The organism is Pseudomonas phoenicis (genome assembly GCF_047302395.1).
Classification (GTDB): domain Bacteria; phylum Pseudomonadota; class Gammaproteobacteria; order Pseudomonadales; family Pseudomonadaceae; genus Aquipseudomonas.
Window position 1 is genome coordinate 3769334 of record NZ_CP154852.1, and the last position, 56102, is coordinate 3825435.

The 56102-nt window shown below is 61.1% G+C and carries 57 protein-coding genes, 2 tRNA genes and 3 pseudogenes (2 of these 62 running past the window's edge); 40 read left to right on the forward strand and 22 right to left on the reverse strand.

Features of this window, described 5'->3' with window-relative positions; translation table 11 throughout:
* From AA0Z93_RS17110 to AA0Z93_RS17200, 19 genes and pseudogenes are all read left to right on the forward strand, one after another.
* On the forward strand, positions 1–174 hold the end of the coding sequence (locus AA0Z93_RS17110; protein WP_413047761.1) for an HK97-gp10 family putative phage morphogenesis protein. 327 nt of this gene lie to the left of the window's left edge; the window shows 174 of its 501 coding nt (coding positions 328–501); its start codon lies beyond the left edge, outside the window; its stop codon occupies positions 172–174.
* Positions 167–553, forward strand: coding sequence for a DUF3168 domain-containing protein (locus AA0Z93_RS17115; RefSeq protein ID WP_413047760.1), 387 nt, complete (start codon positions 167–169; stop codon positions 551–553). Before AA0Z93_RS17110 ends, AA0Z93_RS17115 begins: the two co-directional genes overlap by 8 nt.
* Before the next feature lie 51 nt (positions 554–604).
* The gene (locus AA0Z93_RS17120; protein ID WP_413047759.1) at positions 605–1102 is read left to right on the forward strand and encodes a hypothetical protein; all 498 of its coding nucleotides are present in this window, start codon (positions 605–607) and stop codon (positions 1100–1102) included.
* A gap of 39 nt (positions 1103–1141) precedes the next feature.
* Positions 1142–1486: a hypothetical protein gene (locus tag AA0Z93_RS17125; RefSeq protein WP_413047758.1), complete on the forward strand. Its 345-nt coding sequence runs from the start codon at positions 1142–1144 to the stop codon at positions 1484–1486.
* Entirely contained in the window at positions 1483–1722 is a 240-nt protein-coding gene (locus AA0Z93_RS17130) for a hypothetical protein (protein ID WP_413047757.1), read from the forward strand. Before AA0Z93_RS17125 ends, AA0Z93_RS17130 begins: the two co-directional genes overlap by 4 nt.
* A gap of 33 nt (positions 1723–1755) precedes the next feature.
* A complete protein-coding gene (locus AA0Z93_RS17135) occupies positions 1756–5043 on the forward strand; it encodes a phage tail tape measure protein (protein ID WP_413047756.1) in 3288 nt (1095 codons plus the stop codon).
* The gene (locus AA0Z93_RS17140) at positions 5043–5381 is read left to right on the forward strand and encodes a phage tail protein (protein WP_413047755.1); all 339 of its coding nucleotides are present in this window, start codon (positions 5043–5045) and stop codon (positions 5379–5381) included. Before AA0Z93_RS17135 ends, AA0Z93_RS17140 begins: the two co-directional genes overlap by 1 nt.
* Positions 5378–6127: a phage minor tail protein L gene (locus tag AA0Z93_RS17145; protein WP_413047754.1), complete on the forward strand. Its 750-nt coding sequence runs from the start codon at positions 5378–5380 to the stop codon at positions 6125–6127. Before AA0Z93_RS17140 ends, AA0Z93_RS17145 begins: the two co-directional genes overlap by 4 nt.
* 2 nt (positions 6128–6129) lie before the next feature.
* Positions 6130–6903 (forward strand): C40 family peptidase, encoded by a 774-nt coding sequence (locus AA0Z93_RS17150; protein WP_413047753.1) that lies wholly within the window; start codon positions 6130–6132, stop codon positions 6901–6903.
* A gap of 210 nt (positions 6904–7113) precedes the next feature.
* Positions 7114–7560 carry a hypothetical protein gene (locus AA0Z93_RS17155; protein WP_413047752.1) on the forward strand — a complete coding sequence of 149 codons (447 nt, stop codon included), beginning with the start codon at positions 7114–7116 and terminating at the stop codon, positions 7558–7560.
* A gap of 28 nt (positions 7561–7588) precedes the next feature.
* Positions 7589–8008, forward strand: a complete 420-nt coding sequence (locus AA0Z93_RS17160; RefSeq protein WP_413047751.1) for a hypothetical protein — start codon at positions 7589–7591, stop codon at positions 8006–8008.
* Positions 8009–8050: 42 nt separating this feature from the next.
* Complete coding sequence (locus AA0Z93_RS17165) at positions 8051–8659, forward strand: tail assembly protein (protein ID WP_413047750.1); 609 nt, start codon at positions 8051–8053, stop codon at positions 8657–8659.
* Between the two features lie 55 nt (positions 8660–8714).
* Positions 8715–11729: pseudogene (locus AA0Z93_RS17170) on the forward strand (host specificity protein J); the annotation flags it as partial.
* 3480 nt (positions 11730–15209) lie between these two features.
* Entirely contained in the window at positions 15210–16124 is a 915-nt protein-coding gene (locus AA0Z93_RS17175) for a DUF1983 domain-containing protein (RefSeq protein ID WP_413398595.1), read from the forward strand.
* Positions 16125–16475: 351 nt separating this feature from the next.
* Positions 16476–17330, forward strand: coding sequence for a hypothetical protein (locus tag AA0Z93_RS17180; RefSeq protein WP_413047749.1), 855 nt, complete (start codon positions 16476–16478; stop codon positions 17328–17330).
* A 17-nt stretch (positions 17331–17347) separates the two neighbouring features.
* Complete coding sequence (locus tag AA0Z93_RS17185) at positions 17348–17575, forward strand: hypothetical protein (protein ID WP_413047748.1); 228 nt, start codon at positions 17348–17350, stop codon at positions 17573–17575.
* Between the two features lie 336 nt (positions 17576–17911).
* Positions 17912–18394 carry a hypothetical protein gene (locus AA0Z93_RS17190; RefSeq protein WP_413047747.1) on the forward strand — a complete coding sequence of 161 codons (483 nt, stop codon included), beginning with the start codon at positions 17912–17914 and terminating at the stop codon, positions 18392–18394.
* Entirely contained in the window at positions 18391–18768 is a 378-nt protein-coding gene (locus AA0Z93_RS17195) for a hypothetical protein (protein WP_413047746.1), read from the forward strand. The genes AA0Z93_RS17190 and AA0Z93_RS17195 overlap by 4 nt, the downstream gene beginning before the upstream one ends.
* Complete coding sequence (locus tag AA0Z93_RS17200) at positions 18765–19043, forward strand: hypothetical protein (protein WP_413047745.1); 279 nt, start codon at positions 18765–18767, stop codon at positions 19041–19043. The genes AA0Z93_RS17195 and AA0Z93_RS17200 overlap by 4 nt, the downstream gene beginning before the upstream one ends.
* A gap of 42 nt (positions 19044–19085) precedes the next feature.
* On the opposite strand, the gene AA0Z93_RS17205 is transcribed toward AA0Z93_RS17200, so the two are convergent.
* Positions 19086–19382, reverse strand: a complete 297-nt coding sequence (locus AA0Z93_RS17205) for a hypothetical protein (protein ID WP_413047744.1) — start codon at positions 19380–19382, stop codon at positions 19086–19088.
* A gap of 204 nt (positions 19383–19586) precedes the next feature.
* Here AA0Z93_RS17205 and AA0Z93_RS17210 point away from each other — a divergent pair, with 204 nt between their 5' ends.
* Both AA0Z93_RS17210 and AA0Z93_RS17215 read left to right on the forward strand, forming a co-directional pair.
* A complete protein-coding gene (locus AA0Z93_RS17210) occupies positions 19587–19796 on the forward strand; it encodes a hypothetical protein (RefSeq protein ID WP_413047743.1) in 210 nt (69 codons plus the stop codon).
* 91 nt (positions 19797–19887) lie between these two features.
* On the forward strand, positions 19888–20253 hold the full coding sequence (locus tag AA0Z93_RS17215; RefSeq protein ID WP_413047742.1) for a LexA family protein: 366 nt from the start codon (positions 19888–19890) through the stop codon (positions 20251–20253).
* Between the two features lie 186 nt (positions 20254–20439).
* On the opposite strand, the gene AA0Z93_RS17220 is transcribed toward AA0Z93_RS17215, so the two are convergent.
* The 3 genes from AA0Z93_RS17220 to AA0Z93_RS17230 form a co-directional block, all read right to left on the reverse strand.
* Positions 20440–21153: a hypothetical protein gene (locus AA0Z93_RS17220; RefSeq protein WP_413047741.1), complete on the reverse strand. Its 714-nt coding sequence runs from the start codon at positions 21151–21153 to the stop codon at positions 20440–20442.
* A 203-nt stretch (positions 21154–21356) separates the two neighbouring features.
* Positions 21357–22244 (reverse strand): hypothetical protein, encoded by an 888-nt coding sequence (locus tag AA0Z93_RS17225; RefSeq protein ID WP_413047740.1) that lies wholly within the window; start codon positions 22242–22244, stop codon positions 21357–21359.
* Between the two features lie 851 nt (positions 22245–23095).
* Entirely contained in the window at positions 23096–23806 is a 711-nt protein-coding gene (locus AA0Z93_RS17230; RefSeq protein WP_413047739.1) for a hypothetical protein, read from the reverse strand.
* A gap of 394 nt (positions 23807–24200) precedes the next feature.
* On the opposite strand from AA0Z93_RS17230, the gene AA0Z93_RS17235 reads away from it, so the two are divergent.
* The 3 genes and pseudogenes from AA0Z93_RS17235 to AA0Z93_RS17245 all read left to right on the forward strand — a co-directional run.
* The gene (locus AA0Z93_RS17235; protein ID WP_413048410.1) at positions 24201–25955 is read left to right on the forward strand and encodes a glycoside hydrolase family 15 protein; all 1755 of its coding nucleotides are present in this window, start codon (positions 24201–24203) and stop codon (positions 25953–25955) included.
* A 151-nt stretch (positions 25956–26106) separates the two neighbouring features.
* On the forward strand, positions 26107–26283 hold the full coding sequence (locus tag AA0Z93_RS17240) for a hypothetical protein (protein WP_413047738.1): 177 nt from the start codon (positions 26107–26109) through the stop codon (positions 26281–26283).
* 190 nt (positions 26284–26473) lie between these two features.
* Positions 26474–27369: pseudogene (locus tag AA0Z93_RS17245) on the forward strand (methyl-accepting chemotaxis protein); the annotation flags it as partial.
* Positions 27370–27506: 137 nt separating this feature from the next.
* On the opposite strand, the gene AA0Z93_RS17250 reads toward AA0Z93_RS17245, so the two are convergent.
* Positions 27507–27653 (reverse strand): hypothetical protein, encoded by a 147-nt coding sequence (locus AA0Z93_RS17250; RefSeq protein WP_296267565.1) that lies wholly within the window; start codon positions 27651–27653, stop codon positions 27507–27509.
* A gap of 395 nt (positions 27654–28048) precedes the next feature.
* On the opposite strand from AA0Z93_RS17250, the gene AA0Z93_RS17255 reads away from it, so the two are divergent.
* Positions 28049–28228, forward strand: a complete 180-nt coding sequence (locus tag AA0Z93_RS17255; RefSeq protein WP_413047736.1) for a hypothetical protein — start codon at positions 28049–28051, stop codon at positions 28226–28228.
* 124 nt (positions 28229–28352) lie between these two features.
* Here AA0Z93_RS17255 and AA0Z93_RS17260 read toward each other — a convergent pair.
* From AA0Z93_RS17260 to AA0Z93_RS17305, 10 genes are all read right to left on the reverse strand, one after another.
* Positions 28353–28437, reverse strand: a tRNA-Leu gene (locus tag AA0Z93_RS17260).
* Positions 28438–28542: 105 nt separating this feature from the next.
* Positions 28543–28845 carry a hypothetical protein gene (locus AA0Z93_RS17265; protein ID WP_413047735.1) on the reverse strand — a complete coding sequence of 101 codons (303 nt, stop codon included), beginning with the start codon at positions 28843–28845 and terminating at the stop codon, positions 28543–28545.
* Between the two features lie 6 nt (positions 28846–28851).
* Positions 28852–29046 (reverse strand): carbon storage regulator CsrA, encoded by a 195-nt coding sequence (gene csrA, locus AA0Z93_RS17270; protein WP_413047734.1) that lies wholly within the window; start codon positions 29044–29046, stop codon positions 28852–28854.
* A gap of 250 nt (positions 29047–29296) precedes the next feature.
* On the reverse strand, positions 29297–30322 hold the full coding sequence (locus tag AA0Z93_RS17275; RefSeq protein ID WP_413047733.1) for a DNA topoisomerase IB: 1026 nt from the start codon (positions 30320–30322) through the stop codon (positions 29297–29299).
* 52 nt (positions 30323–30374) lie between these two features.
* Positions 30375–31466 (reverse strand): molybdenum ABC transporter ATP-binding protein, encoded by a 1092-nt coding sequence (gene modC, locus AA0Z93_RS17280; RefSeq protein ID WP_413047732.1) that lies wholly within the window; start codon positions 31464–31466, stop codon positions 30375–30377.
* A 1-nt stretch (position 31467) separates the two neighbouring features.
* Complete coding sequence (modB, locus tag AA0Z93_RS17285; protein WP_413047731.1) at positions 31468–32145, reverse strand: molybdate ABC transporter permease subunit; 678 nt, start codon at positions 32143–32145, stop codon at positions 31468–31470.
* A complete protein-coding gene (gene modA, locus AA0Z93_RS17290; protein WP_413047730.1) occupies positions 32145–32894 on the reverse strand; it encodes a molybdate ABC transporter substrate-binding protein in 750 nt (249 codons plus the stop codon). Before modA ends, modB begins: the two co-directional genes overlap by 1 nt.
* 100 nt (positions 32895–32994) lie before the next feature.
* Complete coding sequence (locus AA0Z93_RS17295) at positions 32995–34068, reverse strand: NAD(P)H-dependent flavin oxidoreductase (RefSeq protein WP_413047729.1); 1074 nt, start codon at positions 34066–34068, stop codon at positions 32995–32997.
* A gap of 35 nt (positions 34069–34103) precedes the next feature.
* Positions 34104–34274 (reverse strand): hypothetical protein, encoded by a 171-nt coding sequence (locus AA0Z93_RS17300; RefSeq protein ID WP_413047728.1) that lies wholly within the window; start codon positions 34272–34274, stop codon positions 34104–34106.
* 6 nt (positions 34275–34280) lie between these two features.
* Positions 34281–34583: a DUF1883 domain-containing protein gene (locus AA0Z93_RS17305; RefSeq protein ID WP_413047727.1), complete on the reverse strand. Its 303-nt coding sequence runs from the start codon at positions 34581–34583 to the stop codon at positions 34281–34283.
* A 157-nt stretch (positions 34584–34740) separates the two neighbouring features.
* Here AA0Z93_RS17305 and AA0Z93_RS17310 point away from each other — a divergent pair, with 157 nt between their 5' ends.
* The 7 genes from AA0Z93_RS17310 (at position 34741) to nudC (ending at position 42050) form a co-directional block, all read left to right on the forward strand.
* Positions 34741–35097 (forward strand): hypothetical protein, encoded by a 357-nt coding sequence (locus tag AA0Z93_RS17310; RefSeq protein WP_413047726.1) that lies wholly within the window; start codon positions 34741–34743, stop codon positions 35095–35097.
* Between the two features lie 226 nt (positions 35098–35323).
* Positions 35324–36163: a UTP--glucose-1-phosphate uridylyltransferase GalU gene (gene galU, locus AA0Z93_RS17315; protein WP_413047725.1), complete on the forward strand. Its 840-nt coding sequence runs from the start codon at positions 35324–35326 to the stop codon at positions 36161–36163.
* Between the two features lie 133 nt (positions 36164–36296).
* The gene (gene gorA / locus AA0Z93_RS17320) at positions 36297–37652 is read left to right on the forward strand and encodes a glutathione-disulfide reductase (protein WP_413047724.1); all 1356 of its coding nucleotides are present in this window, start codon (positions 36297–36299) and stop codon (positions 37650–37652) included.
* A gap of 219 nt (positions 37653–37871) precedes the next feature.
* Entirely contained in the window at positions 37872–38435 is a 564-nt protein-coding gene (gene ahpC, locus AA0Z93_RS17325; protein ID WP_413047723.1) for an alkyl hydroperoxide reductase subunit C, read from the forward strand.
* A 127-nt stretch (positions 38436–38562) separates the two neighbouring features.
* A complete protein-coding gene (gene ahpF / locus AA0Z93_RS17330; RefSeq protein ID WP_413047722.1) occupies positions 38563–40125 on the forward strand; it encodes an alkyl hydroperoxide reductase subunit F in 1563 nt (520 codons plus the stop codon).
* Between the two features lie 127 nt (positions 40126–40252).
* Positions 40253–41065, forward strand: coding sequence for a crotonase/enoyl-CoA hydratase family protein (locus AA0Z93_RS17335; protein ID WP_413047721.1), 813 nt, complete (start codon positions 40253–40255; stop codon positions 41063–41065).
* A 151-nt stretch (positions 41066–41216) separates the two neighbouring features.
* Positions 41217–42050 (forward strand): NAD(+) diphosphatase, encoded by an 834-nt coding sequence (gene nudC, locus AA0Z93_RS17340; protein ID WP_413047720.1) that lies wholly within the window; start codon positions 41217–41219, stop codon positions 42048–42050.
* Here nudC and AA0Z93_RS17345 read toward each other — a convergent pair.
* The gene (locus AA0Z93_RS17345; RefSeq protein WP_413047719.1) at positions 42018–42797 is read right to left on the reverse strand and encodes a sulfite exporter TauE/SafE family protein; all 780 of its coding nucleotides are present in this window, start codon (positions 42795–42797) and stop codon (positions 42018–42020) included. The genes nudC and AA0Z93_RS17345 overlap by 33 nt on opposite strands.
* A gap of 273 nt (positions 42798–43070) precedes the next feature.
* Here AA0Z93_RS17345 and AA0Z93_RS17350 point away from each other — a divergent pair, with 273 nt between their 5' ends.
* The 6 genes from AA0Z93_RS17350 (at position 43071) to AA0Z93_RS17375 (ending at position 47355) form a co-directional block, all read left to right on the forward strand.
* On the forward strand, positions 43071–43544 hold the full coding sequence (locus AA0Z93_RS17350) for a GNAT family N-acetyltransferase (RefSeq protein ID WP_413047718.1): 474 nt from the start codon (positions 43071–43073) through the stop codon (positions 43542–43544).
* 147 nt (positions 43545–43691) lie between these two features.
* Positions 43692–44009, forward strand: a complete 318-nt coding sequence (locus AA0Z93_RS17355) for a helix-turn-helix domain-containing protein (RefSeq protein WP_413047717.1) — start codon at positions 43692–43694, stop codon at positions 44007–44009.
* A 134-nt stretch (positions 44010–44143) separates the two neighbouring features.
* A complete protein-coding gene (gene uvrY, locus AA0Z93_RS17360; RefSeq protein WP_413047716.1) occupies positions 44144–44782 on the forward strand; it encodes a UvrY/SirA/GacA family response regulator transcription factor in 639 nt (212 codons plus the stop codon).
* A 15-nt stretch (positions 44783–44797) separates the two neighbouring features.
* A complete protein-coding gene (uvrC, locus tag AA0Z93_RS17365; RefSeq protein ID WP_413047715.1) occupies positions 44798–46621 on the forward strand; it encodes an excinuclease ABC subunit UvrC in 1824 nt (607 codons plus the stop codon).
* Between the two features lie 33 nt (positions 46622–46654).
* Complete coding sequence (gene pgsA / locus AA0Z93_RS17370; protein WP_413047714.1) at positions 46655–47215, forward strand: CDP-diacylglycerol--glycerol-3-phosphate 3-phosphatidyltransferase; 561 nt, start codon at positions 46655–46657, stop codon at positions 47213–47215.
* A 64-nt stretch (positions 47216–47279) separates the two neighbouring features.
* Positions 47280–47355, forward strand: a tRNA-Gly gene (locus tag AA0Z93_RS17375).
* Between the two features lie 259 nt (positions 47356–47614).
* Here AA0Z93_RS17375 and AA0Z93_RS17380 read toward each other — a convergent pair.
* From AA0Z93_RS17380 to AA0Z93_RS17405, 6 genes and pseudogenes are all read right to left on the reverse strand, one after another.
* Complete coding sequence (locus AA0Z93_RS17380; protein ID WP_413047713.1) at positions 47615–48523, reverse strand: hypothetical protein; 909 nt, start codon at positions 48521–48523, stop codon at positions 47615–47617.
* 151 nt (positions 48524–48674) lie between these two features.
* Positions 48675–49091 (reverse strand): hypothetical protein, encoded by a 417-nt coding sequence (locus AA0Z93_RS17385; RefSeq protein WP_413047712.1) that lies wholly within the window; start codon positions 49089–49091, stop codon positions 48675–48677.
* Between the two features lie 142 nt (positions 49092–49233).
* Positions 49234–49467 (reverse strand): annotated as a pseudogene (locus tag AA0Z93_RS17390) (BamA/TamA family outer membrane protein); the annotation flags it as partial.
* Between the two features lie 48 nt (positions 49468–49515).
* Positions 49516–51549, reverse strand: coding sequence for a TonB-dependent receptor domain-containing protein (locus tag AA0Z93_RS17395; RefSeq protein WP_413047711.1), 2034 nt, complete (start codon positions 51547–51549; stop codon positions 49516–49518).
* Between the two features lie 174 nt (positions 51550–51723).
* A complete protein-coding gene (locus tag AA0Z93_RS17400; protein ID WP_413047710.1) occupies positions 51724–52614 on the reverse strand; it encodes a LysR family transcriptional regulator in 891 nt (296 codons plus the stop codon).
* A 114-nt stretch (positions 52615–52728) separates the two neighbouring features.
* Positions 52729–53829 carry an NADH:flavin oxidoreductase gene (locus AA0Z93_RS17405; RefSeq protein ID WP_413047709.1) on the reverse strand — a complete coding sequence of 367 codons (1101 nt, stop codon included), beginning with the start codon at positions 53827–53829 and terminating at the stop codon, positions 52729–52731.
* A 260-nt stretch (positions 53830–54089) separates the two neighbouring features.
* On the opposite strand from AA0Z93_RS17405, the gene AA0Z93_RS17410 reads away from it, so the two are divergent.
* On the forward strand, positions 54090–55880 hold the full coding sequence (locus tag AA0Z93_RS17410) for a thiamine pyrophosphate-requiring protein (protein WP_413047708.1): 1791 nt from the start codon (positions 54090–54092) through the stop codon (positions 55878–55880).
* Between the two features lie 179 nt (positions 55881–56059).
* On the forward strand, positions 56060–56102 hold the 5' portion of the coding sequence (locus AA0Z93_RS17415) for a FadR/GntR family transcriptional regulator (RefSeq protein ID WP_413047707.1). The gene runs 707 nt beyond the window's last position; 43 of the gene's 750 nt are visible here — the first part of the coding sequence; its start codon is at positions 56060–56062; its stop codon lies beyond the right edge, outside the window.

Here is a 56102-nt window from a genome sequence, read left to right on the forward strand (position 1 = left end):
AACAAGAGCGACGGCACGCACTTCTTCGGCAAGTACCCGGACATCCCGGCACGTCCTGCACACCCTTGGCTGCGTCCAGCCATGCAGGTCAACCGCGAGTACGTGATGATCGATATCGAAACCGCCATCCGCCGGACGCTGCGTAAAGCCAGCCAGGGAGGAGGCAATGGCTGATCCGGCCGTCGCACTGCAGGAAGCCTTATTTGCTCGGCTCGAGGCTGAGGTGAGCTGCCCGATCTACGACGGCGCGCCGATGAACACCCCTATGCCGTATGTGTCGATCGACCGTGAACTTGCTGTGAATGCCTCACCCATCGCTGGGCGCAAGCGCGAGCAGCGCCTGCTGTATCTGTCGGTGTGGTCGGATGCTGTCGGCCAGGCCGAGGTCAAGCGCATCAACGGCGAGGTCGTCGCGGCGCTGGATGAGCGTGCATTGCCGCTCGCTGTCGGTCGGGCTGTCTCCGTGCGTGTCGAGCAGGTGGACGCGCAGCGCGATGCCGACGGCGTGACTTACCAGGGTTCGATCACGGTCCGCGTAATCACCACCCACTGATTCATCCTCTGCCGCTACGCGGCTCTATCCAGTGCATTTGGAGGCTTTGCCATGCCTGACAATCTGAACACCGCCGCGGGCTGCCGCCTGTCCCTGGGCGGAAAAACTGCTGCAAATACCGAGGCCGATTACAAGAAGGATACCTATATCGGGATCGGTGAGATCGAGGACCTGGGTGAATTCGGAGACACCTTCAGCTCGGTCACCTTCACCGCGCTCGATAACGGCCGAGTGCGCAAGTACAAGGGCACGGCCGACGCGGGCGATCTGACCGTTACCGTCGGCCTGGACAACGGCGATGCTGGCCAGAAAGCGGTCAAAACCGCCCACAAGGACCGGGGTAAGGGCGACTACAACGTCAAGATCACCCTCAACGACGGCGACGCCAGTGCGACCCCGGCGATTCTGCCGACCACGTTCTACATGCGCGGCAAGGTGATGAATAACACCGTTGCACCTGGCGCTGCCGACAACGTCGTGCGCCGCAACATCACCATCGCCATCAACTCGGACATTCTCGAGATCCTGCCGGGCGTTGCTACTGCCTAACCGCCGGGGCTGCGGCCCCTTTCCTTGTGAGAAAAACCGATGAGCGATGCCCTTTACGGCACGACCACCGTGCAGCTTGGTGCACGGTTTTACACCCTCAAGCCCACACTGGATGCCGCTCTGCGCATCGAGGCCCGCTTCGGCGGCTTGCGCGGCGCGCTGGAGGCCATGCGCCTGATGAGCATTGCCGCATGCGCCGACATCGTGATCGCCGGCGCCGCGCTCAAGCCCGAGGACCACAAGACCATTGCCAACGAGGTTTTCGAAACTGGCGTCTCGAAGGTGTCGGTGCAGTTGACCAACTTCATCAGCGTGCTGCTGAACCCGGTACCGCCGAGCGTTGTTGAGCAGGGAAAGCCCGGGGCGGGCAGCACAGCGCAGTGAAGAACGGCAGCTACGTCGACTACCTGTTCGGCGTGGCCACCGGCTGGCTTGGTTGGCCGCCCGAAACCGCCTGGCACACCCCCATACCCCAGCTCATGCTGGCGCTCAACGCGCGCCTGGACTGGATGAACATCAACCGTGGCACTCCGACCGGGCGACCTGCCCCTGCCCAGGCCAAGAAGGCCAGCGTCGCTGAACGGCTCAAGGCCTTTATGCGTGGACGTGGAGACTCCTAGACCCCTTACAGCCGCGCTGGCTTGGAGAAATGAATGGCTGACCAACAAGTCCAGGGCATGCTGGTCCAGATCGAGGCAACCACCGCCCAACTTCGCCGCGAGCTGGCCACCGCCGACCAGGTCGTGGCTCGCAACGCGCAATCGATTGACGAAAGCCTGTCCAAGGTGGACTCCGCGTTCGACCGCTCCGGCACGGTAGCGGAAGAGGCCGGCTCACTGATCCGCGGCGCCTTCGCCGCAGTGGCAGGGGCAGGCCTGATCGGCAGCATCATCCAGCAGGTGGACGCCTACGGGCAGATGTCCGACCGCATGAAAGCTGCGGCGGGTAGCGCCGTCGAGTATCAGACGGTGCAGGAGCACCTGCTGCAAACGGCGCAGGAGACCTACCGACCACTTGCAGAGGCGCAGGAGCTGTACATCCGCACCGCAGACGTGATGCGCAGCCTGGGGTTCAACACCCAGCAGACTCTCGATATCACCGACAGCTTTAGCTTCCTGCTCGTGACCAACGCCGCAGCCGCTGACAAGGCCGGCTCGGCGCTCGACGCCTACTCCAAGGCGCTGCAAACCGGCAAGGTCGAGGCCGATGGGTGGGTCTCGATCCAGGATGCAATGCCCACCCTCGCCAACGCGATCGCCACCGCCACTGGCAAGACCGCCGACCAGATCCGCAAACTGGGCGTACAGGGCAAGCTGTCGCTCGACGACATCAACACGGGCTTGCTGAGCACCGTCGACGCCAACCGCAAGGCTGCCGCCGAGATGTCCACCAGCGTGCAAGACGCGATGGTCAACATCACGAACGCCGCCGGTACCTTCCTGTCCGGCATGGAAGAGCGAACTGGCGCTGTGGCTGGGCTTGCCGACTTCCTCATCTTGCTGGCCGATAACGTCAACATGGTGGCTGCCGCAATGGCCGGCGCCGGCGTGGCGGCATTGGTCAACTACGTGGCCAAGTCTGCGCTCGCGCTGAAAGCGGCGCTGCTGCAACGCGCGGCTGAGATTCAAAACGCGCAGGCAGCCTTGCGCGCTGCTGAGGCTCAGCAACTCTACGCCCAGGCCCAGGTCCGCCAGGCCGAGGCCTCGGTTGCTGCTGCTACAGGGCTGCGGCGCCTGACGATTGTGCAAAACGAGCTGCTGCCCAATCAAGCTGCTTTGCGTGCCTCCACGGATGCCTTGGCGATTGCCCAGGCCAACCTGGCACGAGCCGCCACAGGCGGGCTGCTGTCCGTATTGGGCGGGCCAATGGGCCTGGCTTTGTTGGCGGGCACCGTGGCGGCCAGCTTCTTGCTGATGAGCAACAACGCCGATGCGGCGGCCATCAGCCTTGAGGACATGCACAAGCCTGTGCAGCAATTGCGCGAGGAGTTCGCCAGGCTCAATCGGGACCAGCGCGAAGCCTCACTGGTGAAATGGCAGCAGGAGCAGGTCAACGCGACCGACAGCGTCAAGAAGGCCTACTCCGAACTGGCCAACTCCATTCGGAGTGCCACGGTTACGGCGCCAGTGCGGGACTCGGGCGGCCTTTACCTCAAGCAGCTGGCCACGTTTCAAGAGGTCACCAACAAGCTGCAGGAGGCCCGCGCGGCTGGACAGGACCTGTCTCCAGTGCTCCAGCAGGCCGCCGATCATTTGCAGATCCCGGCCAGCACGTTACAGCAGTGGCTGTTGCAAGCGGGCGCCCTGAGCGATGCCGATGAAAAGTCCGGGCTGATCGCCAACACGCTGCGCGTGTTGACCGGGGTCACTGAGCAGAACACCTCGGCCACCCGCGAAAACAACGCGGCCAAGGCGGGCATGAGCACCGAGGGCCAGACGTACCTGGACACGCTGCAAAAGCAGCTGGCGGGCCTGCAAGACAACGGCAACGCGATCAAGATCGCCAACCGTCACATCGCCGAGAACGCCGACCTCACCGAAACTGATCGTCTGGCTATCCTGTCAGCGGCCAGCGCGATCGAGGCGCAGAAGAAGGCCAACAAGGACGCTACTGACGGCAGCAAGAGCCGCACCAAGGCACTGAACGATGAAATCAGGGCGCTCGACGCCATCATCGACCGGGCGCTGCCAGAGAAGAAGCGGCTCGAAGACCTGGCCGAGGGCATCCAGGGGCTACGCAAGGCGCAGGCGTCGGGCAAGATCACAGCTGCTGAGCTTGAGCTGGGCATCAAAAACCTCAATGAAGCCTACGCCCAGCCCGCGCTGCAAAAGCGCGCAGCGGAGGAGCAGAAGCTGGCGGAGGCTCGGCGCAACAGTGCCGAGGCCTACCGCAAGGCCATGGAAGTGGTGCTGCAAACTCGGCAAGACGCCATCGATGCGGATGTCGCTGGCGTGGGCATGGGCGACGAGGAGCGCGAGCAAGCAGACCGTCTAAACAGCGTGCGGCAAAAATACGCCGAAGCGCGCCGCCGGCTGGAGGAGCAGCAGGAGGACAGTTCCCGCCGCCTGAGCGATGAGGCCTACCAGCAACGCCTGGCCGACCTTGCCGACTACCAGGCGCGCGAGCTGCAGATGGAGGTGGATGGTTTCGACGCCCGGTTACAAGCGCAGAGCGATTACCGCAACGGCGCCAAGCGGGCATGGGACAACATCCGCGCCGAGGCTAGCGATGTTGCCGGTGCCACGGACAGCATGCTGACCACCGGTTTCAACAACGCACGCGACGCGCTGGCCGAGTTCGCCATCACAGGTAAAGGCAACTTCAAAGACTTCGCCACCAGCGTCATCGCCGATATGGCCAGGATTGCCAGCCAGCAGGCTGCCAGCTCGCTGCTCAGCGGTGTCTTGCAGATGGGCGTGTCGCTGGCCGGTTCTTACTTCGGCGGCACCGGCGGCGGTAACGGAATGGAAGCGGGGTCGGCAGGCGCAGTTTCTTCGAACTTAGGCGCCTCGCAGGCCGGCTACTCCAGCGCCTATTTCCAGGCACTGGGCGGCGCTTGGTCGAATGGGGTACAGATGTTCGCCAAGGGTGGCGCATTCACCAACAGCGTGCTGGATACCCCGACGGCTTTTGGTATGTCGGGCGGTGGGCTGGGTGTCATGGGCGAGGCCGGGCCTGAGGCGATCATGCCCCTGGCCCGTGGCGCCGACGGTTCGCTGGGCGTGCAGATGGTCGGGGGTGGGGGCGGCAGCACAGTTGTGCAGGTCAGCGCACCTACTTACTTGACCGTTGAGGACCGCAGTTCGGACGGCATGCAGATCGATGAAGCGGCGCTGCAGAGGAGCATGCAGACGCAAATGCAAAGTGTGGCCGAGCGCGCGGTTGCCGAATCGTGGCGACCAGGCGGTACCAGTTATCGAAACAGCATAGGGAGAACCTGATGGCGATCGAAACCTTCAAGTGGACGCCGGACGATTCCGCCACTTGCGATAGCAAGCTGCGCACGCGCAAATCCCAGTTTGGTGACGGCTATGCCCAAGTCAGTGGCGACGGTTTGAACGCCGAGCAGGATAGCTGGGACGTATCCTTCGGCGGCCTCAACGATGAGGTTGCGCCCATTCAAGCGTTCATCAAGTCACACGGCGGCATGCGCTCTTTCCTGTGGACCCCGCCTGGCGGTGTGCAAGGCCTGTACCGCTGCGAAACGTACCGTCGACAGGCTCAGCCAGGCGGGACTGTCCTGCTGACCGCAACCTTCGAAAGGGCTTATCACCCATGAGTTTGATCACCCAGTTTCAAAAGCTGGAGCCGGGCGCCGAGATCATCCTGTTCGAACTAGACGGGTCGGACTTTGGCGCCGACGTGCTTCGATTCCACGGGCACGCGATACCGCATACGCCCGAGGAGCTGGCTGCGGCTGGCACCGGGGCTGACCAACTGCCGGCCAAGTCCATCTGGTGGCAGGGTAACGAATACGGCGCCTGGCCCATGCAGATCGAAGGTATCGAAGCGAACTCCGACGGTACGTCAGTGCGGCCCAGATTGACGGTGGGCAACGTGAACGGCCGAATCACGGCGCTGTGCCTGGCCTTCGATGATCTGCTCGAGTTCAAGCTGACCATGCGTCATACGCTGGCGCAGTATCTGGACGCGGCCAACTTTCCAGCAGGTAACCCGCAGGCCGACCCCGGCGAGGAGGCCATCGAGGTCTGGTACGTGGACCAGAAGATGTCGGAAAGCGGGACGGTCGTGACGTGGGAGCTGGCCAGCCCCGGCGACGTGGGCGGCGAGACGATCGGCCGGCAAATGACCCAGCTGTGCCATTGGGCCATGACAGCCGGCTACCGCGGTCCGAACTGCGGCTATACCGGGCCCTATTTTGACATGGACGGAAACCCGACCGGTGATCCTGCCAAGGACCAATGCAACGGCTGCCTCGACACAGGGTGCACGGTGCGCTTTGGCCAGGGTAACGCCGTCCCATTTGGCGGCTTTCCTGCCGTCTCCCTGATCGCCCGGAGCTGACCATGCGCAAACACATTCTCGCCGCCGTCCAAGCGCACGCCGAGGATCAGTACCCGAGCGAGTGTTGCGGGCTGATCATCGCCGAGGGCAAGACGCACCGATACGTGCCTTGCGACAACACCGCAGCCGACCCGGGCGAGGAGTTTCGCATTTCGCCGGAGCAATACGCCCAGGCTGAAGATCAGGGCCAGGTGATCGGCATCGTGCACTCGCACCCTGACGCCACCAGCAGGCCGTCGCCGCGTGATCTGGCCATGTGCGAGGCAACCGGTTTGCCCTGGCACATTCTGTCCTGGCCTGAAGGCGATCTGCGCAGCATCACGCCCATCGGGCACACGCTGCTGCTAGACCGGCCATTCGTGCATGGCGCCTGGGACTGCTGGCAGGCCTGTGCGGATTGGTACCAACGCGAGTGGGGACTGAAGTTTCCGGCCTACGCACGCGAAGAAGGGTGGTGGGAGGACGCAGACGGGCCGAGCCTGTACGAGCAGGCCTATGAAGCGGCTGGCTTCTACCAGGTTGATAAACCTAGGCGCGGCGACATGATCGTCATGGCCGTGGGGCGCACCGCCCACCCAAACCATGCCGGCATCTACCTGGGCGCTGACCCGCAGCTACCAGGCGAGCGCTCCGAGGTGTTCGGCCCTGGTCCGTTCATGCTGCATCACCTGCTCGGCAGGCCATCGGAAATCATCGTGTACGGCGGGCCATGGCTCGACCGGACGCGGCTAGTCTTGCGTCATCAGAAGCCGAGCAGACGTATTGCTGAAATCTAGCCCAGTGGGCAGCTAGGCATTCCTGAATGAAGATGACCCGATAGTATCTCAATGCGCTAAGAGGTCAGGGAGGATAATAAGGATTCCTATACAAGCGCCGATGCCAGAAATGAGGCACAGCAATGTAGGTCGCGCACAAAAAAATTCCACGAAAACGCATCTCGGCGCTTGGGTCATTCACGCGGAAACGATTACGTCAGAGTAGGGTTTTTGTCCAAGAATTTTGCTGTTATCCTCACGCTCCAAAACAAGGAGCGTGCGATGCGAATAATTTCAGCAGTAATCTTAATGTCTCTCATGCTTACCGGTTGTGCTACTCCCCCTACCGCAGAGCAGATTCAAGCGGCTGACTACGGAGCTCCTGTATATCAAGAGGAAGCCGAATATGCCGTAAAAAGTTATTTCGGTAGCTATCTGAAAGATCCTGAATCTGCGCGATATCGTTTTGGTGTTGTGTATCAGGGCTATATGATAACGAGTCGTCTAGAAGGTGCTAAGCTTCAGCCAGGTTACTTAATAGAGGTAAGTGTCAACGCAAGAAATAGCTTCGGTGCATATGTTGGTTCCAAGCCTTATAGGTTCGTCATTCGGAATGATCGTGTCGTGAGTGTCTGGGAGTTTAGACCAGACGGAAACTTAATCCGAGTCATGGATTAGTCTGCTGCAATTTTTAGGTGAGATAGTAATGAAGAGCCTGATAATGGGGTTGGGGTTGGCGCTGCTGGCAGGATGCGCCACATCTCCAGTCCCTTTGAACGAAGCCGTTCAGGCACCATCTGAGCGAGTAACTGGCTACCAGGAGTCTTTGGCCGGCAGCGGAACCCTGATCGTTGTCCGTGATAGCGGGTTCGCAGGTAGTGGCTGCTTCGCCACAGTATTCCTGAATGGTGAGCCTGTGGCCCGGCTCGATACCAAAGAGAAAGCATCCTTCCATGTTCCTGCGGGTCACTGGACTTTAGGTGCAGGGGTTGAGGGCAGCGGTCTATGTTCATTCGGCAACGAGCGGCTTGAAGATGCTGTAATCGTCGAGCCTGGGCAAACCAAAAAGTACCGGATTTACACATCATCAGAAGGCGAAGTCGGTATTAAGGCTTCCACTTTCTGACAAGACCGCCTTAGGGCGGTTTTTTATTTCTGAGAGGAAATCATGACTCTTGCGGCCTTCCATATCCCAAGAACAAATATTCGTCTGGCAGGATTTCTCGGGAAGAAATATGGGAAAAAACACAGTTTCGTATTAGATCGCGGAGACACGCGAGAGGCGGTCAAAGCTCTTGAGGTCAACTATCCGGGATTTGGCCGTGATCTCGCGCAGGCGGAAAGCAAAGGATTGCGCTTCGCAATATTCAAAAATGGAAAGAATATCAGCGAGGACGAACTCGACCTCGGCGGCGCTACAGATTTGTGGTTTGTCCCTGTAGTGCACGGCAGTAAGCGGGCAGGCTCACTCCAAACCCTAATCGGAGCTGTGCTGATTGTTGTAGGGGCTGTTGCAACAGCTTTTGGCTTCGGCGCTGTAGGTGTGCCAATGATGAAGATGGGTGCCGTGCTAGCCATTGGCGGGGTAATTCAGATGCTCAGCCCACAGGCCAAAGGCCTATCTCAGAGCGGCGCCCCCGAGAACCTGCCTTCCTACGCCTTCGGCAGCGCTCGCAACACCACCGCCAGCGGCAACCCCGTCCCGGTCTGCATCGGCGAACGCCGCTGGGGCGGAGCCATTATTTCTGCCTCGATCGAGGCGCAGGACAAGGCTTAGAGCCACCGCACATCGCAGCCGCCTACGGGCGGTTTTTTATTGCCCGGAGGAAAGCATGGGCCACGTAGAGCAGCTGGCAATCACTGGCGCCAAAGGCGGCGAGAGTAAGGCCAAGACCCCGGTCGAGGCACCCGACAGCCTGCAGTCGACCAACATCGCCAAGATCCTGCTGGCTGTGGGTGAGGGCGAATTCGACGGCACGCCGACCGATCGCGATATCTACCTCGACAACACGCCCATCGTGGATGCCAGCGGCAACGTCAACTTCCCCGGTGTGAACTGGGAGTGGCGCCGCGGCAGCGTCGAGCAGGAGTATATCCAGGGCATCCCAGCCGTGGAGAACGAGACCACCGTCGGCGTCGAGCTGCGCAGCGACAATCCGTTCAGTCGCGCGCTTAGCGACACCAAGCTCTCGGCGGTGCGCGTGCGCCTCGCCTGGCCGCGCCTGCTGAGCCAGGACGCGAGCGGCAACACCAACGGCTACCGCATCGAGTACGCCATCGATATCGCCACGGACGGCGGTGCCTACGCCGAGGCCCACCGCGGCGCCGTGGACGGCAAGTCCAGCAACGGTTACCAGCGCTCGATCCGCGTCAACCTGCCCAAGGCCACCTCGGGCTGGATGATGCGTGTGCGCCGCCTCACGGCCAATGCCAACAAGGGCACCATCGCCGACACCATGACCGTGGCCGGCTACACCGAGATCATCGACGAGAAGCTGCGCTATCCCAACACCGCGCTGCTCTACGTCGAGTTCGATGCCCAGCAGTTCCAGAACATCCCGGCGGTCACGGTGAAGTGCAAGGCCAAGCGCTGGCCAGTGCCGAGCAACTACGATCCGCTGGCCCGCACCTATAGCGGCGTCTGGGACGGTTCGTTCAAGCAGGCCTGGACCAACAACCCGGCGCTTATCACCTACGGCCTGTGTGTCGAGGGCCGCTTCGGCCTGGGCAAGCGAATCAAGTCGTGGATGGTCGACAAGTGGGAGATGTACCGCATCGCCCAATACTGCGACCAGCTGGTGCCAGATGGGGTAGGGGGCCAGGAGCCGCGCTTTCTGTGCGACATGAACCTGCAGGCCAAGTCCGAGGCCTGGGTGCTGCTGCGCGACCTGTCGGCGATCTACCGCGGGATGACTTACTGGGCCCATGGCTCGCTGTTCATGCAGGCCGACATGCCGCGCGCGCAGGACATCGACTACGTGTTTACGCGGGCCAACGTGATCGACGGCGAGTTCGTCTACGGTGGTGCCGAGCGCAACACGCACTACAGCCGGGCGCTGGTCAGCTACGACAACCCGGCGAACAACTACGACACCGATGTGATACCTGCCACAGACGTGGCGCTGCAGCGCCGGTACCGGGATCGTCCCATCGAGATCTCGGCCATCGGCTGCACGCGCGCGTCGGAGGCCCAGCGCCGCGGTAAGTGGGCGCTCTTGAGCAACAGCCAAGACCGCACCGTCACCTTCAAGACCGGCATGGAAGGGCGTATTCCGTTGCCGGGCTATGTGATTCCGGTAGCCGACGAGTTGGTGGCCGGCCGGCCGAATGGCGGGCGGATCTCGGCAGCTGATGCGAAGACCGTGACCCTGGACCGTGACACACCGATCAAGGCCGGTGACCGGCTGATCGTGAACTTGCCCAGCGGTACCGCCCAGGCTCGCACCGTGCAGTCGGTGAGTGGCCGGGTGGTAACGGTGACCACCGCTTATAGCGCGCAGCCTGAGCCTCAGTTGCAGTGGGCGATCGACTACAGCGACCTGGCCGTCCAGCTGTTCCGCGTGCTCAAGACCACCCGCACCCAGGAAGGGCAGTACGAAATTTCGGCGCTCGAGTTCAACCCGAGCAAGTTCGCCGCCATCGATACCGGCGCCAAGCTCGACGAGCGCCCGATCAGTGTCATCCCGGTGACCACGGTGCAGCCGCCGGCGAGCGTGACCCTCTCGTCTTCGCACATGATCGATCAGGGCATCGCGGTTAACACCATGACCATCGCCTGGGACGCCGTGCCGGGTGCGGTGGGCTATGACGTCGAGTGGCGCAAGGACAACGGCAACTGGGTCCGGCTGCAACGCACTGGCGCGACCTCGGTGGACGTCGTCGGCATCTACGCTGGCGCTTACCTGGCGCACGTGCGCGCTGTCAGCGCCTTCGACATCTCGTCGATCTGGAAGAGCTCGATCCTCACCCAGCTGACGGGCAAGCAAGGCCTGCCGCCGGCGATCACCAGCCTGACGGCGGAAAGCCTGCTGTTCGGTATCGGTCTCAAGTGGACCTTTCCACCAGGTGCTGAGGACACCCAGCGTACTGAACTGTGGTACAGCGCGGGTACCGTGCTGGCCGAAGCCACCAAGCTGGCAGACCTGGCCTACCCGCAGGACAAGCACAACCTGCAAGGTCTGCGCGCCGGGCAGCGGTTCTACTTCTGGGCGCGCTTGGTCGACAAATCCGGCAACGTTGGGCCGTGGTTCCCGAGCGGCACCACCTTGGTCACCGGCCAGGCCAGCGCCGACGCCGGCCCGATCCTTGAGCAGATCAAGGACCAGATCACCGAGAGCGAGCTCGGCAAGCAGCTGACCAGCAAGATCGAGAAGATCGCGCTCATCGACGGCAACGGCCCGGGCTCGGTGAACGAGCGCCTGGGCACCGCCAAGACCGAGCTGGCCAAGCAGATCAGCGACGTCAACAACGCCCTCAGCACCACCAAGGGCAACTTGCAGCAGCAGATCACGGCGGTGAGCGCTGACGTGTCGGCCGCCAAGACCGACCTGCAACAGCAGATCGCCAATGTCTCGACCCTGGCCGGCTCGCTGCCGTACCGCAAGGACAAGACCTACAGCACCAGCCAGAGCGCCCTCGGTGCCGACGGCAAGCTGTACCAGGCCACCAAGGCGGTACCGCTGAGCACGCCGCCGCCGAATGCCGACTACTGGACCGATGTGGGCCAGGCCGTGGTCACTGCGGCCGGTACCGCGGCGCGCGTCTCGAAGCTGGAGACCGACGTCTCGACCTTGGACGGCAAGACCACGGCGCAGGCCTCGCAGCTCAGCGGCCTGCAAACAAGCCTCACCACCACCAATGGCAACGTGACGACGGCTCAACAAGCTGCCCAAGCTGCGTCGACCCTGGCCGGCAGCAAAGGCAAGGTGCTGGTGCAGTCTGCCGCGCCGGCGACGGCCGACCAGATCGCGCAGAACCTGTGGATCGACACCACAAGCAACGCCAACACGCCCAAGCGTTGGACCGGCAGCGCCTGGGCCGCGGTGACCGACAAGGCCGCCACTGATGCGGCCACTGCGGCCGCTGGCGCCCTGGCCTTGGCGCAGACCAAGGCCGACGCCTCGGTGGTCAGCAGCTTGACCACTCGGGTCACCGACGCCGAGGGCAAACTGACGTCCCAGGCCACCAAGCTGGACGGCATGCAGACCAGCATCGACGGAAAGGCCAGCTCGCAGGCGTTGCAGCAGGTCACCAGCCGAGTGACGGCCACCGAGCAAAAGGACACCGCGCAGGACCAGCAGCTGACCTCGCAGAGCCAAGCGCTGACCTCGCTGAACGACAGCGTGAGCAAAAAGGCCGATGTCGCTTCCGTTCAGTCGCTGAGCAACACGGTCACCCAGCAGGGGCAGAGCCTGACGGCTCAAGGTACGTCCCTGACCAAGATCGAGGCGAGCCTGCCGTCGCTCAGCGGCGAGAACCTGCTGCCCAACAGCTCGTTCGAGGAGTTGGTTGCCGACGGCAGCAGGCCGCGGCACTGGGCGGTATCTGGCGCTGCTGCTCGAGCTTTTGTGCCTTCGCCGCTGACCAGCAGCCTCAATGCCCTGCGCATCAGCGCGAGCGTCGGCGCCGGAAACTACATCGAGCTGGTCTCCAGCCCCGCCGATGGCCGGGCGCGGGTGAAGGTCACGGCTGGCGCTACCTACACCCTGAGCGTGTACGCGCGCGGGTCAGGCGCGCCTGGCTTCTTGCGGCTCTACCTTCAGTTCCTCGATGCGGCCGGTGCAGTGCTGTCGGCGCCGTCGACATCTGACAAACCGGTGCTGGGCGAAACCTTTACCCGGTACACGCTCACCGGCACAGCGCCGGCGAACGCCACGCAGGTCAACGTGTACGCCTGCCGCCTGTTCAACGACTCGGGCGCTGCCGCCACCATTTGGGCAGAAGTCGATAACGTGCAGTTGCAGGAAGGGACGGTGGCCACGGCCTACCAGCCGTCGATCCTAGCAGCGGCCGATGTGTCCGCCGAGGCTGTCACTAGCCTGGGTGCGCGGGTCGAAAAGACCGAGCAAGGCCTGAAGTCCTCGGGCGAGCAGGTGACCAGGCTCACCAACAGCCTGACGATCACCGATGGCAACGTGACAACTGCCCAGCAGGCGGCTCAGGCTGCATCGAACCTCGCCGGCAGCAAAGGCAGGGTGCTGGTCCAGTCTTCGGCGCCGGCAGCGGCAGACCAGGCCGCGCAAAACCTGTGGATCGACACCACGGGCAATGCCAACACGCCAAAGCGGTGGACCGGTAGCGCTTGGCTGGCGGTGACCGACAAGGTGGCCACCGACGCAGCCACCGCTGCGCAGAACGCGTTGAACCAACTGAGCGGCAAGGCTGACGCCAGCGCGCTGGCCAGCCTGGGCAGCACGGTCGAGCAGCAGGGCAGAGACATCACCGCTGCTGGACAGTCGATCACCCGCATTGACGCTTCGATCGCCTCGTCGGGCTCAGAGAACTTGCTGTTCAACCCGTCGTTCGACGTTGCGTCCGCCGCTAACGCCAATATTGCCGCCGGCTGGTACTGGCGGTACACGGCCGGGGTAGGAGTGGTGCCCACGTTGCGCAACTCCGACCTGGGTGCCGAGGGCAAATGCCAGCGACTTGACGTTTCCGGTCTGACAGCGGGATCAGGCGCGACCTACGTGGACTTCGTACCGGTTGCCGAACGGCAGCCGCCGGCGTTCGAAGGCAAGGCATACACCGCGTCGGTCTACGTCCGCGGCAACACCGGCCTGCTGCTGCAGCTTTACTTGCAGTTCAAGGATGCCGCCGGCAATACGCTCAGCACCAACGGGCCAAGCAACTTGGCGCTCAACCCGACCTACCAGCGTCCCTTGCTGGTATCCGCGCTTGCACCTGCCGGTTCGGCACGGGTCGACGTGCTCTACCGTATTCGCTCGAACGGAGGATCGAGTCTCACGGCAGGTTTCGTCGACTTAGACATGGCGCAGCTTGAGCAAGGCACCACCCTGACCGGGTGGCGTGACAACGGCAAGGCCAACGCCGAGAGCATCGCCGTCAACGCAGCGGCCACCGCGGCGCTGACCGGCCGCGTCGAAAGGACAGAGCAGGGGCTGACCAGCACGTCGGGATCAATCACACAGCTTGAAAACTCCATCGGCGACATCGGTGGCGAGAACCTGCTGTTCAACCCGTCGTTCAGCAAGTACGCCAGCCTTACCGGCGCGCCAGAGGGGTGGGAAACCGAAGGGCCGGCGAGCAGTGTCGACACGCTTGTGCCTTCCTGGGTGAATAGCGCCGAGAAGGCCCAGCGCATCGTCGCTCAAGGCTTGAATACCTCAAGCTCTTACAAGTCCCTGCGCACTACTGCTGCCAGGCGCATCGCGGTCGCCGGTGGACAGGCCGTTACTGCCTCCGCCTACGTGCGCCGCGGCAGTGACCCGGTCAACATGCGTATCTTCATCCAATGGATGAACGCAAGCGATGCGGTCATTTCGGCGCCGGCCTCGGCTCTATTTGCGGTCAGCGTGGCGGGCGATCGCATTCAGTACAGCGCTGTAGCGCCGTCGGGTGCGGTCAAGGCCTACATCTACTATCGGGCGTACGGACCGACGTCTTCTGCGACATCGGGAACGATCGATATTGCGCGGCCCCAGGCCGAGTACGGGGCCAAGGCCACCGGCTGGCGTGATAACGGTCAGGTGATCGCAGCTGGAAGTGCGGCCACCTCCGCAGCCATAGAGAGTTTGACCTCCACCGTCAACCAGCAAGGGAGCAGTTTGACCAGCGTGGCAGGGAGAACGACGTCGCTCGAAAACAGCGTCAACAGCGCCACCGGTGGACTGCCCTCCAAGGCATCTGCCGCTGCGCTGAACAGCGTCGAGAACCGGGTTGCTGCTACCGAAAGCGGCCTGACCTCGCAGTCCAGCAGCCTCACTGACCTGAAAAATACCGTGGGTGTGATCCAGGGAAGTTTGGGCGCAGCGGGGCTTGATCCCGCTCAGGATGCGCTCTGGCAATTCGACACGGGTACGGAAGGCTGGACTGTAGCCGGCGGCACCATCAGCGCCGCCAATGGCGTACTGACGGTCACGTCCAACAGCAACGATCCTCGGATCGTAAGCCCTGGCGTGCTGGCCGTACCGGGCGCGCAGTATCCGTTGGTCAGGGCCAGGATCACCCGGAGGGCTGGCGCTGCTGCCGACTGGGATGGCCGGGTGTTTTACTCCACAGCCGGTCACGGGCAGTCCTCGAGCTACTTCAACTTGGCAGCCAACCCAAACCTGGCGGTGGGGCAGAGCACCATTGTCGAATGGGATATGTCGGCGTTGACGGCCGGGGGTAATGACTGGGTCACCAACACCATCACCAACATCCGCCTGGACTTCGGCAACACGTCGGGCGGTGTGTTTGATGTGGACTGGATCGCGATTGGCCGCTCGGCGCCGTCGGCGTCCAGCCGAGCACTGTCGTCACTCGACTCCAAGGTCACCCAGCAGGGCACTACCCTGACGGCCGAGAGCCAGCGCATCGACGGGCTGTACACCTCAGTAGGCAACACGAACGCGGCGGTGCAGACCGAGACGAAAGCCCGGTCCGATGCTGACTCGGCACTGAGCTCGCGCATCACCACTGCGCAGGCGAGGGCCGACGAAGCAACGGCTGCGGTCCAGAGCGAAGTTACTGCTCGAGCAAACGCAGTGTCGGCGATCGGTAAACGCGTCGACGACACCCAGGCCAGCCTCGGCAATACCAACGCTTTCGTTCAACAAGTCAGCACGGCCCAAGTCGGGCTCAACAACAAGGTCAATGCTTCCTACTCCGTCCGGCTTCAAGTCGTAAACGGGAACCAGTATGTGGCTGCGGGCTTTGGGGTTGGTGTCGAAAACAACGGTGGAGTGTTGCAGTCGACCTTCGCCGTGATGGCAGATCGATTCGCTGTGCTCAACCCAAGTGGCAATGGATTTGTCAGTCCATTTGCTATTCAGAACGGCCAGGTGTTTTTGAACGAAGCTTTTATTTCAAAGGCCACCATTCAAAGCGGCATTGTGGGTTCAATCATCGATTCTGCGCAGTGGGCTAATTGGGGGCAACCCATTCTGCGTATTGATTTCAACTCGGGAGGCATGACCGCCTGCCATCCAACGCGAGCCAACACTTATGCAACTTTCAATCGCGACGGGATTGGAGTTGTGATTGATGGCGCACTTCGAGTGAGGATGGGGGTATGGTGAAATAGAGGGGGCGCCCCCCATTTTTTGATGAGGAAACAATATGCCAGCCGGTCTTCAAGTATTTGGTTCTGACGGTAGATCGCTTGTCGATATGTCGTCTTCTATCAGCCAGCATCAAGGGGATATTGTCACCAATGGGGCTAGTGGTTCGATATCACTACCAGCGCTACCGCCTGGCAAGCAGCGCTTTTACATCATCGTGCCGCTAGTTGACACTCAACTATGGAAGGGTAAGAAGCCGGGTGTAACTATCTCGGGCGATACGTTGTCGTGGCAATATCTACACTCCACATGGTTCGGCCAGTTCAGTGCTAATTGCCGAATCTACTACGGGTATTATTAGGAGGTCCGATGCCTATCGGATTTCAGGCTTTCAAAGAAGATGGCTCATTGCTTTTTGATATTGACCGAATTACCTACGGGCTGTTGAAAAGTGGTTATTTGAACTTGGTTGACCGGTGGGGCAGGCATTACATTCGTTCGCTCAATTTGAATCCCAATGAGGAAAGCAGCTGGGTATACACCAATCTGCTCGACCCCATCTGCGGCATAACCGTCACTGGTGCGGTATCGCCTATTGTGTTTTTAGTGGGCGATGGCAAGCCGTGCGGCGAATTTGTCAGTGGCAATGACAGGACTCTTTACTTTCAAGGATGTTCGCCGAACACAAAAGCATTTGTTTTTGACTTGATGCGCGATGTTGGGGAACGATCAGGCATGGAGTGCTATGACGCAGCGGGGCGGCTCAGCTTTACAACTGGCATGCCACCATTGAACGTCATAGCAGCAGTCGATCCGCCTGCTATCAATCCTCCGGTTTCGCCTAACACCACAACGCGCTGGACTCCTTACTCTGGCGGCGCAAATGAAAGCTCTGGCCGTGAATGGTCCAGCGGTGATTACGCCCAGCCAAAGGGGGCGGTTTTTGTTCCGGTTGCTGCTGGCGAGTTGGCAGCATTCCTAACTTTCTCAAGAGGCTGCATGTTAATAGAGGGTACTGACTTTGGGTCCGGTACTTTCAGAACTAATGCCAGTGAGGGCTGTGGCGGCGCCTCAAGCGGGATTCGATTCTTCTTCAGTCCCGCAGTTGCAACCACCGCCGTTATAACTGGCAGCTCCAATACAAGCTGGTCTGATATCCCAACAGATCGGCAGCCACAAGCACTGGTAATTCGCGCCACCGATTATCCATTTCCGTTTAGATAACCAAAGAGGAAACACCCATGCCATACGTAGCAATCAACCTGGCCAACGACTTCGACGCTGCCAACAAAACCCGTTATGCCACCCAGGAGGAGGCGGACGCCCGCGCCCGCGAGATCCTGAGCCAGTACCCTGGCGCCCAGGTCTTCACCGCCCAGGTGCTCAAGGAGTACACAGCCAAGGTCTCGATCACCGCCAAAGACCCGGTCGAGCCGAAGCCGGCGAACGAGACCGACACTGCCGCCTGACAGTCAATTGATAGCGAGTGCCGTTATCCCACGCAGGGTGCTCAATCCTTGTCGAACAACTCGTTCAGGAGCCCTTTCTGATGCGTGTTTTCATAGCACCCCGGCTGATTTGGAGGGGTGGCATCGCAGGGTATATTTCGCTGATCCCACCGACTGCCATACGGGCTGTTGAAATAGTGGTTGCATCCCGATAGGAGCACCGCAACAAGCGTTACCAAAATTCCTTTGCTCATAAATTCCTCATCCATTGTGTACTCGATGTGTGACGAGTCCGTCTGCCACCAAGACACACCATAGCCCGCCCCGCGCGGGCTTTTTCATGCCTGGAGAAAACCCATGCCACTCGATAGCGACATCCGGCAAGGCCTGGCCTTGCTTCCCCCGCAGATGGGTACCCGCCCGGCGCGCGTGTTGCTGCACGCCATCAACCTACAAGAAAACCCGCTGCGCCTGGAGCAGCAAGTCAAAGGCCCGGCCCGCGGCGATTACCAGTTTGAGAAGGGCGGCGGCGTGAAGGGCGTAATGACCCACGCCGCGTCCAAGAAGCTGGCCGAGCAGGTGTGCCGCGCGCGCGGCGTGGTTTTCGATGCAGAGTCGATTTACCAGGCCATCGGCCGCGACCCGGTCCTGGCCGCCGCGCTGGCGCGCCTGCTGATCTGGACCGACCCTAAGCCGCTGCCGGCCGCAGATGACGAGGCCGGGGCCTGGGCGCTGTACCTGCGCACCTGGCGCCCGGGTGCCTATGACCGCCAGCCGGAAGAGCTGCGTGCCAAGTTCAAGCGCAATCACGCGGCGGCCTTGAAGGCGATACCGGCATGAGCGCCGCGCTGGCGGTGATCAAGGCCATCCCGCTGTGGCTGGTTCTGGCCCTGGCCGCCGCCGGCATCATCTGGTGGCAGCACGGGCAGATCGGCAAGACCCGCGCCGATGCCGCCAAGCTGGCGCGCCAGGCCGGGCAATGCAAGTTGGCCCGAGACAACCTGGAGGCACTGGCCGGTGAGCAGGGCAAGGCGCTGGGTGACCTGCAGCTGGCCGCCCAGCAGCGTCAGGCAGCCGCCGAAAAGACGGTTGCCGATGCGCGTGCCAGTGCCCAGCTCGACTACCAGTCCGCCAACCGGCTGCAGCAGGAGCGCACCGGTGGTGAGCAATGCGCAGCTGCGACCTCGATCATCGACAAGGAGCTTGGCCTATGAGGCAAATAACCAGCTTTACACCATGTGTAATGGTGGTAGTTCTACTTCTGGCCGGCTGCGCGGCCCGTGTCGAGCCAGAGGTGCGCACCGTGCGTGTCGAGGTGCCGGTGCAGGTGCCGTGCCGCGCGCCGGAGATAGCTGTGCCGCCGTGGGCAGCCGCCGGCCTGCGCAAGACCGACAGTCTGGAGGTCAAGGTGCGCGCGCTGCTGGCCGAGCGTCGGCAGCGCATCGGATTCGAGAAGGAACTAGCAGCAGCCGCTGACGCATGCCGCTGAGGCTGACACCTGCGGTGTCAGCCTTCAGCTATGCCTGTCTGCTTACACCAAACTGATGGGCGCTTGTGGATCAAAGCCGAACTTATTATTTCGAACAAGCCAGAGTGCATTCTCTATATCCGTTGCGGAAAAAGAGAGTGGATTGGACACCTGCCCAGCTAGAACCAGGCTCAGCAGCGCAATTTTGATTTCTAAACGATTTGAGTCTCTGCCACACTTCAAAATTTCACGGCATATTGAGATTTTGAGCCCGTCTGGCAATGGCCCTGGCGTCTGTAACTCGACTTTGAACCAATACTCTGCCTCTGACACCTGATGGTCTATCTCGCTCTGCGACATGAATGCTCTCCTTTGGAAATCAACAACTATGCACGCCATGAGGGCTGGCAGCAACCGTGGCAGAGTCTGATGTAGCCGCGATCAAGGAATGAACTATGCGGCGATCAAGCGGCAAGCGTTGCGGCAGCCCTTGAGCGAAGCCGAATACCGGTCTGGCGTGCGAGACATCCTATAATGCGCTGACCAAGCCAGATGGGTGACAGCATGAAGCGGACGATTAGAGGGCTGACAAGCGCGGGTGAGCCATTGATCTTGGAGGCGACTGCGGCGCTGCGCCGGTACAATCAAGCCCAAGACGCCGGCGAGCCTGCCGAGCAGGTCGAGCGCCTGCGTGTGCTTGCCGAGTCGGCCTACCAGGCGGTTACGGACTACCAGCTGTACGCCTACGGTCTTCAGCCGATTACCAAGCACTGACTGCCTGGCCGCTTGCCGCTGATCGGCAGTTGCCGCAGTACACCGCCGGCCATACCATACTGGTTTTTTATACAGTATGGAGGACCACCCAATGAATGCCGCCCTCAACCCCGACCTCGACGACACGCCCAAGATCAGCCTGGACGACCTCATGCAACTGCGCGCGCCCTGGGTCTACCTTATCAAGATCGAGGGCGACAGCATGCAGGGGGCGGGCATGTACACGGGCGATCTACTGATCGTCGACCGGGGCACTGAAGCCAAGCACGGCGACATCGTCATCGCGGCGGTGAACGGGGAGCCGGTGTGCAAGCGCATGTGCCTTGAGAGTGGCATGGTCATCCTGCGTTCGGAGAACCGGAAGTATCCGTCGCGGTACATCATGGAGGGCGATATGTTCGAGGTGTGGGGTGTGGTCAGGTACAGCATTCGAGACCACGATCGTCTAACGGGGTAGGGGATTTGGTTCGGCAGAACGCCGGAGGGGGGTAGCCGAGCTGTCTAATACTACCCCGCAGAATCACGCCTTTAGTGGGCGAAAGTCGCGAAAACTGGAAGAAAAGTATTAGACGGCTATGGGCTGGAGGCCGCACACCGTGCGGCTTGAGGCAGGAAGCCTCCGCTACTGTTGCATTACTAGAAGCTATTTGATCGTCTTGTTGAGAGTTTCGATGATCTGGAGGGCGGGGTTGAACCCAAAAAGACTTACTCGCTTGTCCTGATTGCTTTCATAGGGCCACTTTACATAGCGAGTGAGAACAGAAGTCCCTTTGCTCATTGCTGCCATCAATCCTGTTTCCTGCAAACTTGAAAATCCAGGCTTGGCAAGAGCGGTGACCGGGACATCCTCGTCGATACGGAGTGTGATTGAAGAGCCAGGAAAATGCTCGCTACCCACGCTCACGAAACGTGAAGAGTGCCCATATACACCTATCGTCAATGGGCCCCTAGACATCGCACAATAGTGGGTATCATCCATCTCGTCCTTACGGCATCGAAGATTCCAATTCTCGCCGTACTTGTCCTTGAGAATGTCCAGCACGTTTTCTTGCAGCCCTTGCACTGTGCCGCTGCCGTCCGAGTAGTGAAATCTATATTTGGTGCTGTTCAGCGTTCCCGTCTCTATCCGATGCATCACATTATGATTGCCTGACACCAAGTCAAACGAGACGTGGCAAGTGACCCTCCCCCCTGGGAGCAGAGGGCCGGCAACAGTTATAAATTCGGGTGAATCAACAGTTGGAATGGTTTTCCTGTACCCTGGTTCATACACGGTCTTGGCACACTGCGCAGCCTGGGCCTGCGATGTACACAGCAGCACTACTGACAGCGTTGTCATAAGCCGGAGAAGGAGCATCACATCGATCCCTGAAAGTGATAAAGAGTGAGGATAGCACGGAACCACTAGGAAAGCTCTGAAGGCTCGAATCGCCTGAGAAATTAGTCTCAAACTGTCAAGGCGGGCTCGGTTTCATGCAGCCTCTGGTCCCTCATGCTTAGCAGCAGTTTGCCAAATTACGAGCATAAATCCGTAACCCACAAGGCTAGCCATAGCAAGAATCAGGCTGGCGGGAGATAGATACACCAGAGCTTCTTATCCTCGGCATTCCTACCAGGCTTCCAATAAACCTCGCCATACAGCTCATTAGGCACCTTGTAGACGAGTTTCGTGTTGAGTTTGATTAGAGGATTCAGTGACCGCAAGCGGATTCCATAACCATCGCTCATGATGGTTTCAGTAGTATCGAATTTGAAATCTTTGTCATCCTTGCTGATAAATAAGCTGCCTTCAGATGGTAGTCGACCTTCATTGTCAGTGTTTTTGAAGGTCGCGTTCACAGTAATGAATCGTGCATCAGAATCTGATTTCACGGCGGAATAACGGTTGCCGGTGTCGATAGATTTACTGATGGTGCAGTCATTAACCGTCACATCGAAGTAGCCTACTTGACCATGCATGGCTTCCTGCTTGGCTTTAAGCCCTTTAAGATAGTTTGAGGCATAGATGTTATAGCCGTTCATCGCGGTGTCGCCAATAGCATTTATCCGGCAAAGGAGAGTGTCTACGGTGTGCTTGGTCCACTTATGATTTTTGTTCTCCTCGATAAGTATATTTTCAGCCACGGTAAGGTCACGGGTCATCTGCAACGCAAAACCTTTTTGTTTAGCTAGATCCTTAATTTTCAGAACATTAGCATTGAAGCCCGAGCCTTTCCGGTGTGTGTAAAAGTCGGCCAAAATCGCATCTCTACCAAGCGCGAAGCGCAGAATCTGTGCCGTCGAAATGTATTTCTGGTTAGAGAAGAAGTAATCGTTCTCCTCTTCTGTGAGATTGGACCCATCGAAAGTTACCGCTGAGCAATTTAGCAGTTCAGTCTTCGTTTTGACCTTCTGGGCACTTGCGGCAGAAGCCGGGCCAGGCATTGAGAGGCTGATCATAAGAGCCAAGGTAAGGCAACCCCTGCGCATTTCAAATCCTTTTTGCAGTAAGTGTGATAGGTGAAGCCTATTCTTGTGGCATGAAGCCATCAATCTAGTCTTCTCGCATTTTCTAAGTGCGCTCAAATTACTACCTATGGCCGTCATCTGCTTGTTGCAAGCGGTAGCTTTGAGTCGATAGCAGGCAGTCAGGACAGTCACCAGACAATACCAATTCTGATACCAATGGTAGGGTAAGCGGGGAGGGGGAGAGGGATATTTCGCTTAGCAAATACAGCCCTCCGCTACCGCCAAACACCCCAAAAATACTACATGGTGATGTGGACGGCTGCTCCAGATGCTTCCTTCTCGGCCAAAATCGATCCCCTGATCGAAACATGAGCGCATGGTTTGCAGGCATGAACGTACCACTCATGCCGCCTACAGAAAGCAGCTAGACCCAGGCTCAAATCGGCCGAAAATCAGTTCCAAAATAAATTGGCCGACCTTTGAAACATGCGGCCTACAGCCCGGTGTAATCGAGAATGTTTCGGAACGGATTACGTCGTTCAAGGCGCACCAGACTGCAATTCAAATATCGGATTGCAAATCCGTCTACGCCGGTTCGATTCCGACCTCGGCCTCCATATTCGAAAGCCCCGCAGATTAACGTCTGCGGGGTTTTTATTTGCCTGAAGGAAAGGCGAAGTGTTCCGCAAGTCTTACAGAGTTTCCGCAACGCTACGTTCATCCCGCGGGCTGGCCTAGTCAGCGCGGCCCTAGCCTGAAAGCCTGAAAGCCCACATGTCACAGATTTCTTCACGGGCAATGAAGCCTGATCCTGTCTACGACAAGCCTATACAGACGGCCTGAAGCAAAACTCAACGTCTGTAATAAAACTTGGCGGGCATCTCATAGTTTCGCCCCCGTTCGGAACACCATTGCGAAAAGCTGCCTTCAGGTGCTTGCGCATAAGCTTGCCAATCCGCAACTAGGCACTCGAAGTACCGTACCTCATCGTTCAGATAGCCCAGCTTTTCGGGCTCGGGCGCCTCGGTTATGAGGGCTTTGGCCCGCGCCAGCGCCGAGGAGGCCTCTTCGGGGCTGCCCAAGAACACAGACTCGTCCAGATGATGGGTAGCGTGGTCAACCCATCCCAGTGCGAAGTCGATCAGGATCTTGCGTACGGGCATATCCTCGGGGCAGGCAACGAGGGCTCGATTGAGCAGTTCGGCATCGCGATCGAGCATTCCGAGCCAGCGTACCGGCAGGTTTGCCTCGGCATCCTCTTCCATCCAGGCTTTCAGCGTAGGCATCAGAAACCGAGCGATCAGTGGCTGGGTCATGAACTGGTGTGCTCCCGAGATGCGCATGTTGGCCTCGAGCACTTCGACGGCTGCGCTGCGTGCGGTTGTGCTACCGAAACAACGTGATGCAGCCAGGAATGCCTCAAGCTCGGCAAAGGCCGCGCGGCGTAGCCCCTGTTCTCGATACCGGCAATAGTTCGCCAGCAGTTTCAACTCAGGGCGGGCCTCCAGGCAGTCCGCAACTGCCAGCAGCCCTTGAAAATTAGCTTTGTTCCAGTAGTGCATGCCGATACGCCCCACAAGCTTCAATGATCAGTATTGCGCCATCCCGTACTCGAATTCGCATGGGCTGGCGGGCCATAGCGTGGCTTAGGCGATGAACGATGTCATCAGGCGACGCCGCAGCCCTCATCCGCTCAGCGCAGGGGGGACTCCACACCTCTTGAGTACGGGGCATCGCAGCACTGCACACATGCCTTGGCGGATCGGCTCCCGCGCAAACCGGGATGCCACTTCCGTCCAGACATCCACTCCTCAAAACACCGCCCCAGACACCCCGCGTCGAACTTGCCGCACTGCCCCCCAGTCACATCCATAACCTAACGCGGAGGCACTCATGAGCGGCGAATTGAATCTGGAGCCTCAGCGGCTGACACCAGCGCGCGATGAGGGGGGCTGGTTGCCCTTGGAGGAATATGGTGCTCTGGGCGACGGGCGATCCGTCGCCTTGGTGGGCAGCGACGGCTCGATCGACTGGTGGTGCGTGCCGCACATGGATTCGCCGCCTTTGTTCGACAAGCTGTTGGCGCCGGCCACGGGTGGTTTCTTCGCGCTCAGGCCGGCGGTGCCTTATTCGATCGAGCGACGCTACCTGACTGACAGCAACGTACTGGAAACGCTGTTTGTCACCGAGCATGGCCAAGTCCGTATGGTCGAGTCGCTGAACAGCGGCCCGGCCGGACGTCTGCCCTGGGCAGAACTTGCCAGGCGTCTGGAAGGCCTGAGCGGTGAGGTTGCCTTCGAGCTGAGCATCGACTTCGGCACCCAGGCCGACACGGTCAGCGGCTACCTCACGCCCACCGGCAATGGCCACGTGTTCCACGCCGGCGACATCCTTGGGATGTTTCTGCATGACGAACAACTGCACATCGAACGCGAAGACGACCTGGGCGTGCGCGCCACTTTGACGATCAAAGCCGGTGAGCGCAGTACCGTGGCCTTGATCGCCGGCCGCAACGAGCCTTTGATCGTACCGCCCATGAAGCTGATCGACGCCCGCATCGATGGCTCGGACCGCGAATGGCGCCAGTGGACCGAGGGCCTGGACTACGACGGCCCTTACCAGTCGCTGGTGCTGCGCAGCGCATTGGCGTTGAAGCTGCTGTTGTCGTCGCCGAGCGGCTCGATCATGGCCGCGGCCACGACCTCGCTACCGGAGCGCATCGGCGGCGACAAGAACTACGATTACCGGTTTGCCTGGGTCCGCGATGCGGGCTACACCATCGAGGCGTTTCTCGGCATCGGCGCGCAGCTCGAGGCCAAGGCAGGCTTCACCTGGCTGCTCAACCGCCTGCAGGAGCATGGCGCCAAAGTCTTCTATACGCTCGACGGCGCGGTCGGGCAGGGCACGCGGCCCATCGACTTGCCTGGCTACAAGCATTCGCCGCCCCAGGTGGGCAACGATGCCACCGACCAACTGCAGCACGGTGTGTTCGGCGACATCTTCGAAACGGCGCGCTGTTTCATCGACTGCGGCGGTGTGCTGGATTCGGGCAATGCCGTGATGCTGTCGAGGCTGGCCGATCAGTGTGCGGACCTGTGGCGTCAAGCCGATTCCGGCATCTGGGAGTTGCCGGAAAAGCAGCACTACACGCAATCGAAGATCAGTTGCTGGCAGGCCCTGAGCCGTGCCATCGAGCTGGCCGACCGTGGTCATTTGCCGACCACGTGCCGCGACCGTTGGGACCGTGAGCGGCAACGCATCGAGCAGTGGATCGAGACCCATTGCTGGAACGAGCAGAAGCAGGCCTACAGCTTCTATGCCGGCAGCGACGGGCTGGATGCGTCGATCGCCTTGGCCGTGCGTTTTGGCTATCCCCATCAGGATCGCTTGGCCTCTACGCTGGCGGCGGTGCACCGTGAGCTGGGCTGCGGTGCGTTCCACTACCGCTACAGTGGTGCGGATCAGGAGGAGGGCTGTTTCCTGGCATGTACCTTCTGGCTGGTCGAGGCCTGGGCGCTGCATGAGCAATGCACGCAAGCCGAGGAAACCTTCCGTGCCGCCGTCAGGGGCTTGGGCGCGGGCGTTGGGATCTACTCCGAAATGGTCGATCCGCACAGCGGTGCTTTCCTGGGCAACTTACCGCAGGGGCTGACGCATCTGGCTTTGCTGCGCGCAGCACGCTCATTGGGGGGTGCCAAGCCAGATCGTTGAGGCATCCATGGCGGCTTGCACGCGTAGAGGGCGATGCCCTCCGCGCGTGCAAATTGGCGACTCCCGATCCTGGGCCGCCTCTACGATCGGGCAGGGTTTGAGGCTTTGGTTTATGCCTGCTACGCTCGCGTTCCGAAGGAAGGAGGGATCGATGAGGAAATTGAAAATCACCGTACTGATGGCTGGGTTCGTGCTGATGCTCATGTCTGTCATCGTCTCCAGTCTGGAAGGGGTCACTGTCAACCACTGGCGTTTGCTGGCCGTCCCGCTCTACCTCGGCCTGGCTCTGTCGTTCTGGAAGTGCGCGCGCAGATCGTGCGCTGGCTGAGCCCGGATAGGCATTCCACCCTGCGCTGGACGAATGGCTCAAAGGCGTGATCGTTCACCCGCCACTTTGAATAACCGACGCCATGCTGCCGGTTGAAACTTGACCGCTTTAATCTTCCGAAAGGGATTTCAATCTTTCCCAAAGCGTGTCGATAGCGTGATTACTCCTATGAGTTTTTACGAGAAACGCTATGTCGCTAAAAAATGCTCGTCTTTCCACCAAGCTGCTGACGGCTTTCGGCGCCTGCGCCGTCATTACCTTGGGCGTGGGTCTGTTGGGCAGTCGGGGCATAAGCCAGATGTCGCAAAGCCTGGGCTCGGTCTTCTCCAATAACCTGGTTTTCGTAGCGAAAACCGCTGAGGCGCGCTCGGAAGCGATTGCCCAGCAGCGCGATCTCTACGCGCTGATCACTGCCAACGCTGAAGGGGCTCCTCAGGCGACCAAGGACGGCATCCTCAAGAGCATGGCGACCAACCAGGCCGCGAGCGAGCGGGCGTTCGCGCTCTAACGACGAAATTCGCCAGGCCGCCACGGGCCACGGCGGTCAATCAGATGACCTCTTCGGTGGATGGGGTAGCCCGCAACGCCGTTTCCACCTCGCAAGCTTCGCGTACGGCCACCGATCAGGCCAACCATGGGGTGACCCAAGCCCGTGGCGCTGTGACGGCGGTCAATGGTTTCGCTGTGGTGGCCGACGAAGTCCGGGCATTGGCTGCGCGCACAAAGGCCTCGACCGTGGAGGTCGAGCAGATGATCGGCTCGGTCCAATCCCGTGCGGATTTGGCTGTCGTGGCTATGGACAGAAGTCATTCGCTGGTGGTCAACACCCAGCAATTGGCGATGGCGACAGGCGAGGCGCTCGAGCAGATCGCTGCCGGCATCGCCAGCATCAACGACCGTAACCTGGCGATCGCCAGCGCCTGTGAAGAACAGGCGCAAGTGGCGCGGGAAGTGGACAAGAACCTGGTCAACATCCAGGACCTGTCGACACAGACCGCCGCCGGGGCGCACCAGACCACCGCGTCGGCGCAGGAGCTGTCACGCCTGGCGATCTCGTTCAACGACTTGGTGGGGCGTTTCAAGCTGTCGTTCAGTGCCATCCTGGGCGCCTTGCTTATGGAGGTAAGTCGATCGGCCTACCCGAAAGCCAAAAAAAACCCGCATACGTGAGTGTGCGGGTTTTTGTTTCCAGGGCAGGCAACGGCAAGGAAGGATGGCGCGGCTCATGCCGTACGACGCAGCACGGTGCAGATCCAGCGATGGTTCACTCGGCAAGGTGCGCGCAGGAAGATGATGTCGGCGACACGCTTGAGTCCTTGCTTGCGCAGTTTGGCGGCCAGTTGTACCAGAGTAGCGGCTTCGATGGTCATGGCTGTTACCTCGTCGTTTCGTGCTGGGTTCCTAATTCTTGACTTGGCGGACAGTGAAGGAATTCCAGAATTTTCAGACTGCCCGACCAGCGGTGTAGGCGCTTGAAAAAACAGGAAAAAAAGAAAACCCGCCAGGGGAGGGCGGGTTAAATGATTAGAACGTACGAAGCAGTTTCAGAATGCCTGGGCAGTTGTCAGAAAATCGTGAAGGCTGTGTCGACAAGGTGTCAGATGGCTAGATTCCATGGAAAAAAGCCCGCTCTGCGTGAGCGGGCGAAGTGCTTGAAGGGAGCGTAGCCAGGTTGTGCCAATAGGGTTATGCCCGGATTAACGCCCAAAGAATTGCTTGGCGCGGCAATCCGATCTATACAGGCTGTTTCTTCAGGAGTAGCTGCATGCGCGATGACGACGATGTTCACGAGCCTGAACACGATCACCTGCTGGACCGGGAGTTCTTTGACGATGAACCCGAGATCGACGAAGCCCAGGTGCATGATGTCGAAGGAGGGGCTACGGACGACCTGGACGACGAAGACTTCGATCATCCCGCCTGGCACGACAGTCCCGATGATTGATCCAGGTTGGCGACAGGAGCGCGAGCTGCCCTGCCCAGAAGGAGATACGAATTTCTCTTGAGGTGCCCAGGCCTCCAGCGAATCGCGGGCACAAAAAAACGCCCGAAGGCGTTTTTTCGAATCATGGTGCGAGTGGCGGGACTCGAACCCGCAAGGCTCACGCCGGCAGATTTTAAGTCTGCTGTGTATACCAATTCCACCACACTCGCACAGTTGAAAGGGTCAATGCGACCAGCGACTTCCCTCACCGGAAGTGCCTCTCGATCAAGCGCGCTTTATAACCCGATGTTATAGCGCAGTCAACCAAAACTGCTTCATGGGCGTATGCCAGCTGCGATCTGCCGAAGGTTTTCAATCGTCATATGCAACTGCTCGCTCTGATTGGCCATGGTGGCCATTGCGTCGCTCTGCCCCGTACGTTGTAGATAGCGAGCGTGACCGCCGAGTGCAGCGCGCAACGATTCCAGTTGCAGGGCCGTGGTGATCAGATCGTCTCTGATCGAGCGCATACGCGAGTTAGCCAGTTCCAGGATGCTCCATCCGCAGTCGAAGAACGAACATCCCCCCTTGCGCTGGACATGCCCATGCAGGCGCCATCCTGCGAAATGGGAGGACATGGAAGATTAGTGATGATCGTCGGTCTTGCCGGCCGTTTTACTCGCTTCGATGCGTTTTTGGATTTCTTCACGATGCACTTGAATGTCTTTCGGTGCGTCGATGCCGATTCTCACTTGTGAGCCGCTGACACCTAGAACCATGACTTTGATGTTGTCGTTGATGACGATCACTTCGCCAGCCTTGCGCGTGAGTATCAGCATGTACTTCTCCTTGATGATGTCTGTAGCCACTGCGCCTCAGGCCCAATGGTGAGGGCTTTGCCCTTGTCCGTCTTAGTGAAGACGCTTTCTGTCAGCGGTAATTCCAATCCGAACAATTGGCGAGGGTGGTCGCACAGGTCCGGCCGCAGCCCGAGGCGTCTGTCAATCGTCCTGGGCTACATGGGAGCAAGAATAAGGCGATCTGCCTCGTCTGTGAAATGGCCTGGCATCATGGCATGCATAGAGCGGCTCAATCGGCCACAGGCACAGTATTCAACTGCTGAAGGAAATGCAGCAGAGCGACTTCTTCCTGCTCCATGCCTTTACGTTTGCGAACTTTCGGCAACGCCTCCAGATGGCCCAGGACGAAGTGCTCCAGCACAGCGGGATGGATGTACGACTTGCGGCATACCGCAGGGGTGTTGCCCAAGCGCGAAGCGACCTGGCGCACGATATCGGCCAAATGCCGTTTGGCATGGGTCTCGGGTTGCCAGGCCAGAGGTTTCAGCAGGCTCAGCGCCAGGCTGCTGCCCGCCCAGGTGCGGTAGTCCTTGGCAGTGAAGTCGGCGCCTGTGGTGGTTTGCAGGTACTGGTTGACGTCGCTGGAGCCGATCCGGTGCCGCTCGCCGTCTGCATCGACGTACTGGAACAGCTCTTGGCCGGGCAGTTCCTGACAACGCTTGACCAGCCCGGCCAGGCGTCGGTCGCGCACGGTGATGCTGTGCTCGACGCCGCGCTTGCCGCGAAACTCGAACCGAATCGTACTGCCTTTGACTTTGACATGGCGGTTGCGCAAGGTCGTCAGCCCGTAGGATTGGTTGTCTTTCAAATAGCGCTGGTTGCCAATCCGGATCAATGTGTGGTCGATCAGGCTCACCACCAGCGCCAGCAACTTGGTGCGGTCCAGCCCGGGGCGCGACAAGTCGCGCTCCACGGTACGGCGAAGAGCCGGTAGCGCCTCGGCGAACGCCAGCATGCGCCCGAACTTGTGCGCATCGCGCAGTTCGCGCCATTCGGGGTGGTAGCGGTATTGCTTGCGCCCGCGTGCGTCCAGACCCGTGGCCTGCAAATGGCCTTGTGGATCGATGCAGATCCACACTTGCGTGTAGGCCGGCGGAATGGCCAGCGCGGCGATCCGCTTCAAGGTTGGTTCGTCATCGACGCGCTTGCCATCGGCGTCGTGGTAGATGAAGCGGTCGCGCCAACGCTTGCGCGTCAGGCCCGCGTGGGTGTCGTCGACGTAGTGCAGTGACGCAGGCAGAGGGCAGTCGAGCATGGCAGCGTCCAATGGTGGGTTATCCGGTGGACAACGCCATTGGCCCGGATGCTCAGCCGAGAATCGCCACCGCTTTGATTTGTGCCCACAGCCGCTGGCCGGGGGCTATGTGCAAGTGGTCCGCCGAATAACGGGTGATGCGGGCCAACAGCGCGTGCTGCCCGGCATCCAGGCCTACCAGCAGATGGGCCGGGTTGTCCGCTGGCTGGCATTGACGCACCTGCACGGGAAGGCGGTTGAGGATGCTCGAGGGTTGCTCGGCGTTCAGCGCCAGGCTGATGTCGCGGGCCTGCACCTTGATGCGCAGCACCGTGCCGGGTGCCTGCTCGGTATGCGCGATGCGCAGCGTGGTGTCGTGCAGGCCAGGCAAGCGCAGTTCGAGCAAACCATAGGGCTTGTCGAAGCCGATCACCTCCGCTTGCAGCACCACACCGGCATCTTCAGCCTGGCTGAGTGGCAGATCCAATCGGTTGAGCAGGGTGGACAAAGGCCCGCTGGCTTCAATCCGGCCCTGCTCGAGCAGGACCAGATGATCGGCCAGCCGTACCACTTCGTCCTGACTGTGGCTGACGTACACCACTGGAATGTCCAGCTCGGCATGCAGGCGCTCCAGGTAGGGCAGGATTTCGCGCTTGCGGCTGGCATCGAGCGCGGCCAGCGGCTCGTCCATCAACAACAGCCGTGGGCTGGTCAGCAACGCCCGGGCGATACCCACGCGTTGCGCTTCGCCGCCAGACAGCGTGGCGGGTGCGCGTGCCAGCAAATGACCGATGCCCAGCAGTTCGCAGGCCTGCTCCAGGCCCACCCGGCGCTGCTTCGGGGCGACACGACGCCAACCGAATTCGAGGTTGCCACGCACCGTCAGGTGGGCGAACAGGCTGGCTTCCTGGAAGACATAGCCGATGGCGCGCTTATGGGGTGGGACGAACACCCGTCGCGCGCTGTCTTGCCAGACCTCGCCATTGACCTCGACCAGACCTTCGCTGGTCGGCTCCAGACCCGCCAGGCTTCGCAGGCAAGATGTCTTGCCCGAGCCCGAGTGGCCGAACAGTGCGCTGACGCCGCGGCCAGGCAACCGTAGATCGACGTCCAGGGTGAAATCGCCGCGCGCCAGGCGCTGACGTACACTGATGCCGTTAGTCATCTCAACCCCAACCTGCTTTGTCGCGGCGCGGGCCGTAGAGCATCAGCAGCACCAGGAAAGAAAACACCAACATGGCGCCGGCCAACCCATGGGCCTGGGCGTATTCCATGGCTTCGACGTGATCGAAGATCTGTACCGACACCACGCGGGTCTTGTCCGGAATGTTGCCGCCGATCATCAGCACCACGCCGAATTCGCCAACGGTATGGGCAAAACCGAGAATGCTGGCTGTGACGAAGCCGGGCTTGGCGAGCGGTAGCACCACGTGCACGAACCTGTCCCACGGGCTGGCGCGCAACGTCGCTGCAACTTCCAGCGGCCTTTGGCCGATGGCGGTGAAGGCGTTCTGCAGCGGCTGCACCACGAACGGCAGCGAATACACCACCGAACCGATCACCAGGCCGGTGAAGCTGAAGACCACGGTGCCCAGGCCCAAGGCGGCCGTGGTCTGGCCGATCCAGCCATGTGGGCCGAGCGCCAGCAGCAGATAGAAGCCGATGACCGTAGGCGGCAGCACCAGCGGCAAGGCCACCAGCGCGCCGATCGGGCCGCGCAGCCACGAGCGGGTGCGCGTCAACCACCAAGCCAGGGGCGTACCCAGCACCAGCAGGATCAGGGTGGTGAGGCCGGCCAGCTTCAGGGTCAGCCAGATCGCGCCCAGGTCACTGGCGTCGAGCATCAGATTTCATAGCCATAAGACTTGATCAAGGTTGCGGCTTTAGGCGTCCTCAGGTAATCGACCAGGGCGTTGGCCGCCGGGTTGTCCTTGCCTTTGTTGAGGATCACCGCATCCTGGCGGATCGGCTCGTGCAGGTTGGCCGGCACGAGCCAGGCCGATCCCTCGCTGACCTTGCCGTCCTTGTAGATCTGCGACAGCGCCACGAAACCCAACTCGGCGTTGCCGGTGGAAACGAATTGGTAGGCCTGGGTGATGTTCTGCCCTTCGACCAGCTTGGCGCGCGTGGCATCGGTCAGTTTGAGCTGCTGCAGCACTTGCGTGGCCGCAAGCCCATAGGGTGCGGCCTTGGGGTTGGCGATGGACAGGTGTTTGAAAGCGTTCTTGCGCAACACTTCGCCCTTGCCGTCGACGTAGCCGGGTTTGGGCGACCACAGCGCCAACGTGCCGATGGCGTAGGTGAAGCGCGACCCAGGCACGATGGCTTTCTCCTGCTCCAGTTTGGCCGGTGTGCTGTCGTCGGCCGCCAGGAACACATCGAACGGCGCGCCGTTTTTGATCTGTGCATAGAACTGACCGGTCGAGCCATAGGAGGCGACCAGGGTATGGCCGGTGTCTTTTTCGAAATCCTTGGCCAATGCCTGGATCGGCGCTGTGAAGTTGGCAGCGACCGCCACCTGGACTTGATCGGCCCAGGCGCTATTGAGCGTGAACAAGGCAGTGAGGGCGACGAGGGTTGGGCGTAGACGCATCGGGAGGCTCCAGCGGGCAGGTAGTCGTTATGGCGCCGACTATATAGCGACTGGACCGCCCGCGGGAAGTGGCTAATCGGGTGCGGAATCTCACGGGGGGCTAGCGCCCCAGTTGGTCCAGGGCGGCTTGGGCGATGTCGCGCGTCAGGGCCTCGGCCGGTACGGCGCGCCCAAGGCGCAGGCCCTGGCCAGCCCACTGATTACTGAAATCGCTGCTGCCCCGAGCTTCGCTCAAGGCGCGCAACGGCATCAAAGCGCCGCCGGCCAGGGGGAATGCGGGTGCCACTGCGCTCATCGGGCCCAGTTCACGCATCAACCGGTTATTGATGCCGCGAGCCGGGCGCCCGGTGAACAGGTTGGTCAGAGCCGTATCGGCTGAGGAGGCGGTGAGCAAAGCGTGCCGGTGGGCTGCGGAAACCTTCGCCTCGGGACAGAACAGGTAAGCAGTGCCCATCTGCACGGCACTGGCGCCCAATGCAAGCGCGGCCACCAGTCCGCGATGGTCGCCGATGCCGCCCGCAGCGATCACGGGTAGGCCGACGGCGTCGGCGATCTGCGGTACCAGGGCCAAGGTGCCGATCTGCGTGGTGATGTCCTCGCTCAGGAACATGCCACGATGGCCGCCCGCCTCGTAACCCATGGCGATGATCGCGTCGCAACCCTGTTCCTCGAGCCACACGGCCTCGGCGACCGTGGTCGCGCTGCCGAGCACTTTGGCACCGGTGGCCTTGACCCGCTGCAGCAAGGGTTCTGGCGGCAGGCCGAAATGGAAGCTCGCCACCTCGGGACGCAAGGCTTCCACCCACTGGCAGCTCTGTTCGTCGAAAGGCTGGCGGTTCGACACCGGTGTCGGTGCCTGCATGTCCGCGCCCAGTTCGGCGTAATAGCCTGCCAACGCTTCTTTCCAGCGCGCAGCGCGTTCAGGATCGGGGGAGGGCGGCTGGTGGCAGAAGAAATTCAGGTTCAGCGGTCCGTCGCAGGCCTGGCGAAACGCTGCCACTTCGGCCTGCACCTGGGCGGCATCGAGCATGGCGCAAGGCAGCGCGCCCAGGCCGCCGGCACGGCCTACGGCAATCGCCAGGGGTGACCCGCTGGCGCCTGCCATCGGGGCTTGCAGAATGGGCAGTTCGATACCGAGCAGATCAAGGATTCGCTTATCCGGCCAAGCATGCATGCGCCACCTCCAGACTTTTCGTTATGTAGGCAAAGCTACAGCGCTTTGCTGACCTGTATATCGCTGATCTTGCTGACGTCATCGCCGTGGATCTTGCGAAGCGCATCCAGCGCCTGTTCCTGCGAAGCGTCGCTCAGCACGGCGAAATCCCAGCGACGTTGGCCGTCGAGTTTGTATTTGATGACGTATTTGAGGTTCTGGGTCATGGCGGCTTATCTCAGCTGGGACGTGGAGCGTCGAATGATCTTGATCTTGTGGGTGAAGGTCGGCTTGCGCGTAACCGAAATCGCCCGGGTGGTGACGGTGTCGAGGGTGATGTTCCAGTATCCGGAGCTGGGCACGGTGATCTTGGCGGGAAACTTGTCGAAGGCACCGCCGTGGTAGGTGTGGCGACCGCCGTTCTTGAAACTGCGGAAGTTGGCGTCGTTCATCAGACGGATGTTGCAGGGCTGGGAAGACTCGATGACGACGATATCGTCTTCATTCAAGTGTTCGCGTTGGTGGACGAATTTCATGTGTTGCTCCGCACGGACGGTCTGAAAAGCGCCGACTTTATCACGATGTTGGGAATTTCCGCCGCGCAGCGCTGGCCGGCGATCAATCGCATCGTTCATCGGAGCTAAATGCGTTGGCGGTGGTCAACACAGGTTTGGAATTGCAGGAGACAGGCGAATGAAATGGGTTGTAGCTGCGTTTTCTCTGGTGCTCGCCGGTTGTGCCAGCGTGTCCGAGCTCGAGCAATCGCACGAGACCATGGATGTGATATCGGGTAAGTCGCCACGCGAATATGCCGACTGCATCAAACAGACCTTGGCCAGTAGCCGCGATCCTTTGACCGAAGAAGTGCAAGGTGAAGGGTTGCGCTTGATCGTGCCGCAAAAGCTCGGTGCCGGGGCAGGCCCCGCAGCATTGGTCGAGATTCAGAAGCGCAGCAATGGCAGTGCGATCAAACTGCGTGAACGTTTGAGCAACTTTCCGCTGCGTCCCGGCGATGTGCGCGATGCAACGACCGCCTGCATTTCCGGTTAGTGAGGCTGATCGCAGTGCGTTCCTGTCATGGCCGGGCCTGGTGCGAAAGCGTTTCTGGTTCGCCTCTCCCTAAGCCTTCGCAGTTGGGCGGGAACTATCCGCATGAATATCGGCCGAAGCCCATTAGTCGTGGCATGAAGCCCCGCCTGGGCGGGCATTGTAAGGTACGTGCCGCCTGATTAGACTGCGCCAGAGCCACATGGCCATACCCTCTTTAAGGACGTTTATGATCAAGAAATGCTTGTTCCCGGCAGCCGGTTACGGCACCCGCTTCCTGCCTGCTACCAAAGCCATGCCCAAGGAAATGCTGCCGGTGGTCAACAAGCCGTTGATCCAGTACGGCGTCGAGGAAGCACTGGATGCTGGCCTCAAGGAAATTTCCATCGTCACCGGTCGCGGCAAACGCGCTCTGGAAGACCACTTCGACATCAGCTACGAGTTGGAAAACCAGATCAAAGGCACCGACAAGGAAAAGTACCTGGTCGGTATCCGCCGTCTGCTCGACGAGTGCTCGTTCTCTTATACCCGCCAGACCGAGATGAAAGGTCTCGGCCACGCCATCCTAACCGGCCGCCCGCTGATCGGCGACGAGCCGTTCGCGGTAGTGCTGGCGGACGACCTTTGCGTCAACCCTGAAGGCGACGGCGTACTGACCCAGATGGTCAAGCTGTACAACCAGTTCCGTTGCTCGATCGTGGCCATCCAGGAAGTCGATCCGCAGGAAACCCATAAGTACGGCGTCATCGCCGGCGACATGATCCGTGACGATATCTACCGCGTCACCAACATGGTGGAGAAGCCCAAGCCCGAAGACGCGCCGACCAACCTGGCGATCATCGGCCGCTATATCCTCACGCCGGACATCTTCGACATCATCGCCAATACCGAGCCTGGTAAAGGGGGTGAACTGCAGATTACCGACGCACTGATGAAGCAGGCGCAAAGCGGCTGCGTGATCGCCTACAAGTTCAAAGGCAAGCGGTTCGACTGCGGCGGTGCAGAGGGCTACATCGACGCGACCAACTTCTGCTTCGAGAACTACTACAAGTCCGGCAAAGCCTACTGATCGACCTGCAGCGGCGCGCGGCCAATGCCGTGCGCTGCTGGCAGTCGTCGGCTTTAACCGCCAGACTGCACGTACCCGGCCGATTCGATCGGCAACAACCACCTTGGGGTGGTTTTTTTTTGGAGTTCGAATAATGGCCTACGATTTCGACCTGTTCGTGATTGGCGCAGGTTCCGGTGGTGTACGCGCCGCGCGCTTCGCTGCGGGCTTCGGTGCCAAGGTGGCGGTTGCCGAAAGCCGCTACCTGGGCGGCACCTGCGTCAACGTCGGCTGCGTGCCGAAGAAACTGCTGGTCTATGGCGCGCACGTCGCCGACGAACTGGAGCAGGCCGCTGGCTACGGTTGGAGCCTGGAAGAGGGGCACTTCGACTGGGGCACCCTGATCGGCAACAAGAACCGTGAAATCGAGCGGCTCAACGGCATCTACCATAAGCTGCTGGTCGACAGCGGCGTGACCTTGCTGCAAGGCCATGCGCGCCTGACCGGCGCCCACGAAGTGGAAGTCGACGGTCAGCGCTACAGCGCCGAGCGTATCCTGGTGGCCGTGGGCGGTTGGCCACAAGTGCCGGACATTCCTGGCAAAGAGCTGGCCATCACCTCCAACGAGGCGTTCTACCTCAAGCAATTGCCCAAACGCATGCTGGTGGTGGGCGGCGGTTACATCGCCGTCGAATTCGCCGGCATTTTCCAGGGCCTGGGCAGTGCCACCACCTTGCTGTACCGCGGTGACCTGTTCCTGCGCGGCTTCGACGGTTCGGTGCGCAGCCACCTCAAGGAAGAACTGGAAAAGCGCGGTCTCGACCTGCAATTCAACAGCGACATCAAGCGCATCGACAAGCTCGACGACGGCAGCCTGAAAGCGACCTTGAAAGATGGCCGTGAGTTGATCGCCGACTGCGTGTTCTACGCTACCGGCCGCCGACCCATGCTCGATGGTCTGGGGTTGGAGAACACGGGTGTGGAGCTGGACGAGCGCGGCTACGTGCGCGTCGACGAACATTACCAGACCACCGAGCCGTCGATTCTGGCGATCGGCGATGTCATCGGCCGCGTCCAACTCACACCCGTGGCACTGGCCGAAGGCATGGCCGTCGCCCGTCGACTGTTCAAACCCGAGCAGTTCCGCCCGGTCGATTACCAGAACATCCCCACCGCTGTCTTCAGCCAGCCGCCCATTGGCACGGTCGGCTTGACCGAAGAGCAGGCGTTGGAAGCAGGGCACAACGTGCAAATCTTCGAGAGCCGATTCAAGCCGATGAAGCTGACCCTCACCCAGAGCCAGGAAAAGACCCTGATGAAGCTGGTGGTGGATGCCGACACCGATCGGGTACTGGGTTGCCACATGGTCGGGCCGGATGCCGGCGAAATCGTCCAGGGTCTGGGCATCGCGCTCAAGGCCGGTGCTACCAAGCAGCAGTTCGACGAGACCATCGGCGTGCACCCGACCTCTGCGGAAGAGTTCGTCACGATGCGCACCGCTACGCGCTGATCGCTCGATCCGTCGGGCCTGCGCACGTCGCCGCTAAGCGACTTCGCAGGCCCGTCCATGAGCGCTGTCCTCGGCGCTCAGTACCATCGCTTCTATTGATATCCCGCCTTTATAGCCAAAACCAATCACCAGCATCAGGTTTGCCAATGAGCCTTTAAAGCGCTCGTTGGTTAGGATTTCCTCCGTCAACCGATTTCAACCCCTACGAGGAAACGTCTGATGCCTATCATCAACAGCCAAGTCAAACCGTTCAACGCGACTGCCTACCACAACGGTGAGTTCGTTCCAGTGAGCGAAGCCGACCTGAAAGGCAAGTGGTCCGTCGTGTTCTTCTACCCGGCCGACTTCACTTTCGTCTGCCCGACCGAACTGGGTGACCTTGCTGACAACTACGCCGAATTCCAGAAGCTGGGCGTAGAGATCTACGGCGTGTCGACCGACACCCACTTCACGCACAAAGCCTGGCACGACACCTCCGACACCATCGGCAAGATCAAATACCCGCTGATCGGCGACCCGACCCAGATCATCTCGCGCAACTTCGACGTGCTGATCGAAGAAGCCGGTCTGGCTGACCGCGGTACCTTCGTGATCAACCCCGAAGGCCAGATCAAGATCGTCGAAATCAACGATGGTGGCGTAGGCCGCGACGCCAGCGAACTGCTGCGCAAGGTCAAGGCTGCTCAGTACATCGCTGCCCACCCAGGCGAAGTCTGCCCGGCCAAGTGGAAAGAAGGCGAAGCCACCCTGGCGCCATCGCTGGACCTGGTCGGCAAGATCTAAGCCGATGCGTACCCCGCGGGCGGTAGCCAGCCGCCACAGCTGAACCGTCTACCGCCCCGTAAAAACGCCCGGGCGATCCTGCCTGGGCGTTTTTGTATCCGAGTTTCGTAAGAAGGAAATCGCCCGTATGTTGGACGCCACGCTTAAATCGCAACTGAAAACCTACCTGGAGCGGGTCACCCAGCCGATCGAGATCGTCGCCTCCCTCGACGACGGCGCGAAGTCCCGCGAGATGCACGACCTGCTGGTGGAAATCGCCGGCCTGTCGAACCTCATTACCTTGCGCGCGGACGGAGACGACGCACGTCGTCCGTCGTTCTCGCTCAACCGACCCAACGGCCAGATCAGCCTGCGCTTCGCCGGCATCCCCATGGGTCACGAATTCACCTCCCTGGTGCTGGCCCTGCTGCAAGTCGGTGGCCATCCCTCCAAAGCCAGCACCGAGCTGATCGAACAGATCCAAGGGCTGGACGGTGAATTCCACTTCGAGACCTACTTCTCGCTGTCCTGCCAGAACTGCCCGGATGTGGTCCAGGCGCTGAACCTGATGGCCGTGCTCAACCCCAAGGTGCGCCACGTCGCCATCGACGGTGCGTTGTTCCAGGCCGAAGTCGAATCGCGGCAGATCATGGCCGTGCCCAGCCTGTACCTCAATGGTGAGCCTTTCGGGCAGGGGCGCATGGGCCTCGAGGAAATCGTCAACAAGCTCGACAGCAATGCCGGCAGCCGCCAGGCCAAGCAGCTCGACGCCAAGCAGGCCTTCGATATGCTGGTGGTCGGAGGCGGCCCCGCAGGCGCCACGGCGGCCATCTATGCAGCCCGCAAAGGCATCCGCACCGGCGTCGCCGCCGAGCGCTTCGGCGGGCAGGTGCTCGACACCATGGCCATTGAGAACTTCATTTCCGTCCAGGAAACCGAAGGCCCGAAACTGGCCACGGCATTGGAAGAACACGTCAAGCAATACGACGTCGACATCATGAACCTGCAGCGCGGCGAAGCCTTGCTGCCGGCCACCGACGGCGGCCTGCACCAGGTGCGCCTGGCCAGTGGTGCCACCTTGCGGGCCAAGACCGTGGTGCTGGCGACCGGTGCGCGCTGGCGGGAAATGAACGTGCCGGGCGAGCAGCAGTACCGTAACCGTGGTGTGGCCTACTGCCCGCATTGCGACGGCCCGTTGTTCAAAGGCAAGCGCGTTGCGGTGATCGGTGGTGGCAACTCCGGCGTGGAAGCGGCCATAGACCTGGCCGGCATCGTGGCCCATGTCACGTTGATCGAGTTCGACACGCAACTGCGCGCCGATGCCGTCTTGCAGCGCAAGTTGCACAGCCTGCCCAACGTCAAGGTGATCACCAGTGCGCTGACCCGCGAAGTGCTGGGCGACGGTCACAAGGTCACCGGTCTGCGTTACCAGGACCGCACCAGCGATGCCGAGCATGCGCTGGAGCTCGAAGGCATCTTCGTGCAGATCGGCCTGCTGCCCAACACCGATTGGCTCAAGGGCACCGTCGAGCTGTCGCCGCGCGGCGAGATCATCGTCGATGCCAAAGGCCAGACCAACATCCCGGGCGTGTTCGCTGCCGGGGACGTGACCACCGTGCCTTACAAGCAGATCGTCATCGCCGTGGGCGAGGGCGCCAAGGCTTCGCTGGCCGCGTTCGACCACCTGATCCGCACCACCGCACCGGCCTGATCTGGCCACACCCGCCACGCGCCGCCCCCTTGCCCGGGGCGGCGCGCTGCTGTCCGGGGTTTGCCCGATACGCGGCAGTGGCGCTGCGCTATATTCGGCTTTTGTCCTGCTTGATGGAGCATCGCCGGTGACCGAATACAGCGCTTTCAAAGTGGAACTGATCGAACACGTCGTCCACGTCCAGATCGACCGCCCAGAGAAAGCCAATGCCATGGATGCGGCGTTCTGGTCCGAGATCGTCGACATCTTCCAGTGGATCGACGACACCGATGCAGTACGCGCCGTGGTCGTCAGTGGCGCGGGCAAGCATTTCTCCGCCGGCATCGACCTGGCACTGCTGGCCTCGGTCGCCAGCCAACTGGGCCAGGACGTGGGGCGCAACGCCCGGCAACTGCGCCGTACCATCCTGCGCATGCAGGCCTCGTTCAATGCCGTGGACCAATGCCGCAAGCCGGTGCTGGCCGCCATCCATGGTCAGTGCATCGGCGGCGCCATCGACCTGGTCGCTGCCTGCGACATGCGTTATTGCAGCAGCGACGCACAATTCTCGATCAAGGAAATCGATATGGGCATGGCGGCCGATGTCGGCACCTTGCAGCGCCTGCCGCGAATCGTCGGCGATGGCGTTCTGCGCGAACTGGCGTATACCGGTCGCCGCGTGCAGGCCGATGAAGCGTTGCGCATCGGCCTGGTCAACCGTGTGTATGCCGATCCCGAGACGCTGCTGGCCGAGGTGCTGGACATCGCTGGGCAGATCGCGGCGAAGTCGCCGATCGCAGTGGCCGGCACCAAGGCCATGCTCGGCTACATGCGCGACCATCGCGTCGACGATGGGCTGGACTACATCGCCACCTGGAATGCCGCCATGTTGCAGTCCGAAGACTTGCGCATCGCCATGGCCGCGCATTTGAGCAAGCAGCGACCGACCTTCCGCGACTAGCGCCGGTCTCAAACTATGTGCAGGTCGCGAAGGCGGGGCAACCTCGCGATCTAAATCCGCCTTGCAGATGCCCTGCGCCCCATGCCCTACAGAGCCCTCTTTTTCAGCGGCCGCAACCCATTACGTCGGGCGCTCGCCCAGGAAGACCGTCATGTCAGCACGTTGGACCACTGCAGTACTCGACCCCCACACCACCACCGGAGGGCTGGCCGTAGCGCGCAGCCCCGAAGGCTTTCTGCTCAAGGACGAACAGGCACTGTTCCCCCGCCAATGGCTGGCCGAGCGAGGCTTGAACGTGGCGAGCGAGCATGGCATCGGCCATCTGGACGGCGAGCCGGTCTTTCTCCTCGAACTGCATGAGGCGTCCGCAGTGCCGGGCTGTCGCTGGCAGGGGCTGCGCCAATTCATGCTCGAGGGCGATTTTCTGCTGTACAAAGTCCTCGGCTACGCTGCGCAGATCGGCACCTGGGCACGCGAGCACCGTTTCTGCGGCAGCTGTGGCCAGCCGACCACGCAGGTGAGGGCAGAGCGTGCGATGCATTGCGAAGCCTGCGGCCTGCGCCATTACCCGCGCATTTCACCGAGCATGATCGTGCTGATCACCCGCGGCGACGAGATTCTGTTGGCGCGCTCACCACGTTTCGTCACCGGCGTGTACAGCACGTTGGCCGGATTCGCCGAGCCAGGGGAATCGGCCGAAGACTGCCTGGAGCGCGAGGTGTTCGAGGAGGTGGCCTTGCAAGTGCGCAACATCCAGTACGTAGGCAGCCAATGCTGGCCGTTTCCGCATTCGCTGATGCTCGGCTTCCATGCCGAATATGCAGGTGGTGAGATCGTCATGCAGCCCGACGAGATCGAGGACGCGCGCTGGTTCGACATCCGCGATCTGCCGCCCTTGCCGGCCGGGCGGTCGATCGCGCGCTACCTCATCGACCTGTACGTGGCCCGGCGCCTAGGCCTGGCCGAACCAGTGCTGCCATGCTAGGCGTACGGTCAGCGCCAGCACCACGCTGATGAACACCGGGCGGATGAATTTGTTGCCGCCCTTGATGGCGGTGCGCGCGCCGAAGTAGGCGCCGACCATCACCGACAGGCCCATGGCCAGGCCCACCAGGTAATCGACCTGTCCCGACACCACGAACACCGTCAACGCCGCCACATTGCTGACGAAGTTCATGCTGCGGGCAACGCCGCTGGCGCGCACCAGGTCGATGGGGTAGAGCAGCAGGGTGCTGACGGTCCAGAACGCTCCGGTGCCCGGGCCGGCCACGCCGTCATAGAACCCGAGGGTGAAACCTTGCGGCGCCTGCCAGGTTTTCTTGATCGGCGCGTCGGCATCCAGCGGCGCCTTGGGCGTACCGCCGAACAGCAGGTACAGGCCACAGGCGAACACCACCACCGGCAGCATCTTGTTCAGCCATTCGGCGGGCAGATAATGGGCCACCACCGCCCCTAGCAAGGCCCCGGCCAGCGTACCGGCCAAGGCAGGGCGCCACTGCGCGGGGTGGAACAGTTTGCGCCGGTAGTAGGTGAAGCTGGCGGTGGCCGAGCCGAAGGTGGAACTGAGCTTGTTGGTGCCCAGCACCAGGTGCGGTGGCATGCCGGCCGTCAGCAGTGCCGGCGTGGTCAGCAGGCCGCCGCCACCGGCGATGGCGTCGATGAAGCCTGCGACGAAAGCGACCAGCGCCAGAATCAGCAGCGTGAGGGGTTCTACGGAGAGTTCGAAGGGCATCGGCTTGGTCTTGTCGGGCACAGGCGCGACAAAAGGCCGCGCTCGGGAAAGGGCGCATGGTAAAGCCTGTGAGGCAGGGCTTCCAGTGCGATGGCGAGGGTGTTTCCTGGGCCGTCATCTATCGATGGTCTTCGGTGGTGGTTCGACGATTCGCTACGAAGCGCCTAGTCTGATCGATTCTCCCCCTATGTTCGCAGGGCCGTTCATGCGCCATCGACCGTTCACTTCGGATCCCTTTTACGTCCGCCGTCTTGTGACATTGGCGAGCACGCCGTGAACGCTGAAGCCCAAGCGATCTCCGGGCTTCGCCTTTCGCCTGCCAGCGACCTCGATCTGCCGTTCGCGCGCGACCTGACACGCTGCGCCATGCTGCCTTATTTTCAACAGTTCGGCCTGGTCTGGACGGACGCGGCGTTCGACGAATCCTGGCGCTGGCGCGAGCAATGGCTGATCGAGGCCGATGAGCGGACCCTGGGTTTCTGCAGCCTAAGCCAGGATCGCCAGGCAATGTTCGTCCGTGAGCTGCACTTGCTGGCGGAGCATCGGCAGCAGGGGGTAGGGCGCTGGGTGCTCGAAGAACTGAGACGTTGGGCGCAGCAACGGCGTTTGCCGTTGCTGCGCCTCATGGCTTTTTCCAGCAATCCGGCGCGGCGCTTGTACCGGCGAGTCGGCTTCGAAGAAGTGGGTCAGGACGATTGCTTCATACTCATGCAATGTGCGGTTCAAAAAAACGCTGACGCCGTCTAGTGCAATGCGCAAGGTGCTCGGAAGAGGCGCGAGCTAAAGCTTGCCTGGCCCCCTGGCAATGGGCATAGTGCCGAAAGCTTAGGAATAATCCTCCACGGATGTGGGATATCTCCTAGATCTACAACGCAAAGAGAAAAGGAAGACGACATGAACGGATTCGGTGCTCGGCTCAGGGAAGAACGCGAGCGTCTGGGCCTTACTCAACGGGTATTCGGCGACATCGGCGGCGTCGAGCCCAATGCCCAGGGCAAATATGAAAACGGCGACCGTACCCCGCGTCTGGATTACCTGGCGGCGGTGGCAGCCAAAGGCGTCGACCCGCTGTACGTGTTGACCGGGCTGCCGACGCCATTGCCCCTCGACAGCCTCAGCAGCGACGAAGACCGGCTGCTGGCAGCTTTTCGTCGTCTCCCCGATCAAGACCGCGCGGCCCTTTGGCACGTGCTCCACCGCTTGGCCGATTGAGCCTGCCCCACTACCGTAGGCCATACCGGATCAAGCGGCGCCAGCCTGCTCTAGCGCTTTAGTCGACATGTTGCGGCTGTAAAATTTTGTTAAGGTGGCGGCTTACAAATCGCCCCATTGACGAGGTGTCTGGCTTGATTAAGGTCCTTGTGGTCGACGATCACGATCTGGTACGCACCGGTATTACGCGCATGCTCAGCGACATCGAGGGGCTGCACGTAGTCGGCGAAGCAGACTCCGGTGAATCGGCGCTCAAGCTTGCCCGTGAGCTCAAGCCGGATGTGGTGCTGATGGACGTCAAGATGCCTGGCATCGGCGGGCTCGAAGCCACACGCAAGTTGCTGCGCAGCCACCCCGACAGCAAGGTCGTGGCGGTCACCGCCTGCGAAGAAGACCCTTTTCCCACGCGCTTGCTGCAGGCCGGCGCGTCTGGTTACCTCACCAAAGGCGCGGCCCTCGACGAGATGGTGCACGCCATCCGCCTGGCATTCGCTGGGCAACGCTACATCAGCCCGCAAATCGCCCAGCAATTGGCGCTCAAGTCGTTCCAGCCCCAGGGATCGCCGTTCGACAGCCTCTCGGAACGGGAAATCCAGATCGCCCTGATGATCGTCGGTTGCCAAAAAGTGCAGATCATCTCCGACAAGTTGTGCTTGTCACCCAAAACGGTGAATACCTACCGTTACCGCATTTTCGAAAAACTTTCCGTCACCAGCGACGTCGAATTGACATTGCTGGCCGTCCGCCACGGAATGGTCGACGCAAGTCTCTAGCCTTAGAAGTGGTCCATGTCGCAAACCTTTGATGCCAGTGCGTTTCTGGCGACCTGCAGTGGTCGTCCGGGCGTGTACCGTATGTTCGACGCTGAGTCGCGGCTGCTCTATGTGGGCAAGGCCAAGAACCTCAAGAAGCGTCTTGCCAGCTATTTCCGCAAAACCGGCTTGGCGTCCAAGACCGCCGCCCTGGTGGCGCGTATCGCTCACGTCGAAACCACCATCACCGGTAACGAAACCGAAGCCCTGTTGCTCGAGCAGAACCTGATCAAGGAATGGCGGCCGCCGTACAACATCTTGCTGCGTGACGATAAATCCTATCCTTACGTGTTCCTCTCGGACGGCCCTTTCCCCCGCTTGGGCATCCACCGCGGCGCCAAGCGCGCAAAAGGTCGTTATTTCGGCCCCTATCCCAGTGCCGGCGCGATTCGCGAAAGCCTGAGCGTATTGCAGAAGACGTTCGCCGTTCGCCAATGCGAAGACAGCTATTACGCCAACCGCACCCGGCCATGCCTGCAATATCAGATCAAACGCTGCAAAGGGCCGTGTACCGATCTGGTCAGTCAGGAAGAGTACGCCGAAGACGTGCGCCATTCGGTGATGTTCCTGGAAGGGCGCAGCCAGCAACTGGGCAACGAGCTCAACGCGGAAATGGAACAGGCCGCCATGGCCCTGGACTTCGAAAAGGCCGCCGCCTTGCGCGACCAGATCGGCCTGCTCAGGCGCGTGCAGGACCAGCAGCACATCGAAGGCGGCTCGGGCGAGGTCGACGTCATCGCCGCGTTCGTCAACCCAGGAGGAGCGTGCGTACACCTAATCAGCGTGCGCGGCGGTCGTGTGCTCGGCAGCAAGAACTTCTTTCCCCAGGTTGGCATCGAGGAGGAAGTCTCGGAGGTGCTGGTCGCGTTCCTGTCCCAGTACTACGTCGGCAACCCGGAACGCGAGTTGCCCAGAGAGTTGATCGTCAACGTGGTCCATGAAGACTTCGAGACCATCATCGAAGCCCTGCAGGCGCTACGCGGCCGTGAGCTGGACATCACCCATCGCGTACGTGGCACCCGTGCGCGCTGGCAGCAGATGGCGGTGACCAACGCCGAGCAGGCGCTGAACGCCCGCTTGGCCAACCGCCAGCACATGGCCGCGCGCTTCGAGGCGCTGGCCAAAGTACTCGATCTCGACGAGGTGCCGCAGCGCTTGGAGTGCTACGACATCAGCCATTCCAGCGGCGAGGCCACAGTGGCCTCCTGCGTGGTGTTCGGACCGGAAGGGCCAATCAAAGCTGATTACCGCCGCTTCAACATCGAAGGCATCACTGCCGGTGACGATTATGCCGCCATGCAGCAAGCCCTGACCCGACGCTACAGTCGCATCAAGAACGGCGAAGGCAAGCTGCCCGACGTGTTGCTGGTCGATGGCGGCAAGGGCCAGCTGAACATGGCACGTGAGGTCATGCAGGAACTGGCCTTCACTGACCTGACCTTGCTCGGCGTAGCCAAGGGCGTCACGCGTAAGGCGGGCTTCGAGACGCTCTACCTCAACGACGCTGCCCATGAGTTCACACTCAAGGGCGACTCGCCAGCATTGCACTTGATTCAGCAGATCCGTGACGAAGCGCACCGTTTCGCCATTACCGGTCACCGTGCGCGTCGCGGCAAGGCACGACGTACGTCCAGCCTGGAGGATGTGGCAGGTGTAGGGCCTAAACGCCGTCGCGAGTTGCTCAAGCATTTCGGCGGCCTGCAAGAGCTGAACCGCGCCAGCATCGATGAAATTGCCAAAGCGCCGGGTATCAGTAAAAAGCTCGCCGAGTCGATTTATGCCAGCTTGCATAGCGAGTAGTATGTCGGGCTCAACTCGCAGCCAGTCGTACCGATGAATATTCCAAACTTGCTCACCGTTCTACGGGTTCTGCTGATCCCCATCTTCATCGTGCTGTTCTATATGCCGTTCCACTGGAGCTACATGGCAGCAAGTACGGTGTTCGCCATCGCCGCCGCCACCGACTGGCTGGACGGCTACCTGGCTCGCAAGCTCAAGCAAAGTACGCCGTTCGGTGCGTTTCTCGACCCAGTGGCCGACAAGCTCATGGTGGCGGTCGCTTTGGTGCTGCTGGTGCAGGTGCATGCCAATTTCTGGTTGACGCTCCCCGCAGCGATCATCATCTGCCGCGAGATCGTGGTGTCGGCGCTGCGAGAGTGGATGGCGGAAATCGGTGCCCGGGCTCATGTGGCGGTGTCCAATTGGGGCAAATGGAAGACCGCCGCGCAAATGCTGGCGCTGGTGATCCTGCTGGGTAATCCGCCGGTGGCGAGCTTCTGGGTAATTTTGGGATATGGGTTGCTGCTGGTATCGGCCGGTTTGACGCTGATCTCCATGGTGCATTATCTGATTGCCGCTTGGCCGCACCTGCGGGAAGGCACCGAGCAGCGCTAAAAGTTTTTTTGAATCAAGGGGTTGACGTCATCGAGCGATAAGTTAGAATGGCGGCCATCACCAAGCGGGAATAGCTCAGTTGGTAGAGCACGACCTTGCCAAGGTCGGGGTCGCGAGTTCGAGTCTCGTTTCCCGCTCCAAATATCGGTCCTCAGAGTCATATAACTCTGTCGATCACAAAAAAAGACGCTTCGGCGTCTTTTTTCGTTTGCAGCCCAAGCTGCTCATGCTGCGTGCCACAGTTTCGTTTGGCCCAGTCAAGCCTATTGGAACCAAGACCTCAAAGTTCGACCCGCTCCGCTATAGGTTCAGCCAAATGTGCCGGTAACAGGCCAGGCATGCACTCATGCGTCGCGGGGATCGGTGTTCTGCCACTGCGCGCAGAACACCGATGGCAGGTCAGGGCTTGACCGATGTCGTCGAACAGAGCGACATCTTGGGGGGATTACCAACGGTCTCTTCAGGTTGCTCGCCCTCGGGTACGGTCATCAGCATGCGCATGGCACCGTGCGCTTCCGACTCGATGTGTGGCGTATGCTCAACGACTTTCACTACGAGCGAGGTGACGCTGGCCTGCTCGCGGTGATGATCCATCATCTTGCTGATGAGGTCGTCGGTGAAGGGCGTCTCGGTTCGGTCGATCACCGTCAGAATGCCGCCCGAACGTAGTATCCGGTCCGCGATTTCATAGACATTGTTCTGCACGAAGATACGGTGTTCGCGCGCGGTGGGCATCAGTGCCAGGTCGATGGCGACGTTGTGGCCGCGTGCATCGTGGGTGCCCAGCAGCCAGCAGGCGATCGAGTCGAAAGCAGGCTGACGTTCGAGCCATTCCTCCAATTTGGGATCGTTCAGGGCATCGCCCTCAATCAGCAGACAATCCACCTGAGGGGCGTCGCCGATGTCCTTGTAGAGCAGTTGGTAGGCATGTTCGTCCAAGCTTCTGGGCGTTTCGCGTGCGATGACGGCAACGCTGTAGCCGTTCTCGGAGACGAGGCGCCGAGTGGCTGCAATGCAACACGGGTTTTCCTCTATGCAGACGACGGTATGCCCTTGTTTCAGCAGTGCCAACGTGGAGTAACCGATGCCGCAGCCGATCTCCAGCGTACGGGGGTAGCCATCCACGCGTTTGGCCATCCAGCCGTAATGGCCTTGGTCGAAGTGCCCTTTTGAGTTGATGCCCCAACTCTTGAGGTAGTCCTTTCGAAAACGTTCGAGTTGATGCAGGGCCGAAGGCAGCGAGGGGCTATTGCCGCGTTTGGCTTTGGCTTTCTTGCTGTCACGTCGCTTTTTGCTGTTGATGCTCATAGGCCTTCCGTGATCCATGTAAGTGAATCATGACACTACTCGGTAGGCCTGTGACTGGCTTTAAACAAGGTGTGTGCCTGTCTGACGGATGCCGATAGGCATAAGCGCGATGCTGGACGAAACATCCGGCTGCCACCAGGCTGGCAAAGGACTAGACCGGGGCGACGACCTGACCTTCAGACATACGGGCGGCATGCAGCAGCAACGCCTCAGCGCCCATATCGCCGCTATCGCTCAGCCAGACCAACGGCCGCTTCGGGTCGTCGCTGCACATTCGGCTGAACGTGGGAGATTCGAGCATCGTTTTCGTGCGCATGCCCAAGCACAGCACGTGCTCTACGAAGCCGCTGCCGATCCTGCCGCTGTCTTCCAGGTAAACCCTGCTCGGCACGTGCTCAAGGGCCAGGTGGTAACGGCTGGCACCCGTACCGTCATTACCGCCATCCAAAGTCGCGATGAACTGGTGCCCGCACAGGCTGACCAAGCGTCGCCGGACCAGATCGAGCAGTGCGGCGAAACCCATGCCGTGTTGCGACGGCGCAGGGAAGATAGGCGTGAAGGGTGGCATTGGACATGTCCTGCAAGGCGAGTGCGAAGGTTCACCAGCTTAGGCAAGGTGACCGTCAACTTGGGTTAAGCGAGGGTAAAAGCAGGTAATGCCCGATCCGCAGTGCTTGAGGAAACGACCGCCAGGGGCGGCCGACCCGCCATCAGAACGTCTGGCCCAGGGAAAACTGGAAAATCTGGGTCTCCGCGTTATCCGGCTTCTTCAACGGCGCCGCCAAGCTGAAACTCAAAGGGCCCATCGGGCTGTACCAGGTAACGCCCACGCCCAACGAGACCGCCATCTGCGCCAAGTCGACGTTGCCGCAGCCTTGGGTGGTCGACAGATAGCAGGTGTCGGCATACACGTTTCCGGCATCGATGAACACCGAGCTGCGCAACTGGCCTTTGCATGGCAGCTCGACTGCGCCATCGCCGGCGTCCGTCCATCAGAAGTAGGTCGTCATTCCTACGTAGAAGGCGCGACCCGGCACGTAGAACTGGGTGGAACCGTCGCGCGCCTGTTCGTCGAGCAGGTTGAGAATGCCGGCGTTCAGCCTCAGCGCATCCGTCGCCACCCATTGCGTCGTCACGTCATAGGTGGTGTAGGGCTTGATGAATTTGGTCGCTACGCCGCGCTGGCGGCCCACGTGCTGGGCGGCCAGCTGGGTATCGACGCGGTCGTTGATCTGCCACTCGATGGCGCTGTACAGCGAGAGTTCAGGTGCGCTGATCAGTGCTTCGCCGGTTGCCAGATTACGACTCTCCAGCAGATAGGTGGCGTTGCTACGCCAGACTACACGATCGGCAATGATCGGCACGCGCACCGTACTTTCCCAGCCTCGGGTGCGCGCTTTTTCCACGTTTTCCAAGCGAGTCCACCAACGGCCCTCGCGCTGGCCGATGGGTGCGTATTCGATCTTGTTCTCGAAGTCGGTGTGGAAGTAGGTGAGACCCGCTTCCCAGCCGTCGCTGTCGTATGCGACACCGATTTCCTTGTTGAGGCTGGTTTCCGACCGCAGATCGGGATTGCCCGCCATCCAGCAGCCGCCACTGACGTAACCCAAAGGGCGCAGGCTGGTGCAACCGTTGCCATTGGACCGGGTGGCCGCGCCGGCGCTGCGTTCCTTGATGGTCGGCGCGCGCAAGCCTCTGGCAAGGCCGCCGCGCAGGGTCCAGTCGGGGTGGGGGTGATACACCAGGTAAGCCCGTGGGCTATTGTGGTTGCCCTCGTGATCGTTATGGTCGAAGCGGTTACCCAGGGTCAAAGACAGGTTGTCGAGCAAAAAAAGTTCTTCCTCGACAAAGGCTGCCCATGACTTGCCCTGCGAGGTCGAACCAGAAACGGGTCTGCCTTCAGGGTCGATGGGTACGGCGCCCAGGGTGCGCGGATTGTTCAGCGCATCGCGCTTCCACTGCCCACCCACGGTCATTCGATGGCTGAGTGGCCATTCGAACGGCATGCTCACGTGACCTTCGATGATCTGCTCTTCAGCGTCGGTTGCTTCCCTGTCGATGCGGTTCTCGAACCGGTTCACGTAGGCATCGAGCTGGGCAGTGCCGAACGCCAGATCCCCTTGATAGGAAACGATGTAGCTGTCCCGCGTCAGGTGCCCGGCACCGAATCCTTTCACCTGTGATCCAGGCTCCTTCGAGCCCCAGGATCGTTCCACGCCTTGGGCCACTTCCAACGACAGGCTGTGCGCTTCGCTGACCCGCCAATCCAGCAAAGCGTTCAAGTGATGGTCCTTGGCACCTCCGGCGCCATCGTCGCGCAGCGGGGCGCCTTGGGCGTTCGAGCGAGGCTGCACTTCGTCGCTGGCGCGGCGCGTGAGGTTGGCGCCCAAACGCAGGCCAAGGGTATCGGTGAGCGGCCCGGAAAGGTTGAAACCGGTCTGCTCCGTCCGTCCTCGATCCGCATGCTGCGGCACCGTGGCGTTGACGCTCAGCGAGCCATCCCAGGTGCGCGAGACCTTGCGCGTGACGATGTTGATCACGCCGCCCATGGCGTCCGCGCCGTACCGCGAAGACATCGGCCCGCGCGTCACTTCGATGCGCTCGATCATGTTCGGGGAAATCCAGTTCAGGTCCTGGCGTGCCAGGTCGCGACGGTAGTGCGTGTCGGCCGAGTTGCCGACCCGTTTACCGTCTACCAGGATCACCGTGTATTGGTCGTCCAGACCGCGCAGCTTGATTTTCGACTGTTCGCCTACCGGACCGAAGCCGCCGCTGACGCCTGGCAGTCGGCGCAACAGGGTGCCCAGGTCATGCACCGGTTGACGCTCGATCTCCTCGCGGGTGATGACGCTGACGCTCGCAGGTGCGTCGCGCACGTTCGGGCCGGCGCCGTTCGCAGTGACGAACGAAGCCTCCAGCTCGGTGGCATTGCCTGGCGATGGCTCGTCCATCGGCGCGGCTTGTAAGGAAGGTGTGGCGAGAAAGGCTGCGGTAAGCAGGCTCAGCGGAAGGGCAGGGTGCTTCATGGGGAAACCAGTCCTTGATCGTGTCGAGAAATCGGACTGGACGATAGTGAAAATGGGAATCTTTCGTATGTAGTACCGGGTTGTGCTCCGTGTCGGATATTTCCCTATCATAAGTAGCCTTTCCCTACAGGCAGGCTTGGTCAGAGACGCAGGTAGCGCAGGGCTTGGCAGCGCCTAGCGTTCGTCACCCATACGGGTCATGGCTCCTTGCAGCGTATCGAGAAACACCCTGACCCTCGCCGGCACCTGTTGCCGGGTAGGCGTCAGTGCCCAGACCGACAAAGCCTGCATTTGGGCGTCTTCGAGTTCCAGCCGTACCAACGAGCCATCACGCAGTTGTTCGACCACATCCCAGTACGTCAGCATCGCCACGCCCAACCCCTGTATGGCGGCGGCTCTCACTGCCTCCACGCTGGTCGTGGCGAACGTGCCCGACAGGGTCCTGCGCTGCAACACGCCCCGGACCATGAACGGCCAACGGGAAACCGGTTGCAGTGAGATGCACGAATGGTCTTGCAGGTCGGCCAGTCGATGCGGTCGGCCCCGCCGTTGCAGATAGGCGGGCGAGGCACACAGCACGCGAGGATTGGCTGCGATGGGACGGGCGATCAATTCCGAGTCGACCAGCGGGGCGATGCGCAGGGCGAGATCGAGGCCCTGCCCGGCGAGGTCGACGACGTGGTCGGACAGGTCGAGATCGATCCGCAAAGCAGGATGCCGCTCGAGCAGGTGTGGTAGCAGGGGGATCACGATCGATTGGCCGAACACGCTGGGCGCTGTCAGCTTGAGCACGCCGGACACCTCGCAGCCCACTGTGCCCAGCACGCTGCGTGCGGCCTCGTCCGCCTCGATCATGGTCTGCGCATAAGGTAGGAACACGCCCCCTTCGGGGGTGAGGGAAATCGAGCGCGTGGTGCGATGGAGCAGTCGCACGCCAAGCGACGCCTCCAGTGCGCCGATTCGCCGCGAAACCTGCATGGCACCGATGCCCAACTGCCGGGCAGCGGCCGAAAGGCTGCTACTGGAGGCGACCACCAGAAAAATCTTTGCGTCTGCAATGAGCATTGTGTCGGGTTCTCGCTGTTTGCGGGAAGTCTATCCCAGCCACTGTGCCCTGGCTGATTCACTCGGTGTACGACGGCCCGGTGAGGTCAAAGGCGAGACACGCCTGCATTCGGTTCAGCCGCCCAGTTCGCATGCCTTGATGTGGGCGATGGGACCGAGTACTTCGGCGTTCAGCTCCGCGAGGGCGTGGTCCCTGGCAAAACGTTGCGGCAGGTCGGGGTTGGCCAACGCGCTGCGGCCGAAGGCCAGCAGGTCAGCGCCCTGGGCCAGCACCTGGATCGATCGTTCTGCCGTTCGCAAGGAGCCATTGCCGATAAGCGGCGTATCGGGTGCGAACCGTCGCGCGAGCTGGATCAAGGTTGCCGATCCGCCGGCGAAGGCAGGTTGCCAGGCCTGGTGTTCGGTCACATGGATGTAGTCGACACCCACTTTGGCCAATGCGCCGAAGATGACCTCGGCCGCATGCTCGGCCTCCGGCCATTTGTGCTCGAAATCATTGACCTTGCCCTGGGAGATCCTCACGCCCACCAGCGCACCCGGGCGCACGGCGTCCTTAACGGCGCCAACCACTTCCATGAGCAAGCCGACCCTGCGTTCGATGGCGCCGCCCCAGCGGTCGTCACGCGCATTGGTGTAGTCAGTCAGGAACTGGTCCAGCAAATAGCCGTTGGCGCCGTGGATTTCCACACCATCGAAGCCTGCGACCTCAGTCGCGAGCCGGGCGGCTTGGGCGAAGCCCGCAATCACCTCGGCAAGCTGCGCATCGGTAGCACGATGCGGTAGCGGATAGCGGCCGACGCCTCGGTAGAATGCCATCTGTTCGCCTTTGGGCTGAACCGGTGACGGCGCGATCGTGTGGGCAGCATGGCGGTTGCCTTGTGAAAGCGCGCCGGCGTGCATCAGTTGACCGATCACCCGCGTACCCTCGGTCTGCAAGCGCCGCACCAGAGGACGCCAGGAGAGCGCCTGCGCCTCGTCGCTCATACCGGGCTGAAACCGATAGCCTTGGGCGAACCGCTGGTCGGTATACAGCCCTTCGCTGATCACGAGGCCGAAGCCGCCTGCGGCGAACCGTTCATAGTACTTCCCCATCACCTCGGTGGCGTCGCCACCCTCGCTGGCGCTGACGCGTGTCATCGGCGCTACGACGTAGCGGTTCTTCAAGCTCAACGAGCCGATCTGCATTGGGCTATCGAGCAATCGTGTATCGGTCATGGTATCTCCTCGCGGCGCAAGAGCTGATGAAGTCATGCGGTCTACGTTAGGGGCAGGCAAACGCTTTTGGAATCCAACCACTTCGATAAGCCGTCTTCACCAAAACGGTGCCAATGCAACTTGCCAACGTTCGATAACATGCCAAGGCCCACGCTCATCGTGCTGGTCGATCTTCATGGAAGTTCTCTGAACACCCCCGGCGCTCCCTCGGTCACACGCTCGACGTACCCATGCACACACAGCCATAGAGGGCTCGGACCATGACCACCACGGTAGGCGATTTCCTGATCGAACGGCTCAGCCAATGGGGGGTGACGCGCATCTTCGGTTACCCCGGTGATGGCATCAACGGTGTGTTCGGGGCCATGCGCCGTGCGCCCGGCAAGATCGAATTCATCCAATGCCGCCATGAGGAAATGGCCGCATTCATGGCCAGCGCCCATGCCAAGTTCACTGGCGAACTGGGCGTGTGCATCGCCACCTCCGGCCCCGGTGCCTCGCACTTGCTGACCGGCCTGTACGACGCGCGCATGGACCACATGCCGGTGCTGGCCATCGCCGGCCAGCAGGCGCGCACCGCGTTGGGCGGTCATTACCAGCAAGAGCTCGACCTGCTGTCGATGTTCAAGGATGTTGCCGGTGCGTTCGTCCAGCAGGCGTCCGACGTGTCGCAGGTACGCCATCTGCTCGACCGCGCGGTGCGCATCGCCGTAGGCGAGCGTCGTGTCACGGCGCTGATTCTGCCCAACGACTTGCAGGACCTGCCTTACGAAGAGCCGGCGCGCGTCCATGGCACGGTGCACTCGGGTGTGGGCTACAGCCGGCCCAAGACCGTACCCTACGAGCACGACCTGGAACGCGCTGCGCAAGTGCTCAACGAGGGCAAGAAGGTCGCGATCCTGGTCGGCGCCGGTGCGCTGCAAGCCAGTGAGCAGGTACGTGCCATCGCTGAAAAGCTGGGGGCTGGCGTGGCCAAGGCGCTGCTGGGCAAGGCGGTGCTGCCCGATGACCTGCCGTGGGTCACGGGCAGCATCGGTCTGCTGGGCACCGAACCGAGCTCGCTGCTGATGGAGGAGTGCGACACCTTGCTGATGATCGGCTCGGGCTTCCCTTACGCCGAGTTCCTGCCCAAGGAGGGCCAGGCCCGCGGTGTGCAGATCGACATCAGCCCTGGCATGCTCAGCCTGCGCTACCCGATGGAAGTCAGCCTCACGGGCGATGCCGCCGACACCTTGGCCGCGCTGTTGCCACTGCTCGAACGCAAGACCGACCGCAAATGGCAACAGAAGATCGAGCGCGCCCGTGCCGCCTGGGACAAGAAGCTGGACAAGCGCGCAATGGTCAGCGCCGAGCCGATCAACCCGCAACGTGTGGTGCACGAGCTGTCGTCGCAACTGCCGGACGCGTCGATCATCACCAGCGATTCGGGTTCCTGCGCCAACTGGTTCGCCCGCGACCTGAAGATCCGCGAAGGCATGATGTGTTCGCTGTCGGGCGGCCTGGCCTCGATGGGCGCGGCCGTGCCCTATGCCATCGCTGCCAAGTTCGCCCACCCCGAGCGCCCGGTGATCGCTTTGGTCGGCGACGGCGCGATGCAGATGAACAACCTCGCCGAGTTGATCACCGTGGCCAAGTACTGGCAGCAGTGGGGCAATGGACGGTGGATTTGCGCGGTGTTCAACAACGAGGACCTCAACCAGGTGACCTGGGAGCAGCGGGTCATGGAAGGCGATCCGAAGTTCTCGGCCTCCCAGGACATTCCTGACGTGCCCTACCACCTGTTCGCCATTTCCATTGGCCTCAAAGGCATCTTCGTCGACCGTGAAGAGGACGTCGCCGGTGCCTGGGAGAAAGCCCTGGCCAGCGATGTTCCAGTGCTGATCGAGTTCAAGACCGACCCCAACGTGGCGCCGCTGCCGCCGCACATCAAGCTGGCCCAGGCGAAGAAATTCACCTCGACCTTGCTCAAGGGCGACCCCGACGAGGTGGGCGTCATCAAGCAGACGGCCAAGCAGCTACTGAGCAGTGTGTTGCCAGGCAAGAAAAGTTGACGGGCGGCCTAGGGCCATCTACAGGGCGGCGGCGTCGCCGTGCCAGCTCGGCGGGTCGCCTACAGGTCGGCGTACCCGCCCACGGCCGGATCGCAGCGAACTATCACCATCCAGCGCATGTGATCGTACAACCGCCTGCGCTATCATGACGGCTATTTCTCCCAGGTGATACACAGGGCATGACAGAGCAGCAGGTACAGGCCAGAGCCCGGCGCAAGCCAC

Coding starts and splice junctions, on each gene's coding strand:
- AA0Z93_RS17310 (WP_413047726.1), top strand. CDS start 34,741: ATGAAATGGGTTGTAGCTGCGTTTTCTCTGGTGCTCGCCGGTTGTGCC.
- AA0Z93_RS17255 (WP_413047736.1), top strand. CDS start 28,049: ATGCGCGATGACGACGATGTTCACGAGCCTGAACACGATCACCTGCTG.
- AA0Z93_RS17405 (WP_413047709.1), bottom strand. CDS start 53,829: ATGACCGATACACGATTGCTCGATAGCCCAATGCAGATCGGCTCGTTG.
- AA0Z93_RS17400 (WP_413047710.1), bottom strand. CDS start 52,614: ATGCTCATTGCAGACGCAAAGATTTTTCTGGTGGTCGCCTCCAGTAGC.
- nudC (WP_413047720.1), top strand. CDS start 41,217: ATGTCAGCACGTTGGACCACTGCAGTACTCGACCCCCACACCACCACC.
- AA0Z93_RS17185 (WP_413047748.1), top strand. CDS start 17,348: ATGCCATACGTAGCAATCAACCTGGCCAACGACTTCGACGCTGCCAAC.
- AA0Z93_RS17215 (WP_413047742.1), top strand. CDS start 19,888: ATGAATGCCGCCCTCAACCCCGACCTCGACGACACGCCCAAGATCAGC.
- AA0Z93_RS17265 (WP_413047735.1), bottom strand. CDS start 28,845: ATGTCCTCCCATTTCGCAGGATGGCGCCTGCATGGGCATGTCCAGCGC.
- pgsA (WP_413047714.1), top strand. CDS start 46,655: ATGAATATTCCAAACTTGCTCACCGTTCTACGGGTTCTGCTGATCCCC.
- AA0Z93_RS17210 (WP_413047743.1), top strand. CDS start 19,587: ATGAAGCGGACGATTAGAGGGCTGACAAGCGCGGGTGAGCCATTGATC.
- AA0Z93_RS17300 (WP_413047728.1), bottom strand. CDS start 34,274: ATGACCCAGAACCTCAAATACGTCATCAAATACAAACTCGACGGCCAA.
- AA0Z93_RS17385 (WP_413047712.1), bottom strand. CDS start 49,091: ATGCCACCCTTCACGCCTATCTTCCCTGCGCCGTCGCAACACGGCATG.
- AA0Z93_RS17145 (WP_413047754.1), top strand. CDS start 5,378: ATGAGTTTGATCACCCAGTTTCAAAAGCTGGAGCCGGGCGCCGAGATC.
- AA0Z93_RS17395 (WP_413047711.1), bottom strand. CDS start 51,549: ATGAAGCACCCTGCCCTTCCGCTGAGCCTGCTTACCGCAGCCTTTCTC.
- AA0Z93_RS17240 (WP_413047738.1), top strand. CDS start 26,107: ATGAGGAAATTGAAAATCACCGTACTGATGGCTGGGTTCGTGCTGATG.
- AA0Z93_RS17160 (WP_413047751.1), top strand. CDS start 7,589: ATGAAGAGCCTGATAATGGGGTTGGGGTTGGCGCTGCTGGCAGGATGC.
- AA0Z93_RS17275 (WP_413047733.1), bottom strand. CDS start 30,322: ATGCTCGACTGCCCTCTGCCTGCGTCACTGCACTACGTCGACGACACC.
- AA0Z93_RS17135 (WP_413047756.1), top strand. CDS start 1,756: ATGGCTGACCAACAAGTCCAGGGCATGCTGGTCCAGATCGAGGCAACC.
- AA0Z93_RS17125 (WP_413047758.1), top strand. CDS start 1,142: ATGAGCGATGCCCTTTACGGCACGACCACCGTGCAGCTTGGTGCACGG.
- AA0Z93_RS17355 (WP_413047717.1), top strand. CDS start 43,692: ATGAACGGATTCGGTGCTCGGCTCAGGGAAGAACGCGAGCGTCTGGGC.
- AA0Z93_RS17175 (WP_413398595.1), top strand. CDS start 15,210: ATGTCGGCGTTGACGGCCGGGGGTAATGACTGGGTCACCAACACCATC.
- AA0Z93_RS17345 (WP_413047719.1), bottom strand. CDS start 42,797: ATGCCCTTCGAACTCTCCGTAGAACCCCTCACGCTGCTGATTCTGGCG.
- AA0Z93_RS17165 (WP_413047750.1), top strand. CDS start 8,051: ATGACTCTTGCGGCCTTCCATATCCCAAGAACAAATATTCGTCTGGCA.
- AA0Z93_RS17410 (WP_413047708.1), top strand. CDS start 54,090: ATGACCACCACGGTAGGCGATTTCCTGATCGAACGGCTCAGCCAATGG.
- AA0Z93_RS17140 (WP_413047755.1), top strand. CDS start 5,043: ATGGCGATCGAAACCTTCAAGTGGACGCCGGACGATTCCGCCACTTGC.
- AA0Z93_RS17230 (WP_413047739.1), bottom strand. CDS start 23,806: ATGCACTACTGGAACAAAGCTAATTTTCAAGGGCTGCTGGCAGTTGCG.
- AA0Z93_RS17120 (WP_413047759.1), top strand. CDS start 605: ATGCCTGACAATCTGAACACCGCCGCGGGCTGCCGCCTGTCCCTGGGC.
- galU (WP_413047725.1), top strand. CDS start 35,324: ATGATCAAGAAATGCTTGTTCCCGGCAGCCGGTTACGGCACCCGCTTC.
- AA0Z93_RS17180 (WP_413047749.1), top strand. CDS start 16,476: ATGCCTATCGGATTTCAGGCTTTCAAAGAAGATGGCTCATTGCTTTTT.
- ahpC (WP_413047723.1), top strand. CDS start 37,872: ATGCCTATCATCAACAGCCAAGTCAAACCGTTCAACGCGACTGCCTAC.
- AA0Z93_RS17190 (WP_413047747.1), top strand. CDS start 17,912: ATGCCACTCGATAGCGACATCCGGCAAGGCCTGGCCTTGCTTCCCCCG.
- uvrC (WP_413047715.1), top strand. CDS start 44,798: ATGTCGCAAACCTTTGATGCCAGTGCGTTTCTGGCGACCTGCAGTGGT.
- AA0Z93_RS17305 (WP_413047727.1), bottom strand. CDS start 34,583: ATGAAATTCGTCCACCAACGCGAACACTTGAATGAAGACGATATCGTC.
- modA (WP_413047730.1), bottom strand. CDS start 32,894: ATGCGTCTACGCCCAACCCTCGTCGCCCTCACTGCCTTGTTCACGCTC.
- AA0Z93_RS17150 (WP_413047753.1), top strand. CDS start 6,130: ATGCGCAAACACATTCTCGCCGCCGTCCAAGCGCACGCCGAGGATCAG.
- ahpF (WP_413047722.1), top strand. CDS start 38,563: ATGTTGGACGCCACGCTTAAATCGCAACTGAAAACCTACCTGGAGCGG.
- modB (WP_413047731.1), bottom strand. CDS start 32,145: ATGCTCGACGCCAGTGACCTGGGCGCGATCTGGCTGACCCTGAAGCTG.
- gorA (WP_413047724.1), top strand. CDS start 36,297: ATGGCCTACGATTTCGACCTGTTCGTGATTGGCGCAGGTTCCGGTGGT.
- AA0Z93_RS17205 (WP_413047744.1), bottom strand. CDS start 19,382: ATGTCGCAGAGCGAGATAGACCATCAGGTGTCAGAGGCAGAGTATTGG.
- AA0Z93_RS17380 (WP_413047713.1), bottom strand. CDS start 48,523: ATGAGCATCAACAGCAAAAAGCGACGTGACAGCAAGAAAGCCAAAGCC.
- AA0Z93_RS17195 (WP_413047746.1), top strand. CDS start 18,391: ATGAGCGCCGCGCTGGCGGTGATCAAGGCCATCCCGCTGTGGCTGGTT.
- AA0Z93_RS17250 (WP_296267565.1), bottom strand. CDS start 27,653: ATGACCATCGAAGCCGCTACTCTGGTACAACTGGCCGCCAAACTGCGC.
- AA0Z93_RS17200 (WP_413047745.1), top strand. CDS start 18,765: ATGAGGCAAATAACCAGCTTTACACCATGTGTAATGGTGGTAGTTCTA.
- modC (WP_413047732.1), bottom strand. CDS start 31,466: ATGACTAACGGCATCAGTGTACGTCAGCGCCTGGCGCGCGGCGATTTC.
- AA0Z93_RS17295 (WP_413047729.1), bottom strand. CDS start 34,068: ATGCATGCTTGGCCGGATAAGCGAATCCTTGATCTGCTCGGTATCGAA.
- AA0Z93_RS17220 (WP_413047741.1), bottom strand. CDS start 21,153: ATGCTCCTTCTCCGGCTTATGACAACGCTGTCAGTAGTGCTGCTGTGT.
- csrA (WP_413047734.1), bottom strand. CDS start 29,046: ATGCTGATACTCACGCGCAAGGCTGGCGAAGTGATCGTCATCAACGAC.
- AA0Z93_RS17115 (WP_413047760.1), top strand. CDS start 167: ATGGCTGATCCGGCCGTCGCACTGCAGGAAGCCTTATTTGCTCGGCTC.